This is a genomic window from uncultured Draconibacterium sp. (assembly GCF_913063105.1).
Taxonomy (GTDB): Bacteria; Bacteroidota; Bacteroidia; order Bacteroidales; family Prolixibacteraceae; genus Draconibacterium.
Genome location: NZ_CAJXYQ010000010.1, coordinates 1 through 57671 on the forward strand (window position 1 = coordinate 1; position 57671 = coordinate 57671).

47 protein-coding genes (1 of these 47 running past the window's edge) are annotated in these 57671 nt (G+C 39.0%); 21 read left to right on the forward strand and 26 right to left on the reverse strand.

The window, feature by feature from the left end; translation table 11 throughout:
* Window positions 1-26 precede the first annotated feature (26 nt).
* Window positions 27-1535: a tetratricopeptide repeat protein gene (locus QZ574_RS11150; protein WP_297089566.1), complete on the forward strand. Its 1509-nt coding sequence runs from the start codon at window positions 27-29 to the stop codon at window positions 1533-1535.
* A gap of 48 nt (window positions 1536-1583) precedes the next feature.
* Here the strand turns inward: QZ574_RS11150 and QZ574_RS11155 are convergent, their stop codons facing one another.
* The gene (locus QZ574_RS11155) at window positions 1584-4517 is read right to left on the reverse strand and encodes a CHAT domain-containing tetratricopeptide repeat protein (RefSeq protein WP_297089567.1); all 2934 of its coding nucleotides are present in this window, start codon (window positions 4515-4517) and stop codon (window positions 1584-1586) included.
* A 93-nt stretch (window positions 4518-4610) separates the two neighbouring features.
* On the opposite strand from QZ574_RS11155, the gene QZ574_RS11160 reads away from it, so the two are divergent.
* From QZ574_RS11160 to QZ574_RS11170, 3 genes are read left to right on the forward strand one after another with little or no spacing between them, the layout of a single operon-like run.
* Window positions 4611-4760 carry a hypothetical protein gene (locus QZ574_RS11160; RefSeq protein ID WP_297089568.1) on the forward strand — a complete coding sequence of 50 codons (150 nt, stop codon included), beginning with the start codon at window positions 4611-4613 and terminating at the stop codon, window positions 4758-4760.
* 31 nt (window positions 4761-4791) lie between these two features.
* Window positions 4792-4932 carry a hypothetical protein gene (locus QZ574_RS11165; RefSeq protein WP_297089569.1) on the forward strand — a complete coding sequence of 47 codons (141 nt, stop codon included), beginning with the start codon at window positions 4792-4794 and terminating at the stop codon, window positions 4930-4932.
* 16 nt (window positions 4933-4948) lie between these two features.
* Entirely contained in the window at window positions 4949-5086 is a 138-nt protein-coding gene (locus QZ574_RS11170) for a hypothetical protein (protein WP_297089570.1), read from the forward strand.
* A 73-nt stretch (window positions 5087-5159) separates the two neighbouring features.
* On the opposite strand, the gene QZ574_RS11175 is transcribed toward QZ574_RS11170, so the two are convergent.
* From QZ574_RS11175 to guaA, 5 genes are all read right to left on the reverse strand, one after another.
* Complete coding sequence (locus tag QZ574_RS11175) at window positions 5160-6296, reverse strand: class I SAM-dependent RNA methyltransferase (protein ID WP_297089571.1); 1137 nt, start codon at window positions 6294-6296, stop codon at window positions 5160-5162.
* Between the two features lie 17 nt (window positions 6297-6313).
* Window positions 6314-7240 (reverse strand): serine acetyltransferase, encoded by a 927-nt coding sequence (locus QZ574_RS11180; protein WP_297089572.1) that lies wholly within the window; start codon window positions 7238-7240, stop codon window positions 6314-6316.
* A gap of 171 nt (window positions 7241-7411) precedes the next feature.
* Window positions 7412-7993, reverse strand: coding sequence for a nicotinamide riboside transporter PnuC (gene pnuC / locus QZ574_RS11185; protein WP_297089573.1), 582 nt, complete (start codon window positions 7991-7993; stop codon window positions 7412-7414).
* 5 nt (window positions 7994-7998) lie between these two features.
* On the reverse strand, window positions 7999-9624 hold the full coding sequence (locus tag QZ574_RS11190; protein ID WP_297089574.1) for a S41 family peptidase: 1626 nt from the start codon (window positions 9622-9624) through the stop codon (window positions 7999-8001).
* 77 nt (window positions 9625-9701) lie between these two features.
* Window positions 9702-11231: a glutamine-hydrolyzing GMP synthase gene (guaA, locus tag QZ574_RS11195; RefSeq protein WP_297089575.1), complete on the reverse strand. Its 1530-nt coding sequence runs from the start codon at window positions 11229-11231 to the stop codon at window positions 9702-9704.
* 214 nt (window positions 11232-11445) lie between these two features.
* On the opposite strand from guaA, the gene QZ574_RS11200 reads away from it, so the two are divergent.
* Genes QZ574_RS11200 through QZ574_RS11220 form a run of 5 tightly spaced genes read left to right on the forward strand, consistent with a single transcriptional unit; the run spans window position 11446 to window position 17715 of the window.
* Window positions 11446-13866: a LysM peptidoglycan-binding domain-containing protein gene (locus tag QZ574_RS11200; protein WP_297089576.1), complete on the forward strand. Its 2421-nt coding sequence runs from the start codon at window positions 11446-11448 to the stop codon at window positions 13864-13866.
* 59 nt (window positions 13867-13925) lie between these two features.
* Entirely contained in the window at window positions 13926-14459 is a 534-nt protein-coding gene (locus QZ574_RS11205) for a hypothetical protein (RefSeq protein WP_297089577.1), read from the forward strand.
* A gap of 16 nt (window positions 14460-14475) precedes the next feature.
* The gene (locus tag QZ574_RS11210; RefSeq protein WP_297089578.1) at window positions 14476-15378 is read left to right on the forward strand and encodes an alpha/beta hydrolase; all 903 of its coding nucleotides are present in this window, start codon (window positions 14476-14478) and stop codon (window positions 15376-15378) included.
* Window positions 15378-15923: an NUDIX domain-containing protein gene (locus QZ574_RS11215; protein WP_297089579.1), complete on the forward strand. Its 546-nt coding sequence runs from the start codon at window positions 15378-15380 to the stop codon at window positions 15921-15923. Before QZ574_RS11210 ends, QZ574_RS11215 begins: the two co-directional genes overlap by 1 nt.
* 10 nt (window positions 15924-15933) lie before the next feature.
* Window positions 15934-17715, forward strand: a complete 1782-nt coding sequence (locus QZ574_RS11220; RefSeq protein WP_297089580.1) for an aminopeptidase P family protein — start codon at window positions 15934-15936, stop codon at window positions 17713-17715.
* Here QZ574_RS11220 and QZ574_RS11225 read toward each other — a convergent pair.
* From QZ574_RS11225 to QZ574_RS11240, 4 genes are all read right to left on the reverse strand, one after another.
* Window positions 17712-18893 carry a hybrid sensor histidine kinase/response regulator gene (locus QZ574_RS11225; RefSeq protein WP_297089581.1) on the reverse strand — a complete coding sequence of 394 codons (1182 nt, stop codon included), beginning with the start codon at window positions 18891-18893 and terminating at the stop codon, window positions 17712-17714. The two genes, QZ574_RS11220 and QZ574_RS11225, sit on opposite strands and share 4 nt — an antisense overlap.
* Complete coding sequence (locus tag QZ574_RS11230; RefSeq protein ID WP_297089582.1) at window positions 18886-19302, reverse strand: response regulator; 417 nt, start codon at window positions 19300-19302, stop codon at window positions 18886-18888. Before QZ574_RS11230 ends, QZ574_RS11225 begins: the two co-directional genes overlap by 8 nt.
* A gap of 133 nt (window positions 19303-19435) precedes the next feature.
* Window positions 19436-20857, reverse strand: a complete 1422-nt coding sequence (locus tag QZ574_RS11235) for an ATP-binding protein (protein ID WP_297089583.1) — start codon at window positions 20855-20857, stop codon at window positions 19436-19438.
* Between the two features lie 178 nt (window positions 20858-21035).
* Entirely contained in the window at window positions 21036-22370 is a 1335-nt protein-coding gene (locus QZ574_RS11240) for a sodium:solute symporter family protein (RefSeq protein ID WP_297089584.1), read from the reverse strand.
* Window positions 22371-22445: 75 nt separating this feature from the next.
* On the opposite strand from QZ574_RS11240, the gene QZ574_RS11245 reads away from it, so the two are divergent.
* The 8 genes from QZ574_RS11245 to QZ574_RS11280 all read left to right on the forward strand — a co-directional run bounded on the left by QZ574_RS11245 (window position 22446) and on the right by QZ574_RS11280 (window position 33615).
* Window positions 22446-24551 carry a S9 family peptidase gene (locus QZ574_RS11245; RefSeq protein WP_297089585.1) on the forward strand — a complete coding sequence of 702 codons (2106 nt, stop codon included), beginning with the start codon at window positions 22446-22448 and terminating at the stop codon, window positions 24549-24551.
* Window positions 24552-24748: 197 nt separating this feature from the next.
* Window positions 24749-26095, forward strand: a complete 1347-nt coding sequence (locus tag QZ574_RS11250; RefSeq protein WP_297089586.1) for a DUF1080 domain-containing protein — start codon at window positions 24749-24751, stop codon at window positions 26093-26095.
* Between the two features lie 9 nt (window positions 26096-26104).
* Window positions 26105-27448 carry a Gfo/Idh/MocA family oxidoreductase gene (locus QZ574_RS11255; protein WP_297089587.1) on the forward strand — a complete coding sequence of 448 codons (1344 nt, stop codon included), beginning with the start codon at window positions 26105-26107 and terminating at the stop codon, window positions 27446-27448.
* A gap of 94 nt (window positions 27449-27542) precedes the next feature.
* Window positions 27543-28988 (forward strand): Gfo/Idh/MocA family oxidoreductase, encoded by a 1446-nt coding sequence (locus QZ574_RS11260; RefSeq protein WP_297089588.1) that lies wholly within the window; start codon window positions 27543-27545, stop codon window positions 28986-28988.
* A gap of 91 nt (window positions 28989-29079) precedes the next feature.
* The gene (locus QZ574_RS11265) at window positions 29080-30012 is read left to right on the forward strand and encodes an FAD:protein FMN transferase (RefSeq protein ID WP_297089589.1); all 933 of its coding nucleotides are present in this window, start codon (window positions 29080-29082) and stop codon (window positions 30010-30012) included.
* The gene (locus tag QZ574_RS11270; protein ID WP_297089590.1) at window positions 30012-30932 is read left to right on the forward strand and encodes a DUF6807 family protein; all 921 of its coding nucleotides are present in this window, start codon (window positions 30012-30014) and stop codon (window positions 30930-30932) included. The genes QZ574_RS11265 and QZ574_RS11270 overlap by 1 nt, the downstream gene beginning before the upstream one ends.
* A 26-nt stretch (window positions 30933-30958) precedes the next feature.
* Window positions 30959-32275 (forward strand): Gfo/Idh/MocA family oxidoreductase, encoded by a 1317-nt coding sequence (locus QZ574_RS11275; RefSeq protein ID WP_297089591.1) that lies wholly within the window; start codon window positions 30959-30961, stop codon window positions 32273-32275.
* Window positions 32276-32436: 161 nt separating this feature from the next.
* A complete protein-coding gene (locus tag QZ574_RS11280) occupies window positions 32437-33615 on the forward strand; it encodes a serine hydrolase (RefSeq protein WP_297089592.1) in 1179 nt (392 codons plus the stop codon).
* Here the strand turns inward: QZ574_RS11280 and QZ574_RS11285 are convergent, their stop codons facing one another.
* Window positions 33616-35394 (reverse strand): histidine kinase N-terminal 7TM domain-containing protein, encoded by a 1779-nt coding sequence (locus QZ574_RS11285; RefSeq protein ID WP_297089593.1) that lies wholly within the window; start codon window positions 35392-35394, stop codon window positions 33616-33618.
* 170 nt (window positions 35395-35564) lie between these two features.
* On the opposite strand from QZ574_RS11285, the gene QZ574_RS11290 reads away from it, so the two are divergent.
* Entirely contained in the window at window positions 35565-37712 is a 2148-nt protein-coding gene (locus QZ574_RS11290) for a S46 family peptidase (RefSeq protein WP_297089594.1), read from the forward strand.
* A 79-nt stretch (window positions 37713-37791) separates the two neighbouring features.
* Here QZ574_RS11290 and QZ574_RS11295 read toward each other — a convergent pair whose 3' ends face one another.
* Together QZ574_RS11295 and QZ574_RS11300 are read right to left on the reverse strand one after the other, a co-directional pair.
* On the reverse strand, window positions 37792-38769 hold the full coding sequence (locus QZ574_RS11295; RefSeq protein ID WP_297089595.1) for a hypothetical protein: 978 nt from the start codon (window positions 38767-38769) through the stop codon (window positions 37792-37794).
* An 89-nt stretch (window positions 38770-38858) separates the two neighbouring features.
* Window positions 38859-39671, reverse strand: a complete 813-nt coding sequence (locus QZ574_RS11300) for a hypothetical protein (protein ID WP_297089596.1) — start codon at window positions 39669-39671, stop codon at window positions 38859-38861.
* A 112-nt stretch (window positions 39672-39783) separates the two neighbouring features.
* On the opposite strand from QZ574_RS11300, the gene QZ574_RS11305 reads away from it, so the two are divergent.
* Window positions 39784-41841, forward strand: coding sequence for an acetate--CoA ligase (locus QZ574_RS11305; protein WP_297089597.1), 2058 nt, complete (start codon window positions 39784-39786; stop codon window positions 41839-41841).
* A gap of 60 nt (window positions 41842-41901) precedes the next feature.
* Here the strand turns inward: QZ574_RS11305 and QZ574_RS11310 are convergent, their stop codons facing one another.
* Entirely contained in the window at window positions 41902-42489 is a 588-nt protein-coding gene (locus QZ574_RS11310) for a c-type cytochrome (protein ID WP_297089598.1), read from the reverse strand.
* A gap of 248 nt (window positions 42490-42737) precedes the next feature.
* On the opposite strand from QZ574_RS11310, the gene QZ574_RS11315 reads away from it, so the two are divergent.
* The gene (locus QZ574_RS11315; protein WP_297089599.1) at window positions 42738-43985 is read left to right on the forward strand and encodes an ATP-binding cassette domain-containing protein; all 1248 of its coding nucleotides are present in this window, start codon (window positions 42738-42740) and stop codon (window positions 43983-43985) included.
* Between the two features lie 145 nt (window positions 43986-44130).
* Here the strand turns inward: QZ574_RS11315 and QZ574_RS11320 are convergent, their stop codons facing one another.
* The 3 genes from QZ574_RS11320 to QZ574_RS11330 all read right to left on the reverse strand — a co-directional run bounded on the left by QZ574_RS11320 (window position 44131) and on the right by QZ574_RS11330 (window position 45848).
* A complete protein-coding gene (locus QZ574_RS11320; protein WP_297089600.1) occupies window positions 44131-44832 on the reverse strand; it encodes a 16S rRNA (uracil(1498)-N(3))-methyltransferase in 702 nt (233 codons plus the stop codon).
* A 224-nt stretch (window positions 44833-45056) separates the two neighbouring features.
* The gene (locus tag QZ574_RS11325; protein ID WP_297089601.1) at window positions 45057-45551 is read right to left on the reverse strand and encodes a histidine phosphatase family protein; all 495 of its coding nucleotides are present in this window, start codon (window positions 45549-45551) and stop codon (window positions 45057-45059) included.
* Between the two features lie 15 nt (window positions 45552-45566).
* Entirely contained in the window at window positions 45567-45848 is a 282-nt protein-coding gene (locus tag QZ574_RS11330; protein ID WP_297089602.1) for a putative quinol monooxygenase, read from the reverse strand.
* Window positions 45849-45920: 72 nt separating this feature from the next.
* Between QZ574_RS11330 and QZ574_RS11335 the strand changes: the two genes are divergently transcribed.
* Window positions 45921-46433 (forward strand): metallophosphoesterase family protein, encoded by a 513-nt coding sequence (locus tag QZ574_RS11335; protein ID WP_297089603.1) that lies wholly within the window; start codon window positions 45921-45923, stop codon window positions 46431-46433.
* A gap of 3 nt (window positions 46434-46436) precedes the next feature.
* On the opposite strand, the gene QZ574_RS11340 is transcribed toward QZ574_RS11335, so the two are convergent.
* From QZ574_RS11340 to QZ574_RS11380, 9 genes are all read right to left on the reverse strand, one after another.
* Window positions 46437-47099: a phospholipase D-like domain-containing protein gene (locus QZ574_RS11340; RefSeq protein WP_297089604.1), complete on the reverse strand. Its 663-nt coding sequence runs from the start codon at window positions 47097-47099 to the stop codon at window positions 46437-46439.
* A 2-nt stretch (window positions 47100-47101) separates the two neighbouring features.
* The gene (gene prmA / locus QZ574_RS11345) at window positions 47102-47938 is read right to left on the reverse strand and encodes a 50S ribosomal protein L11 methyltransferase (RefSeq protein ID WP_297089605.1); all 837 of its coding nucleotides are present in this window, start codon (window positions 47936-47938) and stop codon (window positions 47102-47104) included.
* 396 nt (window positions 47939-48334) lie between these two features.
* On the reverse strand, window positions 48335-49921 hold the full coding sequence (locus tag QZ574_RS11350) for a DUF6850 family outer membrane beta-barrel protein (protein ID WP_297089606.1): 1587 nt from the start codon (window positions 49919-49921) through the stop codon (window positions 48335-48337).
* Between the two features lie 29 nt (window positions 49922-49950).
* The gene (locus QZ574_RS11355) at window positions 49951-51285 is read right to left on the reverse strand and encodes a DUF4876 domain-containing protein (RefSeq protein ID WP_297089607.1); all 1335 of its coding nucleotides are present in this window, start codon (window positions 51283-51285) and stop codon (window positions 49951-49953) included.
* Between the two features lie 17 nt (window positions 51286-51302).
* On the reverse strand, window positions 51303-54260 hold the full coding sequence (locus QZ574_RS11360; RefSeq protein ID WP_297089608.1) for a carboxypeptidase-like regulatory domain-containing protein: 2958 nt from the start codon (window positions 54258-54260) through the stop codon (window positions 51303-51305).
* Between the two features lie 27 nt (window positions 54261-54287).
* Window positions 54288-55523: a DUF4857 domain-containing protein gene (locus QZ574_RS11365; protein WP_297089609.1), complete on the reverse strand. Its 1236-nt coding sequence runs from the start codon at window positions 55521-55523 to the stop codon at window positions 54288-54290.
* Between the two features lies 1 nt (window position 55524).
* Window positions 55525-56193 (reverse strand): hypothetical protein, encoded by a 669-nt coding sequence (locus QZ574_RS11370; protein ID WP_297089610.1) that lies wholly within the window; start codon window positions 56191-56193, stop codon window positions 55525-55527.
* Between the two features lie 84 nt (window positions 56194-56277).
* Entirely contained in the window at window positions 56278-57168 is an 891-nt protein-coding gene (locus QZ574_RS11375; RefSeq protein ID WP_297089611.1) for an ABC transporter ATP-binding protein, read from the reverse strand.
* Window positions 57169-57261: 93 nt separating this feature from the next.
* Window positions 57262-57671, reverse strand: the 3' end of a protein-coding gene (locus QZ574_RS11380; protein WP_297089612.1) for a hypothetical protein. 1972 nt of this gene lie beyond the right edge of the window; the window shows 410 of its 2382 coding nt (coding positions 1973-2382); its start codon lies beyond the right edge, outside the window — the gene reads right to left on this strand; it ends in the stop codon at window positions 57262-57264.

Sequence of the window (57671 nt, forward strand, 5' to 3'; positions counted from 1 at the left end):
TACAGAATTTAAAAAAATACTTGAAGATGACACCTAAAGCAGAATTATTTGGACGCATTGAAGATTACTGTTTAGATTTATTAAACAACCAAGAAAGAGAAGAATTTGAAAATGAATTAGAGTTTAACCAGGAATTAAGAGATGAAGTAGAGCTTCACAAGAATATTCAGTCAGCCGTGTTGGAGATGGATGTTCTTGATCTTAAAGGAAAACTCGAGGAAATTCAAACAGAGAGTACACAAAATGGCAAAATTGATGGCTCATTCGAGTTGTTAAATGATTTTAGCGAGTTTGAAGAAGCCACTGCCGAGTTAACACCCGAAGAACTTATCGAAAGTTTCGAATCACTCCCAAAAGTTCATGTATATCAGCATGAACGAAGTAGCAACGAAAACATACATCATTACTACAAAGAGCAAAACGGTTCTGATCAGCATGCCATGATTGAAGAAGATTTAAATGGCTTTGATATGGACGGTTTGGACGGTTTGGAAGAAGCTGTTTTAGAAACAGACATTTTAAATTTGCGCGACACCTTGCAACAAGTGGCTAAATCTGTTGAACCACAGTATTCGGTTGAGCATATTGATGACTACCTTAATGGTGAAATGGGTGATGAAATACTAGCTGAGTTTGAAGAAGAACTTACGCAAAACGAATATTTACATTCGGAGGTAAATCTACATCGAGATGTTGAAACGGCTTTTGCGGAATCAGACGTCATTGAGCTAAGAGACGAGCTTAAAAATATTATGCAGTCAGAAACTTCGTGGAATGTTAGTGAACAAACAATCGAAGACTTTATCGACGGAATGCTTGAAGATGAGCTGTTGTTAGAAGAATTTAACGCAGAGCTGAAAGAAAACACTGACCTAATGGCGGAGGTAGCGCTACGCGAAAGTATTAATTCAGCTGCCTCGGAAACGGATATAATGAACCTGCGCCAGAAATTGAGTAACGCACGGGCTCAATCAGAGAAGAAAGAGGTAAAATCTATATTTATGCCTCGTGTTGAAATTGGATCGACCCGCTTTTGGCGAAGCAGTGTAGCAGTTGTTTTAGTTGTTGTTGGCTTGCTTGGGGCAATGCGAATGAATACGAATACCGCTGAAAATACATATGATAAGTACTTTGTTTCAACAACATGGGCTTCCGAACGTTCGGTGAGTAACAGTGTTGACATTATTCAGCAGGCAAAACTGTATTACCAGAATGAGCAATTCCAGGAGGTGGTTAATCTGCTTGATGAAGCAACAATAGCAGCGGATGAACAGTTTGTTACACAATTTTATAAAGGATTAAGTTATCAGAATCTCGATGAATTTACCAAAGCTGTAAATGCTTATGAACAAGTTATTGAGCACGGTAATAACCTTTTTATTGAAGAAGCAGAATGGTACAAGGCATTGTGCTATCTTAAAATGGATAACAAGCAGGAAGCCAGGAACGAGTTATTGGCTGTAATTGAACGTAAAGGCCATTTTGAAAATGATGCCAAAGCGATTCTAAGAAAACTCAAGTATTCTTTTAAATAGTCGAAAATGATTGTCCAATAGATTAATTCGAAATTACATACACATTCATTAAGCCTGTCGGTTACGACGGGCTTTTTTTATCCTAACTCCTTGATCAATTGAAAAAGCAATAATGAGAACCACCAGAATGACAAAGAAATAAATATCATAACTGGTATAAACGGGAGAGTTATCTCCTATACATTTGAAACTCATCCAATAATGCGGGTGCGCAAGCCGTGAATTTGAATTCTCGAGGTAATTTATTTTTGCAAGACGCAATGCTTCATCTTTTGGTTTTCCACCCCTCAAATATTTATAAAAAGAGGTCATTATTTGAGTACCGGCTTCGTCTTCAACTTCCCATAACGACATTACTATCGAAGGACAGCCAGCATATAAAAATCCTCGAGCCAAACTCATAAGCCCTTCTCCATGCTGAAGTTTTCCAGTTCCTGTATTACAGGCACTTAATACAGTCATTCCTGCATTCAAATTCAGGTTGTAAATGTCTGCAGTGTTTAGCCAACCATCGTTTGTTAATTTGGCTGAATCGGCTTTCTGACTAAACGCCAGGCGGGAGTATGCAGGAAGAGAATCATTTATGTAGGCGTGCATCGCTAAATGTAAAATATCATATTTGCCGCACTCTTTGCGAAAATTTTCCTCGGTAGCTTCACTTTTAGAATAAATAGTGGTTTTTACTGATTTTGAAATGGCTGAAACTTCTTTTATCACACCCGGTATTGGCGACAGTTGGTAACGTTTTCCAGTCATCTCAAACTCTTCAGATGCATATTCAGGTGCAAATGCCAATGCATGATTCCTGAACTTTGGTTTATCTGACTGATTTTTTAAGTAAATATTCACTGAGTTGGCATAGTTGATGTTGGCATGCATCAGAAAATAGTCCAGTTCATTAAAGCGTATTGTACTGCTGGTATCGGGTAGGGTTTTTAATAAACCGTCAAAAGCAATGTAATTTAATTTTCCATCGGGAATTATTGTAATGTTTTTATCCTTAAGCATCAATTCAAATGGTTTTATAAGCAATTTATACAACCGATTCGATGAAGTACAGAAGTTCCTGGTATCTTCGTTTTGAGTGAACATATAATCGGTTGATGACATAAATTTAAAAGTCACGTCAAGGGCATCTGTTTCTAATTTGTTGAGCTTGCTCTTGTTAAAAAGCACTTCATTATTTGTAATAACAAAGGTGTAAAGTGAAGGTAAACTATCTGTTTTATCATTCAATTTAGCTTCCATCTCTACCGGATCAATAAGTACATATTCTACTAAGGCATGTTTCTTATCAAGTTGCTTTTGAATAAGGTGTAATTCTGGCAAGGTATTGGAATATTTTAGCTCGTAGTAATCCGGGTAGTTTTCTTCCATAAACCGATTTAATTCATCTCTTTGCCTGGATGCATTAAACATGCGGTTTTTATATTCTGAAAGCAAGGTGCTATCAGGTTCGTCAGAAGAAGATTCTTTGTATTGCAATTCCGTATAGTTGGAAATTGTATTGTTTAGCGTTCGCTCTAATTCTAATAAGCTATCTGGTATCAGACTGTTCTCCTGTGCTAAATCATTGGCGATTTTATCAAAAACGGCACTACTTTTCAATTGTTCCGAATTGTTGAAAGCAATATTTAAAAAGTTTGGGTTGCCCGAATGATTATAAGCGAGGTATGCTGTTTCAATAATTTTACTAATAGTTTGATATTGTAACCCAACCAGCTGAATTTTACTTTCATCACTTGATAACTCCTTTCTTGCTTTTTGAATCAGGTTACCGGTATTGTTATAACAGCTTAGGGCATAAGTCAAATTACTGCTAAACTCCTGGCCTTTTTGTTCGCTGTCAAGAATTGCAATTTCCAGGTAAACGTCACCAATTGCCTTTATTAAACCGATGCAGTCCATTAAAGAAATTGTTTGTTCAAAATTTATTTCAGACGTTTCAGGTGTGGTTTGACTAACTTCCAATGCTTCTAATCCCTTTTTGTAAGAATCAATAGCCTTAAGTAGATTTTGTTTCTTCTCATTTTTGAAATTTGCAATTCTCTGGGTCTTTATTGTCCTGTTCCTGTATAGATCTCCTTCATATTCGTAATAAGTCGAAAGTTCAATACCTGAACTTTTCTCAAGAACCGCAAATATCTGAAATGCTTCATTTAAATTTTCCAATGCCTGAACAAAACGATTTGTTTGAGATAGAAACTTTGCATAATCCAAATAGGCATTAGCTAAATCTAAACTCGAACCGTAAAATTGTTTGGATAGAGAAATGGCATGATTGTAATAACTATTTGCGTTCTCATTATTTTCAAGAGAAAAATAACTTCCTGCAACAATGTTGTCAAAATATATTTGATTGATTGTATCAGCTATCGAATAGCTTTCCTCAGCAATAGATATAACCTTTTCAAAATTTTCGGTTGAGTAATATATTTCAGCGATCGCATAATAGGCATCTACTAGATTTCCCTTGTTAATAGGCGTTTGGGATTTGTATATATTTAGTGCTTGATTTATATATTTTAAAGCATTATTGTAGTCAAGTTTTGCTCTATAAACATTCCCTATGTTAATATAGAGTCCTCCCAGCAGACCATAATTTAAAGGATTGCGCAAAAAGATATTTTTCTCAGCCTGCAAATAATATTCTAATGCTTTTTCATTTTCACCAAGGTTTTTATAACTAATTCCAATAGCAGAATATGCTGTAGCAAGGTAATAATCTTCATTTCCATAAATTTTTTTTCTATATGCCAGGTATTGTTGAAATGCCTCCAGGGCTGCTGTATGGTTGCCTTCTCGCGTATAGAGTACTCCTTTTTGTCGTAAGTTGTTGGCAGTCAAATTCAAAGAGTCTTTGTTTAGCTCCTGGCTAAATAGCATGTTGGGTAGGATAATTAGAAATAAAATGAGCTTAAAACTCTTTAGGATTTTCATTTGATCTTGTGAATTATACGACCAAAATAGAATTTTTTTCAATTTTTTTCAAAAAAGGGGGGTTACCTTTTTGTACTTATCAGAATATATTAGTGAATGTGTGTTTAAAAGTTTAACGAATTAATTTATTATACGATGAAAAAGGGACAGTTTCAATCAACAGAAAATACTTTCGAAGTTTGTGGTTTTGAAGTAATAAATGAAGAAGCTATGAACAATATTCGTGGTGGAGTGGAACCTCCAAAATCAAGAGATAAAGATATATTCGATTTTGAAGAAGAGTAATCCGAGTATTTACTAGTTTAGATTTTAAGTTATGAAAGTTATAGCTGATATTTTTGCAGAAAGCGTTAAAGATTTTGAGATATTATCTGAAGATGTATTGAATGACATTCGTGGTGGCGTGAAACCACCAAAATCAAGAGATAAAGATATTTTCGATTTTGAAGAAGAATAAGAAAACAATATTAGACATGATAGCTATAACTGAAAATAATATAGAGAAATTAAATTTTGAGGTTCTTACTCAAACAGAATTAAACGAATTACGTGGGGGAGTTGAACCTCCAAAATCAAGAGATAAAGATATTTTCGATTTTGAAGAAGAATAGCCTATATACAGAACCAATTGAGTTGTTAGTACAGAGGGTTAAAACAAGGACGGTTTTAACCCTTTTTTATTTTCTATTTACGCTTTCCTTCAAACAGTTTATAGTTATTCAATTTACATTTTAAAGCCCCGTTAAAAAGGTCGTATTTAGATGAGGCCTTTAATCCAACTTGTTTTAATCCCGAAATAGAGGAGCTCAATACCCAGGCATCGTTACCTGTAAATTGATGTTTCAGGCGTTCGCCAATCATTGCATACAATCCTTCCAGATCATTATCTTTTAATCGTTCGCCGTATGGTGGATTGGTTAAAATTGTTGCGTTGTTTAATTTTAGATTTAGATCTCTAAAATCGCTACATTGAAACTTAATTTTATTAAATACCAGTGCACGTCGGGCGTTGGTCTGAGCATTTAATAAGTTGCTTCCTGATAAATCTGATGCATAAATCTGATACCTGAATTCTCTTTTCTCAACAGGCTCAACAACTTTTTCCCACAATACCGGATCAAAGTCATTCCAAAGCTGGAAAGCAAAATCTTTTCTGAACTTGGCAGCAGGTATATTTTGTGCAATCATTGCTGCTTCTATGGGTAGTGTACCCGATCCACACATCGGATCCATAAAATCTGAGTTCCCCATCCATCCGCTTATATATATCATGCCTGCAGCAAGGACTTCGTTTAGCGGGGCATCGCCTTGTTTTACACGGTAACCTCGCTTGTGTAGTGATTCCCCTGAACTATCAATTGATAAGGTGCAGCTATCCTGAAAAATATGAACATTAATGATAATGTCAGGATTTTGAGTGTCAACATTAGGACGTTTGCCAAAATTTTCTCTAAAGTAATCAGCAATAGCATCTTTTACTTTTAACGATGCAAACATCGAATTTCTGAAATCACGTGAATTTACAACTACACTATTAATGACAAAATTCTGATCTACATTAAAATAGTTTTGCCATTTTATGCGTTTGCAGCGCAAATAAAACTGGTCTACATTATGAAATTTAAAATGTTCTATTTCTTTTAAAATTCGAAGGGCTGTTCTTAATTTATAATTTGACTTATAAATCAATTCCAAATCGCCATTGTAAAAAACGGCTCTTTTACCTCTGCGGACATTTTTTCCACCAATGCGTTTTACCTCTTTTGCCAGGACATCTTCGAGACCAGCAAAAGTTTTTGCTATTAGGCTATATTCTTTCAAGTACTATTTTTTTGTAGTTAAATTCCTGCTCCATCTGTAAACGGAACGTCTTTTGGTCGCTTTTGAACAACCTTGGAGTTGGCTGGAAGCGTATTTGTAACCCAAACGTTACCTCCTATTATTGAATTTTCTCCAATTGTAATTCTTCCTAAGATGGTGGCACCGGCATAAATTACCACATTATCTTCAAGAATGGGGTGGCGCGGAATTCCTTTTATAGGATTACCATCTTTGTCTAAGGGAAAGCTTTTTGCCCCAAGTGTAACACCCTGATATATTTTTACATTTTTTCCAATAATGCATGTCGATCCAATTACCACGCCGGTTCCATGGTCGATTGTGAAACTTTCCCCGATTTGAGCTCGTGGGTGAATATCAATTCCCGTTTCGCTGTGAGCCATCTCGGTTATAAACCTGGGGATTAATGGTACATCAAGCTCGAGAAGTTTATGCGCAATTCTGTAATTTGTAATTGCTCTTATTCCCGGATAACTAAAAATAACTTCACCAAAATTTTTTGCTGCCGGATCGTTTAAAAAGGTAGCTTCAACATCAGTTACCAGTTGGCGCCTGATTTCCGGAAGAAATTCGATAAAAGAAACGGCCTTTTCCTGGGCTCCCTCTTTATGTTTTTCAATTTTATTTGATGATTCATCGGTGCATTCGAAACACAAGCCAGCCAGTATTTCGCCGGTAAGCAGTTCCAGCAGCTCATCAACATAAACGCCCATATAGTGCGGTGTTATAGAACTTTTAAGGGTTGTGCTTCCAAAGTACCCGGGAAATAATATCTCGCGAACCAATTCAATAACTCGTGTGAGATTTTTATTTGAAGGTAAAGGCTCACCCTGCATGTGTTTGTGGCAAACCAGCTTGTATGATTCCGGATTGCTCAGTCGCGCTATGGTTTCTATAATTTTTTGTTCAACAAGATTATTTGTCATCACATCAATTTAAATTACAAAACTAATTACATTCAGCTAAGATTTGATACTTTAACGTATAAAACAAGTGTGTTGTTGATGTTTTTAATGTATTAATGAAAACCAACCAGTTTGAATATTAGGTAAACGCTTTTATTCAAAAGCTAATTTGGGATCCTTTTGTTTATTTTTTTAATCTTTTTTCCATTCTAGGTAGCCCAGCACTGCCATTACGGTGTAAACAATAAATAGAAATACGGTTGCCCACAATCCTTTGTATAGGTACAAGCCTACTGAAAATGCATCAACAAATATCCATATCAGCCAGTGCTCCAAATATTTTCTTGCGAGCATCCAGGTGGCTACAAGACTTAAGGCGGTGGTCATCGAATCCATGTGTGGAACATCGGAATTGGTATACTTACATAAAACATAATATAGAATGGCATATAAAATAATGGAAACTACCAGGAGTTTTATCCAAAGAATTTTTCGTGTAGATTTTACTGCTACCTTTTTTTCGTTTTGTTTTTTCCCTTTTACCCAAAAATACCATCCGTATATACTAATTACCACATAGTAGGCTTGCAGGCCCATGTCGGCATAAAGTTTTGAATTATAAAAAACAATAACGTATAGTAATGAAGTTAACAAGCCGGTTGGCCATGTTAAAATATGCTGCTTAATTGAAAAATAAATGTAGGATAAACCAAGAATGGCTCCCAGTAATTCAATTTTATTATCCAAGAGCCACTCCACAATTATATTAGTCATAAATGCTAATCAGTTGTAACAAGTAGGTTTGTGTATTTGTCTTGATTTTCAATAACCTCAAGAGCCTTTAAAATTGCATCATCTTCCTGGTATAAAATTTTATACATGTCATTCCTTGAGAATACGTCGCGAGCTATTAATGCTTTTAATTCACGTTTTATATCGTTTTGCAGAAAAGCCAGGCTCTCATCGTCTCGTTCAATGCCTTCTTCAATACCTTTGGCAACAACCTGTTCAATGTTGCTGTCTGAAATCTTAAATTTATGATTGAACGACTCAAAATCGGGATATTTTTTATGCAATTCTTCACGATGTTCATCCACATAATCTAACACAAAATTATAGGTTACCTGCTTCCTTCTGAGTTTATTTACATAAGCGTAGTGCGACGAAGTATCAATAGGAATAAAAATATCGGGCATCACCCCTCCGCCACCATATACAGCTCGTCCGTTAACAAGTGTTTTGTGTTTTAAGCTATCGTCAAAATCGATACTGTCTGCACTGAACATCTCCCCGTTACTCAAACGGTTCGAATAGTCTTTTCGGTATTCGCTGATGCCTTCGTCGTAAGGTTTCTGTATACATCTTCCGCTTGGAGTGTAGTAATGTGCAGTGGTCAGACGTACCATTGAACCATCGTTGAGGAAGAATGGTTTTTGAACCAATCCTTTGCCAAACGAACGTCTGCCAATAATTACTCCCCGGTCCCAATCCTGAACAGCTCCAGATACAATTTCGCTGGCAGAGGCTGAACCTTCGTTAACCAATACAACTAAATTTCCACTTTCGAAAGAGCCTTTAGCCGTAGCTTTATATTCGCGTTTAGGGTCGTTGGTTCCATCGGTGTAGACGATCAGCTGTTCATTTTGCAGGAACTGATCGGAAAGTTCAATTGCCGATTTAAGGTAACCGCCACCATTGCCACGTAAATCGAGAACAAGGTTTTTTATTCCTTGCCGATTTAAATCGGTCATTGCAGTTAAGAACTCTTCCGTTGTAGTTGCCGAGAACTTATTCAATTTTATGTAACCTGTTGTTTCATCAAGCATGTATGATGCATCAAGGCTAAAAATTGGAATTTTATCTCTGATAATGGAAAAGTCTAAGGGAGTTTCGCTTCCCCTTCGTGCTATCTTAAGGTCGACTTTAGTTCCCTTATCCCCTCGAAGTAATTCAAAAACATCTGAATTTTTAAGACCAATCCCTGCGATATTTTTTTCATCTACTTCTATGATTCGGTCGCCGGCCCGTAACCCAACTTTTTCTGATGGTCCGCCAGAGATTGTTGTGGTAACAAGCAAAGTATCTTTATAAATATTGAATGAGATACCGATACCCTCGAAATTGCCCTTTAATGGCTCATTCATTTTGTCAACTTCCTCTTTTGAAATATATGTTGAGTGTGGGTCAAGTTCTTGCAACAGGTGAACAATGGCTTTCTCTGTGAGGTCATTTACATCGGCTGAATCCACATAATAACCATCTACCAAACGAAGTAGACGTGCAAATTTTACCTGGTTTTCCTGCACTTCTTTTTGTGCCATGGTGGCAAAGGGAAAAACCAACAAAAATGCCAACAATATATTTATTCCAATATTCTTAAGATGTTTAAATTTTGTAATGGTCATATTTTTTTTCTTTCTTTTACAACGATGAATTTTAGCAATAAGTCTGCCAAAATTACAATCGTTACAATTTGCAACAACTATTCCCACTCGATTGTTGCAGGCGGTTTAGAGCTGATGTCGTACACAACCCTGTTTATGCCACGTACTTTATTTATAATTTCATTCGACATTTTAGCCAGGAAATCATAGGGAAGGTGAACCCAGTCAGCCGTCATCCCGTCGGTAGAAGTTACTGCACGCAATGCAACGGTATTTTCGTAAGTGCGTTCGTCGCCCATTACGCCAACCGATTGCACCGGAAGCAGCATTACACCTGCTTGCCAAACATCGTCGTATAGCCCCCAGTTTTTTAGTCCGTTTATAAATATGGCGTCAGCTTCTTGCAGAATTCTCACTTTTTCAGGCGTTACATCCCCTAAAATTCGGATTCCCAGACCGGGCCCCGGGAATGGGTGACGGCCTAAAAGTTCTTTTTTTATGTTTAGCGCACCGCCAACTCTTCTAACTTCATCTTTAAAAAGCAGTTTTAGCGGTTCAACAACTTTTAGGTTCATTTTTTCGGGAAGACCTCCAACGTTGTGATGCGATTTAATTGTTGCTGATGGGCCATTAACCGATACTGACTCGATAACATCAGGGTAAATGGTTCCTTGCGCCAACCATTTTACATCTTTGATTTTGTGCGCTTCTTCGTCAAAAACCTCGATAAAGTTTCTTCCAATAATTTTACGTTTCTGTTCCGGATCGGTTATGCCTTCCAGGTCATCCCAAAACTTTTTTCGAGCATCAACACCAATTACATTCAATCCCATATTTTCGTAGGAATGGAGCACATCTTCAAATTCATTTTTCCGAAGCAGACCATTATCAACAAAAATGCAGGTGAGGTTTTTACCAATGGCCCTGTTTAACAATACCCCGGCAACCGACGAGTCAACACCACCCGACAGTCCTAGTACAACCTTATCATTGCCGAGCTGTGCTTTAAGTTCTTGTACAGTTGTTTCAACAAATGAATCGGGAGTCCAGTTTTGTTCGCATCCGCAAATGGTTGTTACAAAGTTTTCAAGCAGTTGTTTCCCCTCTGTGGTGTGGTACACTTCCGGGTGAAACTGAATAGCCCATGTTTTTTCATTGTCAACCTTGTAAGCTGCGTAGTTAACATCTTCGGTTGATGCAATAACTTTATAGTTTTTAGGTAGTTTAACAATGGTATCGCCGTGCGACATCCAAACCTGGGTGTGCAAACTAATATTTTGAAACAGAATGCTGTCATGGTCGATAAACCCAAGATTGGCTCTTCCATACTCGCGCGTGTTTGATGGTGCTACCTCGCCTCCAAAAAAATGAGCAAGATACTGCGCACCGTAACAAACGCCCAATACCGGTAGTTTACCTTTTATTTTCGACAGGTCGGGACGCGGTGCATCTTCATCGCGAACAGAGTACGGGCTTCCTGAAAGAATAACGCCTTTTACACTGTCATCAATTTCCGGGTAATGATTGTAGGGGTGAATTTCGCAATATACATTTAACTCACGAACCTTACGGCCAATCAGTTGAGTGTACTGAGAACCAAAATCTAGGATTAATATTTTTTCCTGCATGAAAAATTTATTTATTATTGAAAAGACAAAAGTAAGAATATCGTACCAAAATTGCTTGAATTGCGCATGAATTTAAAGCGCTTGTTAACAAGAGAACACAAAACATCAGCTGGTGTTTGAGAAAACTGTAAAATTAATACTGAAAGTGTTCGTTAGGATTTAGGTGTTGTAATAGATTTGCTAAATTTGAGCGAATTTTAAAATTCTTGATCTAATGAGAAGTCTTTTGCTACTTTGTTGTGCATTTTTTCTAATGGTTTTTAATGAACAAGTGAATGGGCAAAATTTTGTTGAAAATGAGATTGTAGTAATCCAGGGGGAAAAGTACCTAATGCATCATGTGCGAACCGGAGAAACTATTTATTCGATAAGCAAAAAATATGGTATCTCGCAATCAATACTCGAACAACATAATCCATCAATAAAATCAGGTTTATCTATTGCTGAGGTTTTGAAAATACCGTATGCACAAATAACGCAGATTGATGCTTCTGATACGATACAAAAAGGAGACCCTGATGGCTTTACAACCCATAGGATAGAATCAAAAAAAGAAACTGCATATTTTATTGCAAAAAAGTACGGCATAACGGTGGAAGAACTCTATGCATACAATCCTACAGTTAGAAAGTTTAAAAAGAGAACCAAATTAAATATCCCTTACTGGAACACAACTGTAGCATCAGAAAATGCATTCGAATCAAACATTGAAAATCAACTGGAGAATAAAAATTTTACAACACATCAGGTAGTTTCTGGCGAAACGCTGTTCTCGCTTGCCAAAAAATACAATACCACAACCGATGAGTTACTTGCACTAAATCCTGAAGCCCAGGAGTTAAAAGCAGGAATGACATTGAAAATTAAGCCAATTGCACCGGAAGATGAAGGTGGTGGGCCACAGCCAATCCATAAAAGCAGTTCTAAAAATTATATTGAACACATTATTGAATCGGGGGAGACCATGTGGGGAACCACACGTAAATACAATGTATCAGAAGAAGAACTGAAAGCTATTAACCCGATTTTAAAAACCGGTTTTCCGGCAGGTGCTGTAATAAAAATACCCGTTCCCGCAGTTAACGAGCCTCATGCAATGCCGGTAAATTCTGCCGCATTCGATCAACATCTGGTACAAAAAGGCGAAACACTTTATGGCCTGTCCAAACAATACAGTATTGAAATTCCTGAGCTTATAAAGTATAACCCTGTACTGGATAGGCGAAACCTGGTTTATGGCGAAACAATTTTGATACCTAAAAAACTGGATGACTTTTTGGAACTGGAGCCAACAACCAATGTTGAAATTGATTCGGCGCAGCTAATGGCTGAAATTTACGCGGTTGAGGTTCCGGTTGAGATTCCTGAATCGTGCCGGCCAGATTTTACGCTCCATAATCAAGACCGAAACTACACTGTTGCCTTGTTTTTACCTTTTTTTTACGAGGCAAACGATACTTTAAATCGCGAAGATCTTGTTATTGATACAACAGCTCTTTTTACCAATGAGGAAGCCGAAATAGCTCTTGATACTACAATTGAACTTGAAGAGAGAAAGGAACTTTTTAAGCAATTTTATGGAGGAAGTGAAAACTTTGTACAGTTTTATGAAGGCGCTTTACTGGCTATCGATTCATTGCAAAATGCAGGTTTTACGCTTACCCTAAATGTGTATGATACGCAACGTAATGCCGATTCTATTCGACAGTTTTTTCAGAGCGAAGAATTCTTACTTACGGATTTAATAATTGGACCAATTTTTCCGAATGTACAAAACGAGATTGCTGCTTATGCTGCTAAAAACAGAATACCTTTTGTTTCGCCACTGGCTTCACAAACGCATCTTACAGAAGCTAATGCAAATTATTTTCAGGTTAATCCTTCGCGCGATTACTTAATGCGACAAACAGCCGAAATGGTTGCTGAAGAGCATCACAACAGCAATTTTATTATTGTAAAAACCTCTGATTACAGCGGAACACCCGACGGCAACTTGGTAGAGTTGTTAAAAGAGAAATTCTTTAATTCAGGCCTGCTTAGCAGCACAGAAGGTGTAAATTTTACGATTTACGATTTTAAAAATGAAGGTACTTTTGGCTTACGCCGAATTATGTCGAAACAAAAAGAAAATGTAGTGTTTATTCCTTCGTCAAACGAAGGCGAACTTAGCGTTGCTATTTCAAACGTGAATAATCTTGCCGACGACTACTCAATTACCTTAATAGGAACCAGTCGTTTTCCCAATTATTCCAGTATACAAATCGAACACTTTCATAACCTGAAATTGAAGTACATTGCACCGTATTATACCGACTACAGCAATAAAAATACCATTGGTTTTATCAAAAAATATAAACAGTTTTTTGGAACCGAACCCGATAATTTTGGTTTTCAGGGCTTTGATGTAACCATGTATTTTGTGTCTGCATTAATTTCTTATGGAGCCGACTTTGCCGATTGTTTACCTTATATGCACACCTATCAGATGCAGGGAAACTATCATTTTGAAAAACTTACACAATTTGGCGGCTACATGAACGAAGGTGTATCGGTAATTTCGTACACCAACGATTATGAAGTGTTGCGAAAACGTGTAAAAGGGCAACCTCGGTTAGTGGCAGCTTCGGTTAAATAAAATTAAGCCTGAATTTTTTTTTTTGAAACTTTTTATTGAACAGATCAAATTGAACTAAAATGGAAGAATTGACTATTGGAACACGCGTTGAACATCCGCGTTACGGAGAAGGAATTGTTAGCAGAGATAATTTAACTGCCTACGAGATTTTTTTTGAAAGAGGCGGTAAAATGGAAATAACAAAACGAAATACTGATTTAACGGTTTTGGAAACCAATGAATCGGGAGCAAAATCATCCTTGTCGATAAAAGAATTGGAGAAAGTTATAAGCTATGTGCTCGATAAACACGCGGTATTGAATGAGCTTGTTCCGCTTGGCGAGAAATGGAGTGGTGGAACCATGCTTTTACAGCCGGCCAACCAGGAGCTAAAACCAAAAGAAATTCCGATTGAAACTTTTTTTCATAAGATCGTAATGTTGCGTGACAGGCTTCGTGTTCTCGAGCAAAATATAAACAGCAGCAAATCGCTAAGCGATGAAGAAAAAGTAAATATCCAACAATACATTACCAGGGCTTATGGTTCGTTAACCACTTTTAATGTGTTATTTTCTGATAAAGAACATTATTTTGTAGGAGCAAAAAGCAAATAACAAATACTTCCAACTTATGAAATTGATTATTTTTTTAATTCTTGCAACTATCTTTTCTTCAATAACAATGGCCCAGGATAAAGTACTGAAGGTATGGCCAAACGGTGCGCCTAATGATAACGGGATGACAGAACCGGAAGAAAAGTACGACGGAGTGCGGGTACGTAATGTCTCGGAGGCTCAGATGTATGTGTTTTTGCCTGAAGCTGAAAATAACACTGGTGCCGCGGTTGTTATTTGCCCTGGAGGGGGTTATAGAATTGAAGCAATGGATCATGAGGGATACGATATCGCCCGGTTTCTGCAAAAGAAGGGGATTGCCGGAATTGTCTTGAAATACCGCCTCCCGTATGGACACCACGAGGTGCCGGGTAGCGATGCCCGACAGGCAATTCGCATGGTACGGGCCAATGCTGAAGAATGGGGAATTGATTCGGATAAAATTGGAATAGCCGGATCATCGGCCGGAGGGCATCTGGCATCTACAGCAGGAACTGTTTTTGATTATGGCGACCAGACCAGCACAGATCCGGTAGCCCGGCAGAGTTGCAGACCTGATTTTATGTTGCTACTGTACCCGGTTATTACTATGAATGAAAAATATAGTCACATTGGCTCGCGTGAAAACCTTATTGGAAAAGGACACGATAAAGAATTAGTTCGAAAATACTCGAACGAATTAAATGTGGGAGCAGAAACACCACCTGCTTTTTTGGTACTGGCCGACGACGATAAGGCTGTTGTGCCGCAAAATTCTATTGCTTTTTACACCCAGCTTAAAAAGTATAATGTACCTGCAGAAATGCACATTTTTGCTGAAGGTGGTCATGGTTTTGGAATTCGTGAAACAGGCTTGCCGGCAGCCCAATGGCCCGAGTTATTTTGCACCTGGTTACAAGCACAAAAAATTATAGATTAATGCAGGCAACACACCCCTTAAAAGTAATTAAGCATTGTTTAAAATGTGGCAGCACCAATTTTACACCATCAGGAGAAAGATCGTTAAAATGCGGTGCTTGTGGTTTCCATTTTTTTATAAACTCGTCGGCGGCAGTAGCTGCTTTGGTAACCGATACGGCCGGAAAATTGATGCTGGTTACGCGCGGTGTTGAGCCAAATTATGGGAAACTTGACCTGCCCGGTGGTTTTATCGACCCTATGGAAACAGCAGAGCAGGCAGTTAAACGAGAGTTGAAAGAGGAGTTGGCATTAGACGTGAAATCGCTTCAATATTTGACTTCGGCACCAAACGAGTATGTGTTTTCCGATTTTTCAGTTTTTACGCTGGATATGGCTTTTGTAGTAAACGATTATTTTACCGAAGGATTAAAGCCCATGGATGATATTCTGGATTATAAGTTTTATGCTGAAGACGAACTGGATTATAAGGATATTCCGGCACCATCAATTAAAAATTTTGTTCAACTTTATTTTAAGAACTTAAAGCGCACAAAAACTAAATAACATCAAACTAATGAAATCAGAAATAAGGAAACGACTGGCGGCGCTGCGTGCTGTAATGCAAAAATCGGGGATCGATGCCTGGTATATTTCAGGAACTGATCCGCATTCAAGCGAATATTTACCGATTCGCTGGCAAACACGTCAGTTTATTTCGGGTTTTACCGGCTCGTACGGTGTGTTGGTTGTTACGCAAAAAGATGCTGCTTTGTGGACCGATTCCCGCTATTTCCTTCAGGCTGAGGAACAATTAGAAGGAACAGGTATTGTTATGCAGAAACTTCGTGTTCCGGAAGCGGTACTGCCGGAACAATGGATTCTGGAGAAATTACCGGCAGAAAGCAGGGTAGGGGTTGACACACAAACGATATCTACCGAAGGATTTAGACAGTTTGAAAATGTCTTAAAAAAGGGAAATATTGCTTTAGTAGCTACAGGTGATCTGTTTGAACAAATATGGCAGAACAGGCCAGATTTTCCGGCTAATGAGGTTTTTGAATTCGAGCTAAAATATACCGGTTTATCAAGAAAAGAAAAACAAGAGCAGTTAATTACTGCAACAACTAAGGCTGGTGCCAACTATCACCTGATTACGATGCTTGATGAACTGGCCTGGCAGTATAATCTGCGTGGATCTGATATTTTGTATAACCCGGTGTTTTGTGCCTATGCCTTGGTGGGTAAAAACAAGAGTTATTTGTTTGTAAATAAAAATAAACTCAACGATAAAACACTTGACAGTTTGCATAACGATGGTGTTGAAATTCTGGATTATGAAAAGTTTTATGACTTTTTATCAGAACTAAAAGGTCAGAAAATATACCTTGATACCAACACAGCTAACTTTGCTGCTTTTTCAAATATCAGGTTAAAGAATGAAATTGTAGAAGGAACATCTATTGTATCGTTACTAAAAGCCAAAAAGAATCCGGTGGAACTTGAAGGTTTTAGAACAGCGATGTTAAAAGATGGTGTTGCTTTGGTGGAGTTTTTATTCTGGTTAAAACAAACAGTAGGTAAATCCGCTGTTTCAGAATTTACTATTGGTGAGAAGTTAAAAGAATGCCGGGCAAAACAAGAAGGATTTATGGGGGAGAGTTTTCCTCCAATAGTAGGGTACAAAGAACATGGGGCAATTGTGCATTTAAGCGTTAACCCCAACAATGCTTTGCCTGTTAAGGCCGATGGTATTTTGTTGTTCGATTCGGGAGGGCAGTATTTTGATGGAACGACCGATATTACCAGAACAGTTGCCCTGGGACGGATATCGGAACAGCAACGAATAGATTATACGCTGGTGTTAAAAGGAATGGTGGCTTTATCGATGGCTAAATTCCCGTACGGTACTAAAGGGTGTCATTTAGATATTCTGGCACGTCAGCCTTTATGGCAAAACGGCATGAATTACGGCCATGGAACCGGGCATGGGGTTGGCCATTTTTTAAATGTGCATGAAGGACCAATGGCCATTCGTCAGGAATACAATGAGAATATGATTGAGCCCGGACACGTTTTGTCGAACGAACCCGCGTTTTATCGCAAAGGGCAATACGGAATTCGGACAGAGAATATGATTGTTTGCAAAGAAATGGAAGAAACTCAATACGGCAAATTTCTTGGTTTTGAAACCTTAACGCTGTGTCCGATCGACTTGGAATTGATAAAAACAGACCTTCTCTCATTTGAAGAGACACAATGGCTTAATAAGTACCACCAAATGGTAAACCAAAAATTAAAGCCCTGTTTGGCAAAAGAATATCACGAGTTCTTAGACGATCTTACCCAGCAAATTTAATTCGATAAAGGCAGTGTAAAACAAAAAGTACTGCCCTCATTTTCTTTGCTTGTTACCGAAATTGTACCACCGTTTTTCTCAACAAACTCTTTGCAAAGGTGCAACCCCAAACCCGTTCCGCTTTCATGCGAGGTGCCAAACCGTTGGGTTTTGCTACTTAGGTTAAACAGTTCGTTTTTGGTTTTTTCATCCATTCCAATACCATCATCCGATATACAAAAGCTTATTAATTGGTGGTTGATGCTGCTGGTAACGGTAATGTTGCCATTAATATTTGTAAATTTTATGGCGTTTGAAATTAAGTTTCTGAACACTGTTGATATCATGTTTTCATCGGCATAACATCTTACGGAGTCATCCACTTTGTTTACGATTTTTATTTCTTTAGAATCAGCGTGTTGTTTTAAAACGTCGATGTTGTTTTGAACAATATTTTTGGGGTTAATTTCCGATGGCTCAACAACCACCTTGCCGGTTTGCGAGCGCGACCATTCCAACAAATTTTGCAATAATGTGTAGGTGTTTTTCGAGGCTTTGTTGATGTCCATTACAAAATCCAGTTTGTCTTCATCCGGAAAGATATCCCAGTTTTCGAGCATGGCCTCTGATAGTCCAAGTAACGCATTGAACGGACTTTTTAGGTCGTGGGCAATTATCGAAAAGAATTTATCTTTTGCAGCATTAGCTTTTCGCAGTTCTTCGGTTCGCTCAATCACTTGTTCTTCCAACGAAGCATTCAGTTCAAGCAATTCCTTATTTTGTTTTCGGATTTTTACTTCCTGGAAAAAACTTTTAACGGCTTCCTTTACCGTTAAAACCAAATCATTTTTGTCCCATGGTTTAGAGATAAAACGATAAAGTTGAGCATTATTTATGGCATTACTAATTCCTTCGATACTGGCCTGTCCCGTAAGTAATATTTTTAACGAGTCGGGCGAAAGTTTATGAATCTCCTTAAGCAACTCATCTCCTTTCATTCCGGGCATAATGTAATCCGAGATAACAACAGGTACCTGTTGGCCTTCATCAAGTAATTCTTTAAAAAACTCTAATGCATCCTCTCCACTGTCTGATGTTTCAATATTATACTCCTCTCCAAACGATGCCTGAAGCTGTTCCTGAATAGCGTCAAGAATTATTTCTTCATCATCAACGCAAATTATGGTTTGCTTATTCATCTGATCCGTATTTTTCAATTTTTACTAAGCCCGTTTTTATCACTTTTTCTAAATCCTGTGCCGACCAGGGCTTGGTTAGATAGGCATGTAAATCGGCATTGTTAATGGCATTGTTAACAGCCGATTCGTCGGCCTGTCCCGTTAACATAACCTTTACTATTTTTGGAAATTTTTTATGAACATCAATAAGAAATTCGTCGCCTTTTTGTCCTGGCATTAACCAGTCAGAAACAATCACAAGCACATCAATATCTTCTTCTGCAAGCTCTTCAATAACCTCCAGTCCTTCGGCCGCATTTTCCGCCGATTCATAAAGGTATTCGTTGCCAAACATATTTTTTATCTGTTCGCCAAGGCTGTCCAGAATTATACTTTCATCGTCAACACAAACTATCGCTTTCTTTTTCATGTACTAATAATTATTTCGTTAAAGGCAAATGCTGGCTTTGTAAGGGCATCTTTTTTATACAACTACTTTGCAATACTTCTCCTCTGTTTTTTTATATTTCTCAATGTACGATTCGTACAAAAAAAATTTGGTTTTAATTAACGGGCAATGTAACAATAAATGTTGTCCCTTTTTCAGGTTCGCTTGTAAAATCGAGGTTAGCCTGATGTTTTTCAATAATTTTTAAAACCAGGTCGAGTCCAATACCGGTACCTTCTCCAGCTTTCTTTGTTGTAAAGAATGGCTCAAAAATCTTCTCGTGATGTTCTTTGGGAATACCACAACCTGTATCGCCTATGCTTACCTGAACTCGTTCTCCCAGGTTTTTTATTCCAATTGAAAGGGTGCCCTGGTTATTCATTGCTTGAATGGCATTGGAAACAAGGTTCGTCCACACCTGCACCAACTCGTCGGGATAACAGCTAATAAATGGTATTTCATCGTACTCCTGAACTACCTCAATGCCCTGTTTTATGCGGTTATGATGTAGTGTTAATACCATTTCAATATTCTCGATAAGATTGGTTTTTTCTTTTGCCAATCCCTGATCTTTATGGGTAAATCGTTTTAGGGCAAACACTACTTTTGCAGCCTTGTCAACCGCCAGTTTAATGTTCTCCGAGTTTTTACGTACGGAGTAAATATCTTTTATCGATTTTAATACAAATCCCGGGTTTTTAATAGTGAGCAGGGCAATTACATCATCAACCTGTTCGTACAAATTAAGATAAAGCAAATAATCGGTTAGGTTAAATATATCTGTATGTCCGGCTTGCTCCAGCTTTTGTTTGATTTGTTTTTTGTAAAAACGTTTTTCTTTTGAAGTAAGCGAAGGTTTCTTCTGGTCAATCATCTTCATTATCCGGAGAAAAACCAACAGTTCTTGCTCCGACAGACGTGTGAAGAGAACGAATAAATTTTCCATCGAAGCATCAAGCGATCGGGAGATGTTGTCGACAGATGCGTTAATGGCTCCGATTGGGGTGTTAATTTCGTGGGCGACACCGGCAATCAGGTTTCCGAGAGCACGCATTTTTTCTGATTGTACCAGTTGCGATTGGGTGCGTTTTAAATCGGCAATAGTTGCTTCCAAAGCCTCGGTTTGCTGTTTCAGCATTTCGTTTTGCTTTTGTATGGTTTTTTCACGCTCTTTTCTTCTGGTTATATCGTGCGCAACCCCTTCAATTGAGATTAGTTCACCATTATCATTGTACAAGGGTGATTCTGTTATTTCAATAACCTTAATTTTTCCGTTTTTGGCATACAACTCAAACTGAAATGTTTTCTGCTTTTCGCCCGTTGCACTTTTCTTTAAAACCTCAATGGTTTCTTTATTCAGTTTGCTCTCAGTCATATGTCTTACCAAACCCTTCTTGGCCTCTTCAACATCATAACCAAGAACTTTTTCAACTGATGGGCTTATATATAGATATTCACCAGCAAGATTGTGTGAATAAAAGAAATATTCGTTGCCCAGACTTTCAATCAGCTGTTTGTATTTTTTTCCGTCCTTCATATTAAGTTTGATCTAATGCAAGCGTTGGGTTACCTATGAGATAGCCTTTTAACAGACGCATTTTTATAGTTTGTAAAGTTTTAAGCTTCAAATGTTCAAAAATAAAAATTTAGAGGGTATTTTTTTTATAATCATTTAAATAATGAAAAAAAATGAGGGATTAAAAACTTCAGATAACCTAAGACTTTGTTTTGAGACTATTATTTTTTCCAATTAATAGAAATGTGCAATTAATAAAGTACGCCGATATTATAATTAAGTTTCCAATGGAGGAATAGTCAATAAGCGTAACTGTTTTACCCAAAAGAGCTGTAACCCCGCCAATTGCCATTGCCTTAATTATGTTGTTTCTGTTCACCTTTACCCCTAATAAGCCAAATAGCATAGGAACAACAAAGGCTCCCGAAAAAAAAGCCAGCGCCATTAAAAGCGCCTGAATAACCGAGGTGATAAATAATGCGATAATAAGGCTGCCCAGGCCTATTGCAATTACCAGCCACCTGGTAAGTGGTAGTGATTTGGAATGATCCAGATCGCCAATAAATAGTTCACTTAAAATCATCGATGACGTTAGCAGGGTAGTATCGGCTGATGACATTACGGCAGATAATAAAGCCGCAATAAATAAACCGTAGGCCCATTCCGGAAGTAAATGTTGTGCAAAGGAAACAATCCCTTCGTTGCTGCTACCCGAATATACACCAAGGTAGGTTAGGGCAAAAGATATTGGAATAAGTAAAAAAGCTACCACAACGATGGCTGTTGTGGCTGTTTTTTCTTTTTTTGCACAGAATAGCCGGGAATAGATATCCGGACCAACCACAAAAGTTACCGAATAGGTGAGCAATAAAACCAGTAAATCAACAATTGAAAACGAAGCATTAAAAAGTGAACCAATCTGAAGTGGCTCATAATTAATGGTCTGACTTGATTTTAAAGAAAAAAGCACCAGCGCTGCCAGACCCGAAATAATTAAAAGGGCTTGTAGGCTATCGGTTTTCAGAATACTTAACTGTCCGCCAAGCAAGGTGTAAATAATGAAAACAATCGTGGCAACTATGGCAGCCATTTCATAAGATATAAAATCTAAACTTTGCAAGATTTTTGCCGCAGCAATAATCTGTGCAGCCACAATGCCCAGCCAGGCTAAAGGAATAATCAGGGTTGCAAAACGTTCAGCTTTTTTACCAAAAAAATTACCCAGCAATTCGGGTAATGTGTATTTTCCGTAACGGCGTACATATTTTGATACCGGAGCAAGAACAAATAAGCCAATAGCGGCAGAAAACAAAAACCAAAGTGCCGGCCAACCTGTATTCTGACTTAATTCAATTGTGCCAATAATTGCCGACCCACCCAATATGGTTGCCAGTAAACTGCCAGCTACCTGCCAAAAATTTGCGTTTTTACCGGCAACATAATAATCCGATGGTTTTTTTATGCTGAAAGCGGAATAAATACCTATCCCAATAATAAACAAAAAGTACAGAAGTATGGTTATTTCTTTTTGCATAGCTAATGGCGCAAATATCGCAATTTATGTAACAATTCGCTAAATTAGGAACACATAACAATAAACAACTGCACTATGAAAAATTTAGTTTTGATGCCTGCCATAATTTTATTTGTTTTGGCAGCTTGTTCTACAAACGAAAAAATTATGCCACCAGTAGCAAAGAAAATACCAAAAGAGTTAACAACACATGGGCATACACGAGTCGACAATTATTATTGGATGAATGAGCGTGAAAATCCGGAAGTGATTGCCCACCTGGAAGCAGAAAATGCCTATAAAGATGCGGTGATGAGACACACCGAAGAACTGCAGGAAAACTTGTATGATGAAATCAAATCAAAGATTAAAGAAAAAAATGAGTCGGTACCATACAAAAAGAATGGCTATTTCTATTATTACAAACAACTTCCGGAGAAAGAATACGACGTAAACTGCCGAAAAAAAGGATCGCTGGATGCGGATGAAGAAATAATTCTGGATGAAAATATTTTAGCAGAAGGACACGAGTATTTTGCCATTGGTGGAATGTCGGTCAGCCCCGACAACAAGATTCTGGCATACGGAACAGATACGGTTAGTAGAAGAAAATACACCATTCAATTTAAAAACCTCGAAACCGGTGAGTTGTTGGAAGATGCTATTCCTTTAACTACCGGAAATGCTGTTTGGGCAAACGATAATAAAACGGTTTATTATGTATTGAAAGATGATGTTACGCTTCGTTCTGAAAAAATTATGAAGCATACACTGGGAACACCGGTTGAAGATGATGTTGAGATCTTTTACGAAGAGGATGAAACTTTTTCCACCGGCGTATTTAAAACAAAATCAGAAGCATTTATCATGATTTACAGTTTTAGTACGCTTACCACCGAATTCCGGTTTATTGATGCTAATAACCCTGAAGAAGTATTTAAAATTATACAGCCCAGAACACGGGGACTAGAATATTCGGTCAACCATTTTGAAGATCATTTTTATATACGGACCAATTTAGATGCGCAAAATTTCCGATTGATGAAAACACCGGTGTTAAAAACGGAAAAGGAAAACTGGACCGAAGTTATTGCACACCGCGAAGATGTTTTTTTTACCGGTTTTGATGTTTTTAAAGACTACCTTATCGTTTCGGAACGTAAAGAAGGAATTACGCAGCTTCGTGTTATGCCATGGAAAGGGGAAGAGTATTACATTGATTTTGACGAAGAAGTTTATACAGCAAATTCGGATATTAATCTTGAGTTTGATAGCGAAGTCTTTAGGTTTAGCTACTCCTCGATGACCACCCCGACATCAATCTTTGATTTCAACCTGAAAACCAAGGAGCGCACCTTGTTAAAACAAGACGAGGTTTTAGGTGGTTTTGATAAAAATAACTACGAAACCAAACGTATTTATGCTACGGCCGGCGATGGAACCCAGATCCCAATGTCGATTGTGTACAAAAAGGGAATGGAAAAAAATGGTGAAAATCCAACAATGCTTTACGGATATGGATCATACGGTGCAACCATGGATCCACGTTTTCGGCTATCAATTCTTCCGCTCCTCGATCGGGGGTTTGTATACGCCATTGCTCACATTAGGGGCAGTCAGATAAATGGACGTGCCTGGTACGAAGATGGTAAACTGTTGAATAAAATGAACACTTTTACCGACTTTAATGATTGCGCGCAATTTTTAATTGATGATGGGTATACCAATCCTGAAAAACTTTTTGCATTAGGAGGAAGTGCCGGAGGTCTGTTGATGGGAACCTGCATTAATCTTCGCCCCGAATTGTATAAAGGTGTAATTGCAGCAGTACCTTTTGTTGATGTGGTAACAACCATGCTCGACGAAAGTATTCCATTAACCACCAGCGAGTTTGATGAGTGGGGAAATCCAAAAGTAGAAAAGTACTACCACTACATGCTGGCGTATTCGCCTTACGACCAGGTTGAAGCAAAGGATTATCCGGCCTTGCTGGTAACTACCGGCTTGCACGATTCGCAGGTGCAATATTGGGAACCTGCCAAATGGGTGGCCAAACTCCGCGAATTAAAAACTGATGATAATCCACTGATTTTCCATATAAATATGGATTACGGACATGGAGGTGCATCAGGTCGCTACGAATGGATTAAAGAAACGGCTTTACAATACGCCTTTATTTTCGATTTGATTGGAATGGAATAGAAATACTAAAACAATAGTTGCAAGCCCCGGTAATTTTTTGCCGGGGCTTCTTTTTATTTCAATCAATTATTTTAATCTGATAAACAATTTCTGGCTAAAAACATCCTTGATAACTCTAAAAAATAATTAAATTTGCTGGTGTCGTGTTCGCACACGATAACCAAGAATAAACCAATATAAACTTAAATCCAATAACAGTGAGAAACTTAATTTCGATTTTATTTCTTATTAGTTTCCTTCTAATAGGAACAACTACAAATGCCCAAAACGACTGGGTAAATTTATTTAATGGTGAAAACCTGGATGGTTGGGTACAGCGCAATGGTGAAGCAACATACGATGTTGTTGATGGTGTAATCGTTGGTACCACGGTAGCCGGAACACCCAATTCCTTTTTATGTACAGAGAAAAATTACAGCGATTTTGTTTTTGAAGTAGAATTGCTCGTAGAGCCCAATATGAATTCAGGTATACAATTCAGAAGTTTAAGCTTGCCTGGATACAATAACGGGCGTGTACATGGTTATCAGTGCGAAGTTGATCCCTCAGAAAGGGCGTGGAGCGCGGGAATATACGATGAAGCCCGACGTGGATGGCTTTATCCGCTCGATTTAAATCCTGATGCCCGAAAAGCATTGAAGATGGGAGAATGGAATAAATACCGCATTGAATGTATTGGTAATTCAATTCGCACCTGGTTAAATGATATTCCGGTGGCACATGTAATCGACGATATGACTTCTGAAGGTTTTATTGCCCTTCAGGTTCACGGTATCGGAAACAACAAAGAGAAAGAAGGCCAACAGATTAAATGGCGCAATGTGCGTATAAAAACAGAAAACCTGGAGCCTGCTTTTTATGCCAATATACATGTTGAGAACCTGGTGGCTAACGATTTAAGTATTGTAGAGAAAAAGCAAGGATTTAAATTGTTATTTGATGGTGAATCAACTGATTGCTGGAGGAGTGCAAAAACAGGAAAATTTCCGGAACAAGGATGGCAGGTAAAAGATGGTATTTTAAGTGTACTTTCAAGCAAGGCCGATTCGAGCAAAAAGGGAGGCGATATTATTACCAAAAAAGAATTTGGCCCCTTTGAGATGAAATTTGAATTTATGTATACCGAAGGCGCAAACAGCGGAATAAAATATGGCATAGGCAATAATGGCCCTGGTTTAGGTTTGGAGTACCAGATTTTAGATGATGAAAAACATGCTGATGCAAAAAAAGGAGCTGTAGGGAACCGAACCATGTCATCATTGTACGACCTGATACCCTCTACAAAGGAAAAACGTTTTTCAAAAGGTGCAGACGAATGGAATAGGGGACGTATTGTTGTTTATCCTTGTGGTAAGGTGCAGCACTGGCTAAACGGTAGAAAAGTAGTGGAATATACAAAGGGTGATGCTATTTTTAAAGCTTTGGTTGCCCGCAGTAAATATGCAAAATTCGAAGGTTTCGGAATGGCCGAAAAAGGACCTATCCTGCTTCAGGACCATAATGATACAGTGCATTTCAGAAGCTTAAAAATACGCGAACTTTAACGATAACTCATGACTAACAGAAGAGAATTTTTAAAAAAGGTATCAGCTGGAACAGCTGGAGTAGCAGTAGCCGGAACAACAATGGGGATGTCGGCAAAAAGTTACAGCAAAATTATTGGCGCAAACGATAAACTAAACGTAGCCATTATGGGCCTGGGGCGTCGTCTTGGCGCGTTCTACGATCCAATTGCCCAAAAAGAAAGCAATGTAGAATTGAAATATTTGTGCGATGTTATGCAACACCAGCGCGAAAAAGCAGCAGCCAGTATTGCAAAACGAATCGACTATAAGCCAAAACTTGAAAATGATTTCAGAAAAGCACTGGATGACAAAGACCTTGATTGTATAATTAATGCAACACCCGACCACTGGCATACTCCGGGAGCAGTTATGGCGATGCAGGCAGGCAAGCATGTTTATGTTGAGAAACCATGCAGCCATAACATGTACGAGAATGAAATGATTGTGAAAGCTGCTGAAAAATATAATAAAGTGGTTCAAATGGGAAACCAGCAGCGCTCTTCAGCACATACCATCGAAATTATTAAAGATATTCATGATGGAATTATCGGCGTACCTTATCGCGCGGTTGCTTTTTACATTAATAAACGAGGCGAAGTGCCGGTGCAAAAACAAGCTCCGGTGCCAACTGGTCTTGATTGGGAGATTTGGCAAGGACCTGCCGTACATCGCGAGTATACCGAAGAAACCTGGAATTACAACTGGCACTGGTACGGCTGGAATTACGGAACCGGTGAAACCGGAAATAATGCAACACACGAATTGGACGTTGCGCGTTGGGCTCTGCAGGTAGGTTTTCCGAACAATGTACATGTTGAAGCTGATAAACGCCATTTTTTTAACGATGGCTGGGAAATGTATGACACCATGGATGCCACATTTAAATTTGATGAAAACAAAGTAATAAAATGGGATGGCCGTAGCCGTTCGGGACACAATACTTACGGTATGGGTGGTCGCGGCACAATTATTTACGGCAGCGAAGGAACTGTTTTTGTTGATCGGGGTAAATACATCCTTTACGATAGAAACGGTAAAATTGTAAAAGACAGCAAATCGGCAACTCAAGAAGCGGGTACTGCACTTGGTGGAGGTGGTGATACCTCAACCAAACACGTGCAGAACTGGTTTAACGGTATTCGCGGAAAAGAAAACCTGAATGCCCACATTGCGGAAGGGGCTATAAGTATGACAATGGTGCATTATGCGAATGTTGCCTACCGTATTGGTCATGGTTTTGATATTTGTGGAAAAACAGGGATGATGTTTGACCGCGCTGCCATGAAGTTGTGGGGGCGAGAATATGATCCGAACTGGGAACCAAAAATCTAAGCAGAAAAAGAATAGAATTGATTAAAAAGAAAGGAATTTTTACCAAAATTCCTTTCCTTAAATAGCACAACCTTTACTATTTAAAACTGATAAAATGACATCAAGAAGAAAGTTTATTAAAAAATCGGCAGCTACTGTTGGGGCATTAACTATTGTGCCTTCAAGCGTTTTGTTTGCCAGAGATGAAATACGAAATGCCGCTGGTGAAGTAATCCGGGCGCGGGTTGTTGCACCAAGCGATAAGGTAAATATGGCTTTTTGCGGTATCGGAAATCGTGGCGGTCAGATTTTGAAAGCTTTTAACGAAACCGGTTTAGTGAATACCACGGTACTTTGCGATGTGGATATGGGAGCAAAACATACCGTTGAAAATATGAAAGCCTATCCGAAAGCTTCGCAATACCAGGATTTCAGAGAAATGATGGAGAAATCAGCTAAAGAATTTGATGCTGTTTGCGTAGGAACCCCAGACTTTTCGCATTTCCCGATTACCATTCTGGCCATGTCGCAAGGCAAACATGTGTATGTTGAAAAACCGCTCACGCGTACTTTTCATGAATCGGAATTATTAATACAGGCCGCCAAAAAATATAAGGTGGCCACACAAATGGGTAACCAGGGTCACTCTGAAGCCAATTATTTTCAGTTTAAAACCTGGGTTGAAGCCGGAATTATTAAAGATGTAACCCGCATTACAGCCCACATGAACAACAAACGTCGTTGGCACGGATGGGACATTAACATGAAAGAATTTCCGGTAAATCCACATATTCCGGAAACGCTGGATTGGGACACGTGGCTGATGACAGCAAAATACCACGGTTACCACGAGGATTTTATTAACGGACAATGGCGTTGCTGGTACGAGCACGGAATGGGTGCATTGGGCGATTGGGGAGCACATATTATTGATACTGCTCATGAATTTTTGGAATTAGGATTACCGGAAGAAGTAAATGCAGTAATGCTGAAAGGACACAACAATCTGTTTTTTCCTCAATCATCAACGCTGGAGTTTAAATTCCCGAAACGTAAAAAAATGCCCGCATGTACGATTAACTGGTTCGATGGTTTGGACAATATTCCGGCCGTACCTGAAGGCTACGGAAACCTGGAGATAGATCCGAATATTCCGCCACCAAGCACCGGAGCATTGCAGCCGGCAAAACTGCCACCCGGCAAAGAAATTTATGGAAAAGACCTTACATTTAAAGGAGGTTCGCATGGCAGTACCTTAAGTATTATTCCTGAAGAGGCTGCTAAAGATATGGCATCGAAACTGCCGGAGGTTCCTAAAAGCCCGTCGAATCATTTCGAAAATTTTGTGAAGGCGGCAAAAGGGGAAGAGAAAACCCGTTCGCCATTTGAGATTTCCGGACCGTTAAGCCAGGTGTTTTGTTTGGGTACCATTGCCCAACGCTTGAATGCCAATATCAAATTCGATAGAAAAACAAAAACGATTACGAATAACAAGCTTGCAAACGACCTGCTTATTGGTGCACCTCCGCGCAAAGGTTGGGAAGAGTTTTATAAATTGTAAAAATATTAAGCTATGGTTTAAAAGCTCTCTGATGGCTAATATCAGAGAGTTTTTTATTTTTACCGGTTGAAAAATAACAACCAATACAAATATGGCAGAACCTACAGTTTTTAGCGATACTTTTCTGGCTTTTGGCAGCCATTGCGATGTGGTACTTCCGAATGTGGAAGCCACCGAAGCAAAAAAAATATTCCAGCAGATTAAAACCGAGATGGAGCAGCTTGAAAGTTCTATCAGTCGGTATAGTTTAGTTTCTGATATTCACCAAATTAATCAAACAGAAAAAGATGTTTGGATTGATGTTTCAGAAGATGTTTGGGAAGTTCTTGCCATTGCCGGCGATTTTTATAATATGAGCCAGGGGGCTTTTGATGTAAGCGTAAATCCCCTACAAAAATTATGGTCGGAGAACGAACAGGTGGAAGACAACGAATTGAAGACCGTACGCGAGAAATGTGGATTTGATAAGATTGAATTTGATTTCGATAATAAAAAGATTTGTTTTCGCGAGGCAGGTCTTGAACTTGATTTTGGTGCTTTTGAGAAAGGTTTTGCTCTTGATATAATAAAACCATTGCTTTTTGAAATCGGAGTAAAAGATGCAATCGTAAGTTTTGAAGAAGACGCAGTGTTGGCCATCGGAAAACATCCGGTAGGCGAAAAATGGCCATTAGGAGTTAGAAATCAGAAAAGTCCCAATGAGTTTTTACATGTTTTTGAAACTACAAACCAATGTATTTTCACTGCTGGAACGGTATTTGTTCGTGACGACGGCGAAGGAATGAAAGAACGAAAAATTATTAGCCCGGAAAGTGGCAGGCCGGTTGAAGGGAAAAAAACAGTTACCGTAAAAGCAGACGCTGCAACTATGGGTGCTTTTATAGCAAACACCTGGTTGATTTTACCCGAAAATGATAAAAATATTATCGCCCAACAATTAAATAATGTCGAAATTTTGGAAGTAGAATACCTTGATGATGACGTGAAAACACGGCTTTCAATAATTGAAGGGGAGGAAAACTAATGAAATACTTTCTTATGCTGGTGCTGTTTATTGTAGTTGCAGTTGGTGTCTCCAGCGGTCAGCTTACAATGAAGAAAGAAACTGATGGAATACGCATTGTAGATGGTAATTCGGATGTGCTGTTTTATCAGGTTCAACCCAAAAGCAAAAATGGTAAATTCGAGCGCTGTAACTACGTGCATCCATTGTGGGGCATCGATGGGCAGGTTTTAACAGAAGATTTTCCTGCCGATCATCTTCACCATCGCGGAGTATTCTGGTCGTGGCACCAGGTGTGGATCGACGATAAAAGAATTGGCGACCCGTGGGAATTGTCTGATTTTGAGCAGGACATTAGCGAAGTTGAATTTATAAAAGAAGCCGACCAAACGGTTTGGATAAGAAGCGAAGTATTGTGGCTTTCAGATAAATGGAAGATAAATGGAAGAAAAGCACCTTATTTGAAGGAGAAAGTTGGCATACACGTGCACAAACGGGTTGGTCAATACCGTAAAATTGATTTTGAAATACAATTATTAGCTTTGGAAGAAAATCTTCGCCTGGGAGGATCTGAAGATGAAAAAGGTTATGGGGGATTTTCGGTGCGACTGGCGCTTCCTGACGATGTTGGTTTTATTGGAAAAAAAGGCACAATTGAACCTCAAAATACAGCTGTTTCATCACCTGGTTTTGTACAGGTAAAAGGTTCAATGGGGCAGAATAATTCAACTGCAGGAATAATAATTGTAGATGAAGCAACTAATCCGGATTTTCCACAGCAATGGATTTTAAGAGCCAAAAATAGCATGCAGAATGTTGCCTGGCCAGGGGCTAATCCTGTTTCACTCTCAACAACAGAACCTTTGGTGCTGAACTACTCACTTATAGTGCATGCCGGAAAAATGAAAACCAAAAAAATAATCAAAATAATAGAACCATAGTTCTTATCATTCTTTAGCATATATTTATGAGTACTGATAGAAGAGAATTTATAAAAAAATCGACAATTGCTGCAGCAGCAGTTAGTGTTGTACCAGGCCTTTTAAATGCCTGTTCCTCGCCTGCCGAACAGGTAAATGTTGCTTTAATTGGTTGCCGGTCGATGGGCTTTAGCAACCTGCAAAGCTTTTTGCGCAAAGAAAACAATGTAGCCTGCGTAGCTCTTTGCGATGTAGATAACAACGTTTTGGAAAATAAAGCTGCCGAAGTTGAAAAGATGACCGGTAAGCGACCGCTAACTTACAACGATTTCAGGCATGTTCTTGACAATAAAGATGTTAATGCTGTAATTATTGGAACACCCGATCATTGGCATGCCATTATTATGATGAGCGCACTTGAAGCAGGAAAACATGTTTATGTGGAAAAACCGATGGGACATAGTATTGAAGAGTGTAATGCCATGGTGGCCATGCAGGCAAAACACCCTGAATTGTATTGCCAGGTAGGAATGTGGCAGCGTAGTTCAAAACATTGGTTTGAAGCATCAGAGATAGTAAAATCAGGAATACTTGGAGATGTACACCTGGTAAAAGCATGGATTTATAAAGGTTACGATAAGCCTTACCCGGTAATGCCCGACGAGGATAAAGCTCCTGATTATGTGGACTATGATATGTGGCTGGGGCCTGCGCCAAAACGTGCATTTAACTGGAACCGCTTTCATTATAACCACCGTTGGTGGTACGATTATGCAGGAGGTGCAATGACCGACTGGGGAGTACACCTGCTCGATTTTGCCATGTTTGCTATGGATGCCGGAATGCCCGAATCTATTACTCCGGGTGGCGGAATCTTTTACCATGAAGAAGGTGCCATTGAAACTCCCGATATACAACAGGCAATCTATAAATATCCTAAACATGTTATGATATGGGAATGTGGCCTGAACCCTGGAATTGGACCCTATCAGCGTGGCCATGGGGTTGCATTTGTAGGCCAAAAAGGCACTTTGGTATTGTCGCGTAGTGGTTACGAAATTTTACCCGATAATAGCAGTGAATTAAAAGGTCCTTTCTTTGAAGCTAAAGTACAGAAAGCCTATGGCGACGGCTTAAATGAACATATAGATAATATGTTAAGCTGCATAAGAAAAGGAGGAAGCCTGAATGCTCCGGTTGAGGTTGGTGCCCAAACAGCTATTGTTTCTGAAATGGGAAATATGGCTTATAGGGTTGGGCAACGAATTAACTGGAATAATGCCACCCAAAGTTTTAACGAGCAAGTTGCGAATGATTTAATAAGATTGAATTATAACCCGAATTGGCAACTGCCAAAAGTATAGATTTTAATAGGATGAAGACGAAAAGCGGGAAGTTAGTTGTAGCTTCCCGCTTTTTTTCTAACCTGCCATGGTTAATTGCGTTTTTGTTGGTTTTATAACGATGTCGGTAAGAACAGGTTTTATTTTTACCTTTAACAAAATAATTTAAACAAACTTTGGTTTTGAAAAAAGCTCAAAAGTGGAAATTGCTTCGCAATGGAAAAGCAAGCCTGCTTAATAATATATCGATTATTGAAATCCTTCCCTCGCTTTTTCGTTCGGTGTTTCTTTTGGTTATTTTGTGCTTTGCCATTGGCTGTAGCAATGAAAACCATAACGAGGATGAAGCGATAAATGACATGTATTTTCCTCCAACGAATACTGCTTTATGGGAGACAATTTCACCTGCAGAATTGCACTGGAATATGGAGGTATTAACCGAACTCGAAGATTTTCTGGAAACGAATAATACCCGGGCATTTTTAATTTTAAAAAACGGACGCATTGTAGTTGAAAACTACTGGGGCCAAACAATTCTTAACAACGCTGATTTTAACCAAAAATCAAAATGGTATTGGGCCTCGGCAGGTAAATCGTTAACGGCAACCTTGGTTGGCATAGCCAGGCAGGAGGGATTTCTTGATATTAATGCAAAAACAAACGAATACCTTGGGCCTGGGTGGACTGCTTTACCTGCCGATAAAGAAGACCTGATAAAAGTACATCACCAATTGAGCATGACAACTGGTTTGGATTACCAGTTGGCTGATTTGGATTGCACAATCCCAGACTGTTTAAAATATGCTACTGATGCCGGTAATCAATGGTTTTACCATAATGCTCCATACTCTTTGCTTGAAGAGGTTGTAGTTAATGCTACAGCAACAACTTATAACCAATTTACTGCTGAATACCTGGGGCGAAAGATTGGAATGAACGGCACCTGGATAAAAAGTGGATATAATAACGTATTCTGGAGTACAGCACGCGAAGCGGCACGGTTTGGTTTGCTTATTCAAAATAAGGGTACATGGTATGATTCCAAAATTTTAAAAGACGAAAATTACTTTGCCCAAATGACTCAATCATCACAAGAATTAAACCCATCGTATGGTTACTTGTGGTGGTTAAACGGAAAAAATAAAGTAATTCTACCCGGTTTCTCAGCTTCAGTATCAAGAAGTTTGTGCCCGGATGCACCAACCGACCTTATTGCCGCAATGGGTAAAAACGGTCAGTTTATCGAAATTATTCCAAGCAAAGGATTGGTAATTGTACGAATGGGTGAAGCTCCCGGAGAAGCAGTACTCCCGATAGTCTTTCATGATGAAATGTGGGAGATTCTCGAGCGGCTTCTATAACTATTCTTGTGTGGCTAGTGGAAGTTTAAAATAAAACACAGCACCAGCGCCTTTTTGTCCTGAACTTTCAACTCCAACTTCACCACCTAATTTTTCAGTAATACGTTTTACAATGGAAAGGCCTAAACCATAGCCTGTAGCTTTATCCGGTTGCAAGCGCGTGTGTTTCCTGAAAATCTTATGGTGTTGCGTGCCTGGTATACCATCGCCATTGTCCTTAATCCAAAATTTTACCATCCCATTTCCATCATCTTCGCAACCAACTACAATTTTAGGCGGATCACCTCCATATTTCATCGCATTCGACAACAGATTTACCCATACTTCTTCAAGCCAGGGAGCATAAGCTTCAGCATTAATCCAATCGTTTTTAATCGTTAATTCGGCGTGGTATTCTTCTATTGTTGGTGCAAGTTGTTTTATGGCAGCGTTATACACTCGTTCCATATCTACTGAAGCGGTTTCAACATCTTCATGCCCTGCCGTAGCCATTTTTAGCAGTTCGTTGGTAACCTTTATTGTTTTTAATGCCGATTCCTGCACCACCTTCGAGTATTCTTCAACAAGGCTCATGTCTTCATCTTCAATGGCTTCCAAAATAATATCGCTTGATGTATAAATTAATCCAAGTGAGTTTTTTAGGTCGTGGGCAAGAGTGTGAGCGTACGCATCTAAATCATCAATTAGTTTTTCGTTTTTTCGAATTTCAGCTTTTAGCAACTTATTTTTTTGTTTTAGCTTTTGTTCTGCAGCTCGTATCGATGTTATATCATTAAAAATAAAAAGATGCCCATTTAGCTGTCCCAACTGGTTAACTATTGTGGAGAGTTTTATTTGGTAAAACCGGGTTTCATTAGCTTCATTTAGTTTTAAATCAATATGCTTATCGTTGCCAGAATCGGGCATTTTAAGAATTTCCGGATAGTTTTGAAAAATAAGTTGAAATGGCGTATGAATGGTTTCCTTTTTATTAAGGTGAAAAATTTTGAGTAATGCGGGGTTAGCTGCTTCAATAATGCCATTGGCATTAACCACCATTACACCATCGTTCATGGTATCCAATAATTTTTCTTGTGCTAGCGGAATAAGTTCGAAAATTTTATACCTGAATATTCCCAGGGCAATTACCAACCCGGTAAGTACAAACGACACGGGTGTCCAGTCGAACCCCGGGAAAGGGTTGAGTTTAAAAACATACATCAGGTTGGCTATTACCGGAATAAATGCAGCAATAAGTAAAATGCGTATTTGCTTGCGATAAAAGCTGGTGAAATGCGAGATGGAGCTAATAAGGTTAAAAATTCCGTATACGATTAAAACAAAGGTATAAACGTAAAAAATCCAAAACCAGAAACCATGTTCGTAATGAAGAATGTTGGTTGAACTGTCAATCCGGTAGTCTTGCCATATTAAATGATGCAAGGGATTGGAGAATACCAGAATCAATGTAACGATAGGAACGATTAGGGTAAGAATAATGTTGCGTTTACTTACCAAATGAAATTTCTGGCTAAAGGAGGTAGTAAAAAAGAAAAAGCATACCGGAATAAAAGCAATTCCGAGATAGGAAAGTTGCGAGAAAAATAATTTCTCTTGTAATTCGGATGTCGAAAACTCCAGGGCATAACTAATTGCCCAAATGGCAACGAATAACTCCAGAAAAATTAGGAACCGTACCTCAAAAGTTTGTCTGAATTTCCACAACAACCCAATGGTGCCAATAGCAGCAATTGCTGTAATTAATTGAATGATGCTGTTTAATGGTAAAAAATCAAACATAGGCAGCGTCTTATATGCATTAAAACAAATGTAAGTAATAAAAATAATTCTATACTTGTAAGCTAAACTAATATAAAATATAATTACCATAAATTCAAACAGGCAAAGTGCATTTAGTCATTGTTTTATCACCTGCATTTTGTTCTCTTTACAGTTTCAAATTAAAAAATATGATGAAGAAAAGCTTTCTAATTTTATTCCTGATCGTAAGTGTTTTTAAGCTCTCTGCTAAAGAGGGGATGTGGATTCCGATTCTGTTGGAAAAATATAACCTGGCAGAAATGCAGGAGATGGGATTTAAACTTTCGGCAGATGATATTTACCATGTGAATCACTCGAGCATGAAAGATGCTGTAGTGATTTTTGGGGGTGGATGTACCGGCGAACTCATTTCAGATGAAGGTTTGCTGATAACCAACCACCACTGTGGATATCGGCAGATTCAATCGCACAGTACCGTAGAGCACGACTATTTAACCAATGGTTTTTGGGCCATGAATAAGGAGGAAGAGTTGCCTAACGAGCGGTTAACTGTAAGCTTTTTGGAATACATGCAGGACGTGTCGGAAAAAGTTTATGCAGAAACAGAATCGTTGGGAGGCGAAGAAAAAGATAAAAAGATTAGCGCAAATATTGATGACATTATTAAAGGAGCCCAGGAAAACGGAAAATTTAAAGCTTCGGTAAAACCTCTTTTCTATGGGAATCAATATTTTCTGTATGTGTATAAAGTGTACAAGGATGTACGTCTGGTAGGGGCGCCTCCATCGGCAATCGGTAAATTTGGAGGCGATACCGACAACTGGATGTGGCCTCGTCATACCGGCGACTTTTCTATCTTCCGTATTTATGCCGACAAGAACAACGAGCCGGCTGAATATTCGCCTGATAATGTGCCTTTTAAACCCAAAAAGTTTTTCCCGGTATCGATGAAAGGAGTTAAACCTGGCGATTTTACAATGGTTTTTGGCAATCCGGGTAGCACTATGCAGTACTGGCCACATCAGGCCGTTGATATTACAATGCACCAACGCAACCCAGACCGAATAATGCTTCGCGACAAAAAGTTGCAAATAATTGGTAACGACATGGAGTCGGATGCAAAAATACGTATCCAGTATGCTGCAAAATATGCAGGAATTAGTAATGCCTGGAAAAAATGGCAGGGTGAGACAAAAGGCTTACAACGACTTGATGCTGTGAACCGAAAACTGGACTACGAAAATGAGTTTAAAAATTGGGCCCAAAGCAACAGACGCTGGGATTCGGAATACAAAACTGTATTTGAGGCCTTTAAAACGGATTATGACAAATATGCGCGGTACATAAAAGCCTACGATTATTATTCGGAGGTGGTATTCAGAGGTGTTGAATTGTTTCGACAAGCGCGTACCTTAAATTCAATTATTAATAATGCCGAGAATAAGCAAACCGAAAAAGTTGAAACCATGCGTTCTGCCATGCTTAAAGGACTACCTCGATTTTACAAGGATTTTAATCAGCCAACCGATGAAGCACTGTTTGCTGCACTGCTGCCTATGCTCGTAAATGGACTGGATGATAATTTTCTTCCAGCCGAATTGACTGAAGTGCTTGCCAAATATAGGGGAGAGAAACTGGTGCAAAAAGTTTATCGTAAATCAGTACTGGCAGATCAGCAAAAGCTAGCCGATTTACTCGAAAATGGCAGCGACAAGCAGCTGCTTAAACTACGCAAAGATCCAATTGTGCTGCTTTTCAATAAATTGAATTTTAAGTACGAAACGGAAATTTTACCGGAAGTAAATGCTATTAGCAAATCGATTAATAAAAATATGAAGGTTTACATGGCAGGGCTTATGGAAATGAAAAAAGACGAGGCTTTTTACCCCGATGCCAATTTAACCTTGCGTGTTGCGTATGGCAAAGTTGAAGGTTACGAACCCAAGGATGGCGTGAAATACAAGCATTTTACTACCCTTAGCGGAATTATGGAAAAAGACAATCCTGATATTTACGATTATGATGTACCCAACAGGCTAAAAGAATTATATGAACAAAAAGACTTTGGTAATTACCAGGTAAACGGAGATGTTCCGGTGTGTTTTACCGCTTCAAACCATACTACCGGTGGTAATTCGGGTAGTCCGGTGGTGAATGGAAATGGCGAATTAATTGGGGTTAATTTTGATCGGTGCTGGGAAGGTACCATGAGCGATATAATGTTCGATCCCGATCGCTGTCGGAACATTTCGCTCGATATTAGGTATGCTCTGTTTATTATCGATAAATTTGCCGGAGCCGGCTATTTACTTGACGAAATGGAAATTCGGAAATAATTTTTTTAAGATTAATAAAAAAGAGGGATGTTATCGGTTTAATGCGAACATCCCTCTTTCTTTTTAAGAATAGCCCTGTTTACTTTCCAAAAACGTAAATAACAGAAAGCTGTTGCTGTTGATCCAGGTAGTTCCAATTAACCAGATGCATTGATAGGTTGAACTTCCCCTGAATTTTTTCGTGGTTGATAAAATACCAAATCAGGTCGGTGCGCAGGTAATCTTTTGCCTGGTAAAAACTATCTCCAAACTTAAAACGATGGCTTGCACCCGAACTTAGGGTTGATTTTAATCCAATATTTTTATAGCGTCCGTTAAGCTCGGCAAAAAAGCTTGTTGCACTGATATAGTCCTGCATAACCGTACGTTCCCTGAATAAGGAACTTAGAATTCCGGCCTTTACATCGCCGGTAATTCGGGCATTTTCTTTTGTGCGAAAACCAAGCTGAAAGGCCCAGCCAATATAATCTTTAATGTGCTGATCGGGGAGGTTTAATTTTGTATGTGCATCGTGAAACATCAGCATATAGTTCTGGAAAAACAGTTGTTTATGCGAGATTTCACCAGAAAAACCGGCCATAAATTGTTCGCGCTGCGTTTCTGTCTGTCGGCCAACCCAGTCAACAAAGCCTTTCTGGTGCCCCCAATCCCAACTTATCTCACCATACAGGCCCTCAATATTTGGGCGGTAATATAGCAAGGTGTCAGAAAGCATAGCTAACGGAAAGTTTAACTTGTTACGGCGCGGAAAGGCCCCAAAAGCAAACATTTTATTTTCATCCTGAAGCTGGTAATACAGCGTAAGTTTTGGTTTTTGGGCATCAATATCGCTACCAAATTCAAGCAGATGGCTTAATCCGCCACGCAGCTGATGTTGGTCGATATCTACGCCAAGTTCAAAAGCGCCGCGACTTCCCATAATCGTTTGCGGATAAGCAATTGGGCGCGAAAACTCCCTGTTGTCGCCAATCCCTTCAAACAAAAGGGTATATTTAAATTCCTGAGCCTGAGTAAACAGGGCACTTAAAATGAAAATTAAAACCAGTACTTTCTTCATGGTATTCCAGAATTTCAGTGCGAAAGTAATATAATTAAGTTTAAAATTAGCTGCTGCCAGGCTTAACTTAAAACAGTATTGTGCTAGCTTTAATCACATAAAATATAATTGTCTTTTCGCGGATTTATAACCATTACCGGCAGTTTTCCTGCACGGTTTAGAATTTTTCGTTCAGGAAGCCCGATTAGTAAGTCAAGCGGAGTAATGCTTGAACTACCAAGTATAACCAATAGATTACAATCAGATGCCAGTGCAAGCTCCAGGGCTTCAAAAGCATTGCGTAAACTTGATTTATTGCCTTTGTAAAGTTGGTGTGTAATGTTGAATTTTTTATACAGTTTGCGGGTTAAATCTGCATTCTTATTTACATTTTTTTGGGCTTCTTTTGTTTTGTCATTAGCAGCAATGCTAACAATTTCTGCCTGGTTAAAACGTCCAAAATACGAGCACCACAGCGAGCTGTCGCTTGTTTCTTTGCGTAAATCAATTGGTTGAACCAAATGATTGTAAGCAGTTATTGCAGAGCCGGGATGAACAAATAGAAAAGGGACAGATGTTTCAGCAAGTAATTTTGAATACTTTCTGAAATTTAATGTATTCAGCACAACCAGTATTGCCTCGTAGTCTTCTGCTAAAATATCCGGTAAGGTATGCTCATTTTCTGCCAACAAAAGTGTTGAAACCTTTTGGCCGGGCACCTCGTTTTTTACCACGGATACATAATTTTGTAATTGTTGTTTAAAATTGCTCTGCCTGGGTTTCTGTTTCAAACTATAGTTGTATAGTAAACAAAGTTCTTTTTTAAAAATAGCTGCCAGTTTCAGCCCATGTAAAATCAGGTTATTGTCTGATTCTGTTAGTTCGGTAAAAACAACTATTTTCTGTTCTTTGTTGTCGGCCATTTATGTTTTTCACACAAAAATATACATTTCGCTTATCTTTTTTTTGTTGTTGAAAAAAATCAGTTAAGGTTAACAGCTAAATCCCTACTTTTATGCAGCTAAAGTATAAACTATGATAAACGAAAAACTGCTTCAACCTAAAAGTATTGTTGTTGTTGGAGCATCAAATAATATTTCAAAACCGGGTGGTAAGGTGGTAAAAAATTTACTCGACCACCATTTTGAAGGCGATTTGTTTGCCATAAATCCAAACGAATCAAAAGTTCAGGGGATTCCATCATTTGCCGATGTGGCCGAACTGCCCGAGGTTGATTTGGCTATTTTAGCCATACCTGCCAAATTCTGTTTGCAAACCGTAACTGATTTGGCGGAGCACAACAACACCAAAGCATTTATTATTATTTCTGCTGGTTTTGGGGAAACAAACGAAGCCGGAAAAATACTGGAGCAACAAATTGTTGAAGTAGTTGAAAAGCACCAGGCCTGCCTTATTGGTCCGAATTGTATTGGAGTAATGACACCGGCACATGCCAGCGTGTTTACCACACCTATCCCCGAACTTACTTCTAAAGGTTGCGACTTTATTTCCGGTTCAGGGGCAACAGCTGTTTTTATCATGGAATCGGGTATTCCAAAAGGATTGCGTTTTGCCAATGTTTTTTCGGTTGGTAACAGCGCGCAACTGGGTGTTGAAGATGTTTTGGCTTATCTTGATGAAACGTATGAAGAAGGCGTAAGTGCGCGAGTAAAACTGCTGTATATTGAAAATATTAACAGCCCCGATAAACTTCTTTTACATGCCAGTTCTTTGATAAAAAAGGGTTGCAAAATTGCGGCAATAAAAGCAGGAAGCTCTTCTGCCGGAAGTCGGGCAGCATCGTCGCATACCGGTGCACTTACCAGCTCTGATGCCGCTGTTGAAGCCTTGTTTCGGAAGGCCGGAATTGTGCGCTGTTATGGCCGCGAGGAGCTAACTACCGTTGCCGGTGTATTTATGTGCAAAGAGCTTGTGGGCGAGAAGCTGGCCATAATTACCCATGCCGGAGGTCCGGGGGTAATGCTTACCGATGCCCTGGAAGATGGTGGATTGAAAATTCCTGAAATTGCAGATTCTCAGGAAAAAGCTTCGTTGCTTAAAAAGCTTTTCCCGGGGTCATCTGTTGAAAATCCGATAGATTTTCTGGCAACAGGTACAGCCGAGCAGCTTGGACATATAATCGATGCCTGCGAAAATGATTTTGAAGTAGATGGGATGGCCGTAATTTATGGCAGCCCAGGTTTGTTCCCCATCGGAGATGTTTATGATGTTCTTTCAGGAAAGATGCAAATATGTAAGAAGCCTATTTACCCCATACTACCCAGTGTGATTAATGTGAAGGATGATGTGGCCCACTTTTTATCGCACGGTAATGTTAACTTTCCGGATGAAGTGTTACTGGGACGCGCTTTAACAAAGGTAATGAACACGCCAAAGCCGTTGGATAATGCAATTAATGAATCAGGACTGTGTGCCGATGCTGTTAAAGGGGTAATTGCTGAAACCCACAATGGCTATCAACCCCCGGAAGTAATTCATAAATTATTTGATTTGGCCGGAATTCCGCGTGTAAAAGAGATGGTGGCAACTACCGAATCAGAAGCCGTTTTGGCTGCCATGAGCATTGGGTTTCCGGTGGTAATGAAAGTAGTTGGGCCGGTGCATAAAACAGAAGTAGGCGGGGTGATTCTTAATGTGCGCAATGTTACCCAGGTGCGTAAGGAATTCCATCACTTGTTTGAGATTGAAAATACCGAAGGAGTACTGATTGCCCAAATGGCTTCAGGAAATGAGCTTTTTTTAGGGGCAACATACGAGGAAAAGTTTGGCCATGTTGTACTTTGTGGCATGGGGGGGATTTATGTGGAAGTAATGAAAGATGTGGCTTCAGGGCTGGCACCATTAACGCACAGCGAAGCTCGCTCAATGGTGCAGAGCCTTAAATCCTATAAAATTCTTAAAGGTTTCAGAAAACAAAACGGAATAAATATTGAGAAATATGTAGATATTATTGTCCGTTTGTCGTGGCTTTTGCGCTATGCTACTGAGATTAAAGAAATTGATATTAACCCGTTGCTTGGCAACAAAAACGAAATACTGGCGGTTGATGCGCGTATCCGGATAGAACATTAATTAAATACAGAAAGGCCGGACGGTGTAAAGTCCGGCCTCTCTGTATTTAGTCTTTTCGATTTACATTTCGCCGGGAGGAATAGCTGCCGGTACAGCATTTTTAACCGGATTTATGCTTTTCAAATAGGCGAATATGGCTTTTAAATCTTCATCTTTAATGTTGGTGAAGTTTTCAACGGGCATCGGTGGTAATAAACGTCGTGTCCCGTCTAAACCCTTAAACTTACCTTCTTTCATAGCTTTGTTAAACTGTTCTTCGGTCCAGGTGCCAATGCCTGTTGCATCGGGTGTTAAATTGGCTGCAAAAGATATTCCCCAGGGCCCTGCACTTGCCGTTAAATCAGGGTAAAAAACAGCAAAACCCTTGTTTGTTAGAGTGGTGTCAAAACTCATAATCGGACGCTCTGCAGGGTAGCCCGATAAAAGTAATTCCGGAATAAGTTCTGGTCCGCGTGGCCCAAGTTGTTTAGGCGAATGACAATCGTTACAACCCATTACAGTTACCAGGTATTCACCTTTGGCTACCAACGCATCACCGGTTAACGCAATTTCTTCCTGAGCAGGTTTTTGCGAATTGGTGCACGATATCGTAAAAAGAACGAGACATAAAGTTCCTAAAAACAGCAGATTCGACTTGTAATTTTTCATGTTTTCAATTTTAGTTAAAAATTTTTCAGAACGTAATTCTACTTCTACTATTAAAAGTTGATTCCGGATTTTTTGGCTTTTTGTGTACAAAGTTGGGGTTGACCTAAACAATTTACGTCTTATTAAGAATAAATCCAAATAGTTTGATTTCCGATATCCCGGGTAAGCTTCTGAATACTTACGCAGATGAGCAAATTTTTGCGCATATCTTTTAAATTTGGCGAATTGAATTACAGCAAAACTTTAATATGCATAAACACACCGCAATAAATGGAAACGATTTGTCGATGAATTCCCCTTTTATAAAAGCACTGTTAAAAGGAGAAAACAACGAATACTTTCCCGAATTAAAGGGAAAAAAGGGGGCGCTTTATTCCAACAGTACACTCGCACAATTTATTGAAGAAGAATTCAGGCACGATAATTTTGTTTTGGGCGGACAGAGCGGGCGAAGTATCCGTTCATTTTCAAGTGGCGAGCAAAAAAAGGCCTTACTGGATTACCTTATGCATAAAAGTCCTGATTTTATTGTTCTCGATAATCCTTTTGATGCCTTGGATACAAGTTCGGTAAATCAACTAAAAAGACGCTTACTTAATATTAGCCGGCAAATGCCGGTTATTCAGGTTTTTAAACGTAAGGCTGACCTTTTGCCTTTTATTAACCATGCCATGCGCCTTCATATGGGTGAAGTAGTTTTTTCAGGCGGGGTAGCGTCTTATCTCAGAAAATATGAACAAAATAAGGAGGTGCACTATTGTACTGCTATTCCGGCCCCTTTACATCAAATAACTGAGGAATTTCGGGTAATTGCCAAATTTACAGATGTGTCGGTTAACTATAATAGTCGCCCGATATTATCGAAAATAAACTGGACAATCCAGGCAGGAGAGTTTTGGCAGTTAAAGGGGCCAAATGGTTCAGGGAAAACAACGCTGTTAACCATGATTAATGGCGATAATCCAAAAGCATTCGGACAGAATATTGAACTGTTTGGTCGGAAAAAGGGTACAGGCGAAAGTGTGTGGGAAATAAAAAAGCGAATTGGATATTTTACACCTTCAATGATGGATTTATTTACACGCCGCCAATCAGCCATGCAGATGGTAATTTCCGGTTTTCACGATTCTATTGGCCTTTATCAGCGGCCATCTGAAGGTGAATTAACAGCAGCCCGGCGGTGGCTCGACCTTATCCACCTTTCAGATTACGCCAATAGGCCGTTTATCGAGCTAACGCAAGTGCAGAGAAGGATGGTGCTAATTGCACGGGCAATGATTAAACATCCGCCTTTGTTAATTCTGGATGAACCATCAACAGGGCTTGACGACCAGAGTGCGGCCTTGCTTTCTGCTTTAATTAATAAAATTGCAAGCGAGAGCCAAAGTGCTATTCTTTATGTTTCGCATCGACTGGAACCTGATTTGCAACCACAATTCATTTACCAATTAATTCCAGGTAAAAACGGGTCGCTGGGTGAAAATATTGAGCAATAAATCTATTATTGTACAAGGTGAAACAAGGTTTTTTCAGAATTGAGAGTATCCTCCATTCAAATCTCATTACTTTCCATCTGAGTCAGTATTTTATGTTTGGTGGGGCATTATTAAAATAAACCGTCAAAGGTACCTTCTGGTATTTCTAATCGTTGACAAGGTTTACAATATGGCAGGCTGCAATACCAGCTGTTTCGGTGCGCAAGCGTGCATCGCCAAGGGATATTTCCTGAAAACCATGTGCTTTGGCATCCATTACTTCTTCCGGCGAAAAATCGCCTTCAGGGCCAATAAGTATAAGTACAGAATCGCCTTTGTGAACTGCCTTTTTAAGGTGTATTTTTTCGCCCTTATTACAGTGTGCAATAAATTTATTTGTGCAGCCGGCATGTTGCAACAGGTCTGCAAACCTGGTAAGTTCGTTTAATTTGGGCAGGTATGCTTTTACAGATTGCTTCATAGCCGCAATCAGAATCTTTTCCAGACGCTCCGGTTTAATTGTTTTTCGTTCAGAATGTTCTGATAGGATAGGGGTAACCTCGTCGATGCCAAATTCTGTGCATTTTTCAAGGAACCATTCGAATCGGTCGATGTTTTTTGTCGGGGCAATTGCAATATGCAGTTTGAAATCTTTCTTACCAAAATCAAATACCGTTTCTGTAACATTCAATTTACACTTTTTCGGACTGGCATCTGTTATTTTAGCCTGGTAAAAACCACCCCTGCCATCTACCAGCGTAAGCTGCGAACCAATGGTTAAGCGAAGTACCCGAATGGCATGTTTTGATTCGGTTTCGTTCAAAATAACTTCGGCTCCCGAAATTTGCGGAACATAAAATAATTGCATGAGCTTAATGTTTTTCAGCTGTCAAAGTTACTAAAAATGTAATTCTGATTGTTGTAAGCATTAACGAATGCTTGTAAAATGTTGCAAGCGAACAGGTGAGCACCGGTCAAAAAAAAAGTTAACCCAAATAACACAGGCAACACTCAATCAATTGACCTGGTACCTGTTTCAAAAAAAAATGCTTGACTGGGTTTTGTAAGCAACGCTGTACGAGGTGCCCAGGCCTATTTAAACATGCGAGGCACCAGGTGAAATGCCAATTTGCCACTTCGGGCTTCCACTTCTTCCCAGGTGTCAGCATCAAAGTTTATTCCAACGGTTGATGAGGTAGGCATATCACTGTAAAACGCTTCAAGCAGGTTGCAAACATAGTAGTAAAATCCCGGATTGTGACCAAAGAAAAATACGGTATTTACGCTTGATGGTAACTTTTGTATTAATTCCAGAAATTCGCTGGTGATAAGGCCATCGTAAATGTCTTGTATTTCAATAATTTTTTTCTGATCGAAATCCAGTTGTTCGGCAAATATCCTTGCCGTTTTTATCGCCCTTTTGGCAGGGCTCGAAATAATTTGATCCGGAAGAATACCCTGTTTTTTTAATTCCTGGCTAACCCGTTTTGCATCGTTTTTTCCGCGTGGGCGCAAATCACGTGTAAAATCATCTTCGTAGCCGTAAGGAACGGCTTTGCCATGCCTAACAATTACTACCTGTTTCATATTATTACATTTAAGTTAGTTTACCGGTTGGTATAAATCTATTTCAACATCTGCAATTTTTACAATTTTAGGTACCGTACTGGTAAAATGAACTGTTTTGTTGTGGAGGTCAATGGCCTGTTGGTCTTTCCACTTTTCAATCATGGTGTAGGTTAGTTCGTGTTGCAAATCTTTATGGAGGTTATATTCCAGGCAACCTTCCTCTGCCTGTGAAGGAGCAATTAAACCCTTCGCTAATTCAACAAATTTTTCTTCCTGTCCTTCTTTAACTTTAAACTTAGCAACTATCGATATCATATTGTTCTTTTTTCTGAAATGTTGGTTAATAGGAACAAATTTAACTTAATTTGCGCGAATAAGTCGAATAAAATGAAACGAATCGGATTGCTGTCGGATACCCACGGCTTTATTCATCCCCGCGTATTTAATTTTTTTGCAAATGTTGATGAAATTTGGCATGCCGGCGATTTTGGTAACATTGAAACGGCCGATAAACTGGCGGAAATAAAACCATTACGAGCGGTTTATGGTAATATTGATGGGCAGGATGTTCGGGTAGTGCACCCTTTGCACCAGCGATTTAGGTGCGAAGATGTTGATGTTTGGATGACACATATTGGTGGTTACCCCGGGCGTTACGAACGCTATGTAAAACCCGATATTTTTACCAATCCGCCTGATCTTTTTATCAGCGGACATTCGCATATTTTGAAAGTGATTTACGATAAGAAACTCGATTTTTTGCACATGAATCCTGGTGCTGCTGGTTACAAAGGTTTCCATAAAGTATGTACAGCCCTGCGTTTTGTTATTGATGGGGCAAACATTCGGGATTTGGAGATTTGGGAAATGCCGCGTCAGGAGGCGGTGCTCGATTTATAATTTTCAGAACGGGAATAAGGAATCCCAAAGCCGTTCAAACTCATCGTTATATTGTTTTACTATTTCAAATTTTGAAGTAGCAAGTAAGTTTTCCTGGTTGTGTTTTGTAGCGGTATAGGTCCAGTTGAAACTGCCGGTTATAGCTATGCGCTCATCAATTATTCCAAATTTATTGTGCATGTGGTAATGCGAATGATCGATTTTAACAGGAATTCCTGCCTTGGCTAGTTTTAAAATTTCAGAACCGTTATCGGTGGTCTTTTCGTCGTCGGTAATTATACGCACTTTTACACCCCGTTTATGGCAAGCTTTAATTTTTTGTGCCAGTTCGTTGTCGGTAATGGTAAAAATGCACAAGTCAACCGAAGTATGGGCATGCTCGAGCAGGTATTTAATTTCGTTTTTAATTTCGTTACCCGGACTAAAAAATACGCGATTAAAATGGAAGGCATGCTCGTTAATAAGTTGGGTGCAGGTTTGCAGCCAGTCGATTGCCTGGCTTTTATCCAGCTCATCAAGCGTTTTAGCTGTTTCTGTCAACTGCAGTTTTAGCCGGTCGCGCTGATGCCTGGTTAGTCTTTTCAGCTGAACTGCTACTGATTTTGGAAGGTGCTTTTTCTTAAGAGCACTTTTATGGTTGACAAAATAATTAAACAGTTCCTTCATTTTTATTTGGTAAACGAGTGTGCCACCCAGTTGTTTTTTTCCACAAAACCGGCATCTACCATGCCTAGGCTTTCGGCTTTTCTTTTAATATCCGGAATGTCTTCTTTATAAAAACCACTCAGAATTAAGGTGCCGCCCATGTTTAGCACCGAATAATAAGCTTCCATATCATTCAGTAAAACGTTTTTATGAATATTGGCAAAAATCAGGTCGAATGTGTCGGTGCCGAGTATACTTGCATCACCAAGTTTTATTTCAATGTTGCCAATGTTGTTTAGTTGGGCATTTTCCAATGTTCCTTCGTACGACCAATTATCAATATCAATTGCAGTAATCTGTTTCGCTCCTTTCATCGATGCCAGAATGCTGAGAATTCCTGTTCCGCAACCCATATCAAGAATGGTCTTTCCACTCAAATCGTTTTGAAGAATCGACTCGATAATGGTAGCTGTTGTTTCATGGTTTCCCGTTCCGAAAGCCATGTTAGGCTCAATAATAATTTCGTATTTGGCTTCGGGATACTCCGTGTGAAAGGGTGCTCGTATCATACATTCTCCACCTATTACCAGGGGTTTGAAATAATTCTTTTCCCACTCTTCGTTCCAGTTTTGGTCAGCAATAAACTCTGATTTTACTTTAAACGAAAAATCCCCGGAGAAATCTGCCAGCACAGCGTTTAAATTTTCTTCTGAGAAACTGGCTGCCGGAATAAAAGCTTCGAATCCTTCTTCGGTTTCCACAAAACTATCGAAGCCAATTTCTGCCAGTTGAGCATTTAAAATATCGCGCAACCACTCTTGAAACGGTGTGATTTGTATAGTAACTTTTTGGTAATCCATTTTTTCTAATTTTCTTGTATCTCAACGTTTTAAGAACATTGAACACCGTCCTTTAGGGCGGTGAAAGGCAAAAGTAAGCATCTCGCTGGATTTTGTAATATTTTGTATTTTAATAATTTACAAAATATTACAAAATCCATATACTCGGTAAGTCTTGCTTCACCGCCATAATGGACGGTGTTAGTAATACTAAGCATTGATAATTTGCTTAATATAAAAAAACGGCCACTCAAAACTGAATGGCCGTTACACTGTCCCTTTCCCCGTTAATCAAAAAATTTATTCGGGAAAAAGTTAACGGCAATAAAGCCAAATATTCCTGTTATACTAATTATTAAAAGATCGTCGATCTTGTTCTTTATTCAATCTTGTTGCAATTTAACTACCTGAACATCATTAGAAAATATATCCTATACTAAGAGCTAATTTTCCACATGTATCGCCGACGTATGTTAAATCAAAAGCTTTGGTATAGCTATACTGCATCTCTGCGTAAATTCTGTAATTTCCCGGAAATGCTTTTGTATAGCGGAATTCAACATTTCCACTGGCTCGACCTGTTGTCAGGTACTCATACTCGCGATATAAGTAATGATCGAGTGTCGCATAATTCTCGGAGGCAGAAGCGTAACTTCCATCATCTTTAACTGTTCCGCTACCCGAACCATAATTTCCTCCCAAAGATATGCTGTACATATTTCTATTATGGAGGATATTTCGTTTAACCGATGCACCTGCAGTTACCTGCTTTACGTCCTGTTTTCGGTAATACGGATAAAAGGTTGCCACCTGGTCTCTTCGCCATAGCGAAACATCAGTGTTGATTACCCACTCCGGATTATTATCGATAACATTAATATTACCCGTATATTGGAATGAAGCTTTGGATAAAACACGGTCCAAAACTTCGTTTTTGCCATAATAAACAACGGTAGTATTTCCTCCTTCGGTGGTTGATTCTTTATACGAATTCTCGAAATTAAGTAAATCCTCGCGTTCGAAATTGACGGATAACTGGTGTAAGTTCTGAAGTCTTTTTAAAACCAGCACTCCCTGGTAGTGATAGCTATTCGCTTCATGTTCGGTATATTGAATATTTACAGACGATTTTTGACCGAAATACCCGCTTCTCCATTTCAATCCCACTTCATTAAAGAAGTGAAGCTTGTTTTTAGGAAGTATATCAATTTGAAAAGAAACGCCATGAATATAGTCAACAAATGGATTATTGTCATCATCGCCGGTGAAGCCATCCATTCCAAACTTCTCTTGTTTGCCCATAAAAGAGCCATAGCTGATTAGTGAATTAAACTGTTGATCGGTGTTTCCTTCAGCCTGATACAATGTATTCTCTACCCGCTTTCTGAAATAGTAATTGGAACCAATATCGGCAAATTCTCCAAGCAAGTAGGAGAGGCCAACAGTCGTTTCCATGTTCATGAGGTCGTTTGTATGTCTTAAATCTTTTATTTTATAGTAGCTTGCAGTCTTGTAATCCGCCTTTACACCCAGCAATAATTTTTTATAAACAGGCAAACTAAATGCCCCAATAAGATGATACGTTTCCATGTTTTTCTTTCCGGCTGTACTATCGGCAAATTCCACAATATCGAATGATGAGAAATACGGATCTAATAAGGTTGATCCCCCCATATTGTTACCTGAGAAATTGGAATATTTCATTTTTCCATAAAAAACAAGCTTGTTTAATCGATAATAAGATTCGGTCATCCCTCCAAAAGAATAGCTGTTATCTGATTGGTAGAAATTAATAAAATCTCCATTTTTCTTGTTGTAGAAAGCTTCGATAAACGAAATCTTTTTTGTGCTGAGTCTGTCTAAACCAGCAGCATTTTCGCTACTTAACCATGGATTTGAGTTTCTGATATACTCTATATCAGTCCAGCTATTTTGCTCCTGTGCCCACAATCCGGAAGTAAATAATACGCCTCCAATAAACAGCAACCACGTTATACATTTCATTTTTATCATAGTGCCCTAGTCCTTACAAATTAATCGCGCAATGAAGCTTTTCTCCGTTGGTGGAAATCATTTGTTGCGCTGTTAGTATCGCTGTATATAATACGTGCCCCGTTTGCAATAGAAGCTTCTGCGTCAATACCCGATGGATCAGTACTTCCATCCACCAGGTCAGTTGTTCCGCCTGAATAGCTATAAACAAGTCTTTCGGCATTTTCCAGTAATGCTTCCGTTGCTTCTTTGTTAACGTTACGGTATAAAGTATACCCATAAGTATTGTTTAGGTATACGTAACCGGCATCAATTGCTGATGGTAGCCTTTTTTGGTTGTCGTACCCCTGACGGTAAACTTCAATTCCATCGAGTACCCAGTCCATCGGAACTTTTGAATAAATCATGGTTGATGATCCATTGTAGTTACCAAGATTGTCGGCATTATTTGCAAATTCGGCCGGGGTTTCACCTTCTGTTTTAAAGATAAAAAATGCAGGAGAGGAAACGCTGAAAGTCCAGGCTGATCCTGATCCGTATTTTACTGCTGATAAATAGTGTGAGGTAGGGATAAGTGAGGAGGGAGCAGGATAATACAGCTCATGTGTATACACATTAATATCATAAGCTGTATAATAGACTGAATTGGCAAAATTAATGGATTGACTATATGTTACTGTATTATCAACTGCGCTGTTAATTGCCACTACAATTTGTTCTCCCGGGGCCAAACTAATTCCGTCAGGGAAATACCAAATACCCATCGCCGCAGGAATCCAGCCTTCTTTAACAAAAGAAAGCTCTCCCTGCTCGAAAAAATAATTTGTTTGATTTGAATTGTACGGGAAAGCTGCTCCAAAACCAAAGTTATCTAACGAAACAGAACTTGCAGAGTTGTTGTATAAAATGGTATACTGCCCCCGGTTAAAAGAGCCGGAGCCATCGTCTTTTTGGCAACCACCGTTATACAATTCCTTAATAATAATAGCAGATGTTTGAGATACGGATAATTCAATATTTGTTACCACTGAATTCTTGTCTGATTCAGTTACACTAAGGCTTTTGTTTCCGGTGAATATGTATGACGTTGCAGACAGGGTACGCATTTCGGAAACTGCTGCATCGTAAATACCAAAAGGAACCTCAAATGTTGCAATTCCATCAGCATCGGTACTATCGGTATAAGCAATATTATTTGTAGAATTCACTAATGAAACTATTACGTTTGCGACCGGTTCAAAATTATCAGGATAATGCAATTGTACACTAACCATTTGTGTCTGGTATAAATGATCGTAGTCGTTTTGGCACGACTGAAAAACCAACGTTATCAATCCGATAACCAATAACAGGCGAAAGTTGATTTTTGTATTCATATCCTATTTCAAATTATTTATAATTTAATTCGCATCGACAGTCCGTAATAAAATTTTGCAATTTTTCCTGAGCTGTTATAATAAAGTGATTCCTCGTTTCCGGTCTGGCTGTTTGTTATTTTTCCGGTATTGTTAAAAAAGTTTGTCGCTTTAAAAGTGAGTGAAATTCGATCTCCAATTTCTTTGGTTACATTCAGGTTTGCTGAAAAATACGGACTATATTTCTCCGGCTGGAAATAATAGTCTTTACTCGATTTTTTTACTAACCTTGATAAATCGTTATATAAATCGGGATCGTTTTCTTTGGCCCACAAAAACTTTTCTAAAAACAGCACCTCAGTTTCCATATCGTTAATGGACTTGTAATACAAAGGATAGGTTGCCACGTAATTATTGCCGTCGTAAATATTTTCACCTGATGATGATGGGAGATAAGCATCAGGATCATCCAGCACGTAGCTGCGTGTTCCGTCAGAGTACTCGCTTAGTTTACGGGAATAATCATACAAACATCCTTCCAGCCGACAGGAAACAATCATCCGAATTGCCGGAATGTGTGTGGTAACTGTTACGTTCGTACGTAGTTTCTTCGTTTCCGATCCATTGTTCACCCCGTCGTTTCCAACATAAAATCCAACATATTTATAAGGGCTTCCGTCAATCGACAAAGCACTGGTTGACATTCCCTCCTGTATCGTTTCATTAACTCCCTTGTAAGAATAATAACTTCCGTCGAGTCTAACAGAAGTTTTTAGTGCTTCAATTTTTCCGAAATCGATAATCCATTCCAGCCCTTTCCTAATAACGGACGAACCATTCGCATAATAATAATCCTTTTTAAACCTGTTTTTTACCGTGTAGTTCAGTTCTTCACTTTCAAGTGTTCCTGTTGCATCCGAAACGGTAACTATTCCTGTTGACTGATCAATGTCGTAAACCTGATCTTCTCTGGGGATTTGGCTCTCTTCCAAGTCGCTTTGATCGGTTAATTTATGGGCTACCGGAATATAGTGATCTGCCTGACGATAAGGATCGAATGTTTTATCCCGATAAGCCGTTAGCGAAATCCGTGTATTTCCTATTCTGAAATCGGTGCCCACTTCAAGTTTGCGTCGACGTTGCCAATTTAAACTGGTATTGTAAATGGTTGAGATAGGCATCGAATAGTAGGCGTAAAAAGCGGTTCCTACCGCATCAGAGGTAGAAGCAAATGCCAGCCGGTCGCTATATGCCGGTCGAGGATAAAGAACGTTTGCAGAGGGAAGTTTTACAGCATCTCCCCATCCTGCGTGGATCTTTGCATATTTCAGTAATGAATTTTTGTTTTCATACAACACGTATTGGGCGTTTATACGTGGCGACCATCCCTGAACAGTTCCATATTCCGTTCCTTTAATAGAAGTAATGTCGGAACGAATTCCGGCCTGAATATCCATCTGGTTTCCAAACACCGGGAATATTACCTTGTCTTCAGCATAAAACGAGTAGTTATTTACAAAAGGTTGTTCATCGTAACGGTATTCTCTCCAGGTTGGGGCATAACGCAAATCGTCGTAAAATTCGCCTTTACCGTAGTTGCCTGAAAATGAAACTTCGCCTCCGACTTTAATTCTGTTAATGAATTCTCCCTTTTTCTGAACCCAGTTTGCTTTCAGTTTTGCCGAATAGGTAACCGGTTTATCATCGTTATACATTATTTCGTACCACGAACCGGCAGGAATAAGAATGGTTTCAGCGTTCGGATTTTCATCGTAATCAGTAGCAATAAAATAGCCTTCTTCAGTAGAATGGTTTGCTACTGTAGATGCAGAACTGTCTTCGTTTTCTTTTTCTTCCCTTTTTTTATCGGCATAATTAACCGAGGCGGAAAAATCGAGCCCTGTTAAATAAGGAAGATTTAAAAGCCACTTTACATTCAGGTTCGAACGTAAAGCATAATCTTTCTGTTTTTCATAGGTTCCCACAAACCTGTCCGGATCATTCTCCGAATTATAACCGCCCAGGTTTCCTGTAATTCCATATGTTAAATCAATAGGCTTGCTTTTTGGCCCAATGGTATTGCGGTAGGTTAACGACATATTGTTTCGGGTATAAGTTGTATACGGCGAAACACGATCCTTAATCGATTTGGTGTGTTCCAAACTGGTATTAATAAGTCCCCGTCTTCTTCCCAAATCGAAACCTTTTGTTGCCGAATAACTTTTTGTATTGGGTTTGGTTATCACCTCAACCTCCAATGGCGATTTTCCCTTGCGGGTATGAATTTTCATGAGACCGGCAGAAAGGTCGCCATTTTCAACCGATGGTAATCCCGTTACGATTTCAACCGATTCAATGTTATTTACCGCAATATTCCGAATGTCAATCCCATCAATTCCGTCAGTTGCAAAACTGCTAAAGTTTGAGTTGGACGTTAAACGTACTCCATCTACTTCAATGGCTGTACCAAACGACGGATTATCGATTTCTGATCTGGAGTCGGAGCGTAAAACAACATACCGTTCACTTGTTGCATCCGTTTCATAACTGGTCTGCCCACCCGGTAATTGCGACATTAAATCAGAAATATCCTTTGTCTGAGCATGCGTTAAAGCATTTCTGTCTATGGAGTAGGAGGTAGCCAGTTCGTCTTTTTTCTGTGCAGTAACCACCACTTCATCCAACGACAGGTTGTTTTCTTTAATATAGAAAACCTGGTTTGAAACAGATTGATTCTTTATGCTAACTGAAGAGCTGGTTTTTTCATATCCCAAACATGATATTATCAATGAGAATTCGCCTTTCGGAAGTTTTATGGTAAAATCGCCATTATAATCGGTAATTGCCCAAAAGTTATTATCGCTGGTAACGATAGTAGCAAATTCTATCGGTGTTTTTTTATCGGCATTAAGTACCTTTCCCGAGAGGGAGTATTGAGAATAGGCCACATTTATTGATGCGAGAAATACAAAGAATACAAGTACTATTTTTGCCATATAGTGTTTGATTTTACCTTTGTTCAATTACTTGAAAAACTTATTGGGAAAAAAATTGACCGCAATAAATCCAAATATACCGGTAGCTGCAATTATAGCAAAATCAACCAGTTGATTTTTTATGTTTTCTTTTCTTTTTCGAATAATAAAAAACTGGACAAGCATTAAAAGCAGACTCAAAATAATCCAGTTAAATGATTTATTGGCTTCGAAAAAGAAGCGTACAAAGCTAGAATTACTGTCTCTCATTTTAAGTTGAGCAGGAAATATAAACTGGGCAACTTTCCCCTCAGAACGTTCGTCACGAACGGGCCAGCTTTCCTTGTATTCATCTACCTTTTTATAGTCTTTGTTAAGAACCTGCGATGTAATCTCGCCTTCGCCCGTACTTATTATGTTATAATTAAACAGGTCTCCGTAAATGCGTATTTCGTTTTCTTCAGGATTAATATTTTCAACATCCAATTTTACCAACATGTAATCGTATTGGGTTAATACGTACACCTCGTTATCGGTCGAAAATAAGTAAGCGTAGTAAAATTTATCTTTAAAATCGACACAGCTGATCCACCTGAATTTAAGTCCGTCAGGAATTTCAACCTTTTTGACAAAGGGCTCTCCTTTTATCATTTTTAAATGAAATAACTGATCTTCAGAATCCACAATCAGATAACCTTCATCACATGATTTTCTGGTGGTTGGCAGCCCATTAATTGATTTTGCAGGAAACTTAAATCCTCTTTTATAGAGCACTGCCGAAAACATCCGGCTTTTTTCTTCATCTATTTTATTCGATTCGGCATCGATGAACTCCATTCGCCATATGATTCTAAAAAAATCGCTTGGCATTTCCAGGTTGGCACGCCCCGATTGTGATTCGAAAAGAGGGAAGAGGGTAGGCTGTGGTGCATCAATTTCACGTGGCCGTACTCTGAATGTTGATCGGTTTGCACTTATTTCATGCATATCCATTTCAACCCCATCAATTGTATCTGGCATGGTGTTATTCATTAACAGCTGGCGGGTGTACATTAATGGAAGTTTATTTTCGTATTCTTCGCGTGTAAATGTGGTTCCTTCAGAATTTGTTCGTGAAACTCCATCTTGCGAACGAAGAAGCATAAAATCATGGTCGACACAACTGTATTGAATAAATGGTGCCCGAATGGGGTGCGAAAATGCTACCCAGTACAATTTGGGTAGTGCAATTCCAAATCCGATGATGGCTATAATTACTAAAAAATACCTGCTAAGTTTTACCATTTTACATTTCTCCTTTTCTAAATCGATATCCTGAAAACAACAACGAAATACTAATGATTATTACCAAAAATGCCAAGGCCAAATTTACGGGCTCATAAGCTCCTGTTGAGGCCGATTGAAAAAATAACGGGACAAATGTTCCGGTGACAAGAAGGTAGGCCATTCGGTATTTCCATACGGGCTCTAATACAATTAAAGCTGCCAGATAATAGGCCGCAAAACCTGCCAGAAACCAGGGAGTGACAGATGTCATTGCCGGCATAACAATATCTGATGGGAAATAAATGCAACTTAATCCCAGAAAAACAGCCAGCTGAATAATGTAACATGTTACAAGACAAATTGAGCCGTAAAGCATCATCATTAGCAGAACACGGTTTTCATTTATCGGAAGGTGAAAGGTTAGTTTAATTCGTTTACTAACCGTTTCGGGAAAGTACTGTGCAACTGAGATTGCCAGTGCTCCAAGTACAGGCACAAATTTAAGCGAACCAAAATAGCTTACCCCCATAAACATTATGGTGTACCAATAATTGTTGGCATCGCTAAATTTAAAATCGCGTTGAACGTTTAAAAAGGGATAAGCAATAAAACTTAATCCCAATACTGCATATAGAATTACAAACCATCGGGTTTTAATCCATTCTTTATAAACCACTGATTTCCACATATTTATTTTAATAAGTCCGAAGTTTGATGCTCAAGATCTGAAGTTGTGCTACTTCCGATTTCCGGCCTCCCACTTCTGTCTTTTTTAATATTTTCCGGTCAGGCCAATAAAAGCATCTTCCAGGCCCATTTCAACTTCTCTGAAATTATGATGTACAATGCCGTTTTTTTCTAGGAAGTTTTTTACAAACGAAGCCGATTCGTAGGTGTAAATTTCTACTTTGTTATTTACCTTTTCGAAATTGGCTACAAAATCTTCATCAGACAAATCGATAGAATGATTTTCAACTTCCAATGCTATTTGCTTGAATTCTCTCATAAACTCGTGCACATTTCGTTGGGTTAATACACGATTGTAATCCATAATCAACACATCGTCAATCAATCGTTCCATGTCTTGAATAATGTGTGATGTGGTGAAAATGGTTTTATTTTTTGATTTTGCATATTCGCGCAAATAATCAATAAATAAACGTCGGTATCCCGGATCGAGCCCCATAGAAAAATCGTCGAGTATCAGTAAATCAGGATCCTGTGCCAATATTAGTCCCAGTGCCACCTGCGAGCGTTGTCCGCACGACATGGTCGATATCTTTTGTGTAGGCGTTACTTTTAATTTCGACATGAGTTCCCAATAGGGTTCATTGTCCCACTTCTCGTAAAAACCGGAGTAGAATTTCTCAATTTGGTGGATGTTCATAAATGCATACTGAACATGACCTTCAATGAGGAACCCGATTCTCGATTTATTTTTGGGTGTCAGGTGTTGGGTGTTTTCTCCATAGATTAAACATTCACCACTACGTGGTTGCAGAAAACCATTCAAAATATTTATTGTGGTGGTTTTTCCTGCCCCGTTTTTTCCTAAGAGTCCCAGAATACTTCCCTCTTTAACATGAATGTTGAGGTTTTCATAAACCAGTTTTTTACCATAATAGTGGGTGAGGTTGTTACACTCTATTGCATTGTTGCTCATAAGGTGGAGTATTGTCTAATTGTGGTAACCAAATTAACTATTGCCGGCCTGTCCGCCAAATGACGGATTCAGGACGACATAGTATATGGATTTTTATCTGAATGCAATTTTGTTTACATAGCGCTTGCCTTCAACAACAGAATTTACGATATAAATTCCTGTTTGGAACTGGTTGTTATTCAGTCTGAAAACACTGTTGTTTGGTTCAGCCTGTAAAACTAATTTACCACTGATTGTATACATCGAACAAAGCTCAATTTCACCATCAGTTGAAATTAAATCGATACTTGTTGGTGTATAAGCAACATTTAGTTCTGCTTTGGTGTACAGTGTTGGTATGGCGGTTTTGAGTTCAAGATTTGCCAGTGCAATATTAAACAGAACTCCTTTTGCCAGTGCGAACAGCTTATCGTCCATAATTCCACCGATGCTGTAAACTGTTGTTCCGGCAGATGGATTTTGCCACGTTGCTCCGGCATCGTTCGTAAAATACGATTTTGATG

Bases quoted from the DNA above. Each gene is read 5' to 3' on its own strand.
- QZ574_RS11340 (WP_297089604.1), bottom strand. From the start codon at position 47,099: ATGAAGGAACTGTTTAATTATTTTGTCAACCATAAAAGTGCTCTTAAG.
- QZ574_RS11170 (WP_297089570.1), top strand. From the start codon at position 4,949: ATGATAGCTATAACTGAAAATAATATAGAGAAATTAAATTTTGAGGTT.
- QZ574_RS11165 (WP_297089569.1), top strand. From the start codon at position 4,792: ATGAAAGTTATAGCTGATATTTTTGCAGAAAGCGTTAAAGATTTTGAG.
- QZ574_RS11180 (WP_297089572.1), bottom strand. From the start codon at position 7,240: ATGACAAATAATCTTGTTGAACAAAAAATTATAGAAACCATAGCGCGA.
- QZ574_RS11205 (WP_297089577.1), top strand. From the start codon at position 13,926: ATGGAAGAATTGACTATTGGAACACGCGTTGAACATCCGCGTTACGGA.
- QZ574_RS11270 (WP_297089590.1), top strand. From the start codon at position 30,012: ATGAAATACTTTCTTATGCTGGTGCTGTTTATTGTAGTTGCAGTTGGT.
- QZ574_RS11360 (WP_297089608.1), bottom strand. From the start codon at position 54,260: ATGGCAAAAATAGTACTTGTATTCTTTGTATTTCTCGCATCAATAAAT.
- QZ574_RS11350 (WP_297089606.1), bottom strand. From the start codon at position 49,921: ATGAAATGTATAACGTGGTTGCTGTTTATTGGAGGCGTATTATTTACT.
- QZ574_RS11240 (WP_297089584.1), bottom strand. From the start codon at position 22,370: ATGCAAAAAGAAATAACCATACTTCTGTACTTTTTGTTTATTATTGGG.
- QZ574_RS11290 (WP_297089594.1), top strand. From the start codon at position 35,565: ATGATGAAGAAAAGCTTTCTAATTTTATTCCTGATCGTAAGTGTTTTT.
- QZ574_RS11210 (WP_297089578.1), top strand. From the start codon at position 14,476: ATGAAATTGATTATTTTTTTAATTCTTGCAACTATCTTTTCTTCAATA.
- QZ574_RS11320 (WP_297089600.1), bottom strand. From the start codon at position 44,832: ATGCAATTATTTTATGTTCCGCAAATTTCGGGAGCCGAAGTTATTTTG.
- QZ574_RS11365 (WP_297089609.1), bottom strand. From the start codon at position 55,523: ATGGTAAAACTTAGCAGGTATTTTTTAGTAATTATAGCCATCATCGGA.
- guaA (WP_297089575.1), bottom strand. From the start codon at position 11,231: ATGCAGGAAAAAATATTAATCCTAGATTTTGGTTCTCAGTACACTCAA.
- QZ574_RS11335 (WP_297089603.1), top strand. From the start codon at position 45,921: ATGAAACGAATCGGATTGCTGTCGGATACCCACGGCTTTATTCATCCC.
- QZ574_RS11305 (WP_297089597.1), top strand. From the start codon at position 39,784: ATGATAAACGAAAAACTGCTTCAACCTAAAAGTATTGTTGTTGTTGGA.
- QZ574_RS11370 (WP_297089610.1), bottom strand. From the start codon at position 56,193: ATGTGGAAATCAGTGGTTTATAAAGAATGGATTAAAACCCGATGGTTT.
- QZ574_RS11315 (WP_297089599.1), top strand. From the start codon at position 42,738: ATGCATAAACACACCGCAATAAATGGAAACGATTTGTCGATGAATTCC.
- QZ574_RS11230 (WP_297089582.1), bottom strand. From the start codon at position 19,302: ATGAAAAAGAAAGCGATAGTTTGTGTTGACGATGAAAGTATAATTCTG.
- QZ574_RS11225 (WP_297089581.1), bottom strand. From the start codon at position 18,893: ATGAATAAGCAAACCATAATTTGCGTTGATGATGAAGAAATAATTCTT.
- QZ574_RS11300 (WP_297089596.1), bottom strand. From the start codon at position 39,671: ATGGCCGACAACAAAGAACAGAAAATAGTTGTTTTTACCGAACTAACA.
- QZ574_RS11150 (WP_297089566.1), top strand. From the start codon at position 27: ATGACACCTAAAGCAGAATTATTTGGACGCATTGAAGATTACTGTTTA.
- QZ574_RS11255 (WP_297089587.1), top strand. From the start codon at position 26,105: ATGACTAACAGAAGAGAATTTTTAAAAAAGGTATCAGCTGGAACAGCT.
- QZ574_RS11215 (WP_297089579.1), top strand. From the start codon at position 15,378: ATGCAGGCAACACACCCCTTAAAAGTAATTAAGCATTGTTTAAAATGT.
- QZ574_RS11200 (WP_297089576.1), top strand. From the start codon at position 11,446: ATGAGAAGTCTTTTGCTACTTTGTTGTGCATTTTTTCTAATGGTTTTT.
- QZ574_RS11265 (WP_297089589.1), top strand. From the start codon at position 29,080: ATGGCAGAACCTACAGTTTTTAGCGATACTTTTCTGGCTTTTGGCAGC.
- QZ574_RS11325 (WP_297089601.1), bottom strand. From the start codon at position 45,551: ATGAAACAGGTAGTAATTGTTAGGCATGGCAAAGCCGTTCCTTACGGC.
- QZ574_RS11235 (WP_297089583.1), bottom strand. From the start codon at position 20,857: ATGAAGGACGGAAAAAAATACAAACAGCTGATTGAAAGTCTGGGCAAC.
- QZ574_RS11375 (WP_297089611.1), bottom strand. From the start codon at position 57,168: ATGAGCAACAATGCAATAGAGTGTAACAACCTCACCCACTATTATGGT.
- QZ574_RS11260 (WP_297089588.1), top strand. From the start codon at position 27,543: ATGACATCAAGAAGAAAGTTTATTAAAAAATCGGCAGCTACTGTTGGG.
- QZ574_RS11190 (WP_297089574.1), bottom strand. From the start codon at position 9,624: ATGACCATTACAAAATTTAAACATCTTAAGAATATTGGAATAAATATA.
- pnuC (WP_297089573.1), bottom strand. From the start codon at position 7,993: ATGACTAATATAATTGTGGAGTGGCTCTTGGATAATAAAATTGAATTA.
- QZ574_RS11295 (WP_297089595.1), bottom strand. From the start codon at position 38,769: ATGAAGAAAGTACTGGTTTTAATTTTCATTTTAAGTGCCCTGTTTACT.
- QZ574_RS11160 (WP_297089568.1), top strand. From the start codon at position 4,611: ATGAAAAAGGGACAGTTTCAATCAACAGAAAATACTTTCGAAGTTTGT.
- QZ574_RS11275 (WP_297089591.1), top strand. From the start codon at position 30,959: ATGAGTACTGATAGAAGAGAATTTATAAAAAAATCGACAATTGCTGCA.
- QZ574_RS11245 (WP_297089585.1), top strand. From the start codon at position 22,446: ATGAAAAATTTAGTTTTGATGCCTGCCATAATTTTATTTGTTTTGGCA.
- QZ574_RS11220 (WP_297089580.1), top strand. From the start codon at position 15,934: ATGAAATCAGAAATAAGGAAACGACTGGCGGCGCTGCGTGCTGTAATG.
- QZ574_RS11285 (WP_297089593.1), bottom strand. From the start codon at position 35,394: ATGTTTGATTTTTTACCATTAAACAGCATCATTCAATTAATTACAGCA.
- prmA (WP_297089605.1), bottom strand. From the start codon at position 47,938: ATGGATTACCAAAAAGTTACTATACAAATCACACCGTTTCAAGAGTGG.
- QZ574_RS11330 (WP_297089602.1), bottom strand. From the start codon at position 45,848: ATGATATCGATAGTTGCTAAGTTTAAAGTTAAAGAAGGACAGGAAGAA.
- QZ574_RS11310 (WP_297089598.1), bottom strand. From the start codon at position 42,489: ATGAAAAATTACAAGTCGAATCTGCTGTTTTTAGGAACTTTATGTCTC.
- QZ574_RS11355 (WP_297089607.1), bottom strand. From the start codon at position 51,285: ATGAATACAAAAATCAACTTTCGCCTGTTATTGGTTATCGGATTGATA.